Raw genomic sequence first — 55,695 nt, forward strand, 5'->3', positions numbered from 1 at the left:
CGTGCCGGCGCCATTGTCGCGCTCGATCACCAGTGCGGTCTTGTCGTCGAGCATGTTGAAGTCGCCGATCGCCTCGCCGCCTTCGGCCAGCGGATAGAGCCAGCTGCGGCCGGTCCAGGCTTTGCTCGCAACATCGAGTTCGATGATGCGCAGCGCCGGGCGGCCATCGGCCTGCTCGACCGTTTCGCTGTCGGTCCAGAGCGGGCCTTCGAGCAGGCCGTAAAGCTTGCTGCCGTCCTTGGAAAGCGCCATGCCTTCATAGCCGCCGGAGCGCTTCAGGTTGAAGGCGGGCGTCTTCTTCGAGGGATCGCCCTGCAGCGTCAGCGTCGGATTGTCGGGCGAAAGCACCGGCTTGCCGTCGACCGTGGTCGCGATCACATCGGTCAGCTTGCCGTCGAGATCGAACTTGAGGATGTAGGGGCCGAACTCTTCACCGACCCAGAAGCCGTCCGCAACCGGCTGGATCGATTCGACGTCGAAGTCGGCGCCGGTGAGATAACGCTTGTCCGAGCCTTCCATGACGATCGGAAAGGGGGCCTTCTTGTCCGGGTCGGTCAGGAACAACGTCTTCAGTGCTTCGACCTTGCCGGCGTCCCAGTCCATCTTCACGTGGTGCAGCATCAGCATGGCGTCGCTGGAGTTCATCTTGCTGCCGAAACCGTTGTCGGAGAGGCTCCAGAAGGTGCCGTCTTCCATCGCCTTGATGCCGGAAAAGCCCTGCATCGGCTGGCCGTCGAAGGGCAGCGACAGGCCGGTCAGGCGAACGCCGTCCTTGCCCGGAACGGTGCCGAGCGCTTCGGCACGCTTGCGGTCCGCGGTGGTGAACTTGCCGGAGGTCTTGAGGTATTCCGGTGCGTCCGAGGGGGCGACGATGATCGTGTTGGCCGGCAGGATCGCGTGGCCCTTCAGCGTCGCGGTAAAGGACTTTTCCTCGGCCGAGGCGGCCATCGTCATCAAAAGAGAAAGAGCCGCGGTGGCGAGAAGCGTTTTCGTCATGAGGTTCACCTTGGGTTGGAGCCTTCTGCATGTCTCCTTGGGTCGCCCTAGATCCAAGGAGGCAGACGTGCAGCAAATTCGATGTGCTGCAGCGACCCTTGCGCGTCCCAGGACGCGCGGCGCTGCAGTCCGCAACCCGATAGGCGGCTATGATGACGGTTGGGTGATGCTTGCTTTACAACCCGATGAAGCTTTGGTGACAGGATTAGCCGGCGACGGCGAGGCTTGCCCAGCGGCCGGGCGTCAGGCCGTAGGCGCGCTTGAAATGACGGGTGAAATGCGCCTGGTCGGCAAAGCCGGTTTCGAGCGCAGCACCGGCAAGGCTTTCGCCCCGGGCGATCATCTGCCGTGCCCGCTCCAGCCGGCGCATCAGCAGGTAGCGATGGGGGCTGGTGCCGAGAACCCGGCGGAATTGCCGGGCGAGCGTGAAGCGATCGAGCCCGCTCACCGCCTCAAGTTCCTGCGAGCCGACGGGCCGTTCGAGATTGGCGCGAAGGAATTCGCTCGCCTGTAGAACGGCACGCTTGTCGGCCTTTGCGGGCTTGGCGTCCTTGGTGCCGGCGTGACGGTAGAGCCCCTCGGCGATCCGCACGAGAATGTCGTCGAGCGCCAGTTCGTCGATGCCATTGTCGAGATCCATCACGGCTTCGCCGACCGCCTGCCGCAGCGCCTCGTCGCCCACGACAGGGGCTGAGACGAAGGGCAGGGAGCGGTCGGTTTCATCAAGGGCTGCGAGTAGCCGTTCCGGCTGCAGATACATCATCCGGTAGCGCAGCCCGATCTCCGTTCCCGCGCCGCCATCATGGATCTCGTCCGGGTGGAGGATGATGATGCTTCCAGGATTGCTGAAGCGGCTTTCGCCGCGATACTGAAACGTCTGGACGCCGCCGAGCGTTACGCCGATGGCATAGGTGTCGTGGCGGTGCGGCTCGAAAAATTTTCCATGCAGGCGCGCCTCGATGCGCTCGATGCCATCGACCGCAGGCGCAACCCGAATGCCGTCGCCGGGCGCGCCGCACAATCGTTCAAGATCGATCGCAGCGCCGTCCGATAATGCGTCTTCCGGCACGCCCTGTCGGGCTGAAATGGAGATGGCCGTCATGTTCGATACCAAATTTGCAATCGTCTTGCGCGAGGACCTGGCAACCTGGCAGAAGCTCAACGTCACCGCCTTCCTCGCCACCGGGATCGCCGGACAGAAGCCCGGGATCATCGGCGAAGATTATCGCGATGGCGCCGGCAACGTCTACAACGCCTTGAGCATCCAGCCGATCATCGTCCTTGCCGCAGATGGGAAGACGCTCGGCAACATTCAACGGCGCGCGATCGAAAGAGAGGTCAAAGCTTCGATCTATGTCGACGGCATGTTTGCCACCGGTCACGACCACGCCAACCGTGCGGTTTTCGCCGAGACCAGGCCGGACGACGCGGCAGTCGCCGGCATTGCCATTCATGCGGACAAGAAGCTGGTCGACAAGATCACCAAGGGTGCCAAGCTGCACGGCTGACGGCGATCGCGATCCGGCCGATCGATGCCCTGCGCGCCGGCCGGGATCACTCGGCCGCGGTCGATACCAGCTGAGGAGCCGCGCTGCCTGCGCGCAACGACAGAACGCCAAGCTTCTGCCCGCGTCCTCTGACGGCGTGCTCGCCGAGATCCTCGACCCGCACATAATGCGGCAGACGCATCTTGCGGGCGAGATCGGTGGAGATCAGTACCTGGTGGCCGAGCGTCTTGCAGAAACCTTCGAGCCGGGCGGTGGTGTTCACCGTATCGCCGAAATAGGTGATCTTGTGCCGGTCGAGCCCGATTTCCGCCGCAACGATGGTGCCGCCATGAAGCGCCGCGCGCAGCCGCGGAACCTCGCCGAACTCCTTTTGCCAACGGCGCGCATCCGCATCGATCATTTCCAGAATGTCGAAGACGCAATGAATGCAGGCCGCATTGTTGGTGGCGCGATCGAAAGGCCAGGTAATGACGGCGGCGTCACCGATATAGTCGTCGATCGAGCCGCGGTAGCGCATGACCGGGTCGGCGATCGTCGCAAACAGCCTGCCGAGATACTCCTGCATCCGCAGGTCGCCGTGTTTCTCGGCATAGGCGGTCGAGCCGGCCAGGTCGATGAAGAGGAAGACGCGTTCTTCCTCGACCGGTCTGCGATAGCGGCCGGTGAGCAGGCTCAAAAAGACGTCGCGCCCGAGGAGTTCGCGAACCCTGAGGATGAAGACGAGCGAACCTGATACGCCGAGCGCGAAGATTAGGACCGTCTTGGACGGCATCATCGCGTCCATCCAATGGTCCTCCATGACGCCGCCCGACTGCATGAGCAGGCCAGCGGCGGCATATCCGATGTCGAGAAGCACGAAGTAGATCACCAGCGACGCGACGAAAAAGACCGGCGTGGAAAAGGCGTGGATCCGTCGATGCAGGCGCCGGAAAATGATGCGTCGCTCGAAGGCGATGATCGGCAGGCACATGAAGAGCGCATAGGTCGCGCCGATCAGGGCGCCCTTGCCGTAGAAAACCCATGCGTAGACCGCGCCGGCGCCTGCGACGACCAGCAGCAAGAGAAGTCCTTCGAAAGTCGAAAAGCGCCAACGCATGCAGAAAGCTCCGGTACCGGAAAGGCGGCATCCGTGTCGGTCGGCGTTGCCCAAGGCGCCGGCTCACGTCACATCGTTTGATACGATGGTGATTCTGTTCCGCCCGGCCCTTCGCTAGAGCTGGATTCAGGCGGAAACTTGTCTCCGCCCAATCCCTTTTTCAAGCTGACGCGGACGTGATCTCGGCGCTGATTTCCACTGCTTCGATCTTCTTGTCGACGAAGCGCAGGGCAACGTCGCCGTTGATCAGCTTCAGTGCCGTTTCGCCGAAGAGTTCGCGCCGCCAGCCCTTGAGCGCGGCGACATCCGCCTTCTCGCCCTCGGCAGCTATTTTGTCGAGATCTTCGCTGTTGGCGATGATCTTCGCGGCGACACCCTGCTTCTCGGCGATCAGCTTCAAAAGCACCTTCAGCATCTCGCCAGCGGCCGCAGCACCTTCCGGCGCATGGCTTTGGCGCGGAAGCTTCGGCAGATCGGTCTTCGGGATCGCCAGCGCCTCGTTGACGGCCTCGACGACCGCCGTTCCAGCGGTGGAGCGTTCCCAGCCCTTGGGGATGGTCCGGAGCCGTGCCAGTGCTTCCGCATCCTTCGGCTGCTGCTGGGCGATCTCGTAAATGGCGTCATCCTTGAGGATGCGGCCGCGCGGCACGTTGCGGGCGCGTGCCTCGCGCTCGCGCCAGGCGGCGACCGTCTTCAGCACGGCGAGCTCGATCGGCTTCTTTACCCGCATCTTCAGCCGCTGCCAGGCGTCGTCAGGGTGCAGGTCGTAGGTGTCGCGGGCTTCGAGAATGGCCATCTCTTCGGTCAGCCAGAGCGAACGGCCTTCGCGTTCGAGTTCTGCCGCCAGGTATTTGTAGATGTCGCGCAGATGCGTGACGTCGGCCAGCGCATAGTCGAGCTGCTTTTCGGTCAGCGGACGGCGGCTCCAGTCGGTAAAGCGCGAGGACTTGTCGATCTGCGTGCCGGTGACGCGGTTGACCAGCTGGTCATAGGAGACGCTGTCGCCAAAGCCACAAACCATCGCTGCGACCTGCGTATCGAAGATCGGATGCGGAATAAGGTTTCCGAGATGGAAGATGATCTCGATGTCCTGACGCGCGGCATGGAACACCTTGATGACCTCAGGGTTTGCCATCAACGCGAAGAAGGGCGCAAGATCGATGCCCTTCGCCATCGGGTCGACGATGACGGCAAGGTCCGGGCTCGCCATCTGGATCAGGCAAAGCTCCGGCCAGAAAGTCGTCTCGCGAAGAAATTCGGTATCGATCGTAATATAATTTGATAGGGCCAGCTGCTGGCAGGCGGCCTCAAGGTCTGCTGTTGTTTCAATCATCAGATTTAAATCACTGTGGCGAAAATGCGGCTTGGAATTTCGTGTAACTCTTCGCGGCATCTGTCACAATCGAAATCTCAGACGACTTTGAAATAACCCGTCATGCCGGTCTTCTGGTGCTCGATGATATGGCAATGCACGACCCAATCGCCCGGATTGTCCGCCACAAGCGCCACTTCCGCCTGTTCATCGGGCAAAAGCAGGATCGTATCGGTCGGCGGCGGCAGGAAAGTCCGCTTGTTGGAATTGAGAATGCGGAAGCTCAGGCCGTGCAGATGGATCGGGTGCGCATGCGGCGTCCGGTTGGCGACCTCCAGCACATAGCTCTTGCCGAGCTTCATCTCCTCGATCGGCGCGATCGGATCGGGCGTGTCGCCCGGCCACGGAACCTTGTTGATCGCCCAGAAGGTGTAGCCAAGCGAACCGCAGATCGAAGGCGTCGCCTTGTGCTCCGCCGTCGCCGTCAGTTCGAGCGGCACGCGGGTGGCGGTGGAGAGGTCGGCTTCCGCGATCGGGTTGGCGGGCAGGGGGCTGACATCCCGAAGATCGCGCTCGAGCGACGCTCCGGCTGACCGGAAGCGCGCGATCGTCCAGGGATGCGATCCACGCAGGTTGCCGAGCGCAACCGTCTGACCCTCGCTGTCGGGCATGCGCACGACAAGATCGACGCGCTGGCCGGGCCCAAAATCGTAGCGATCAAGTGCAAAGGGCTTGTCGACCGGATTGCCGTCGAGCGCGATGACCATCGCCTCAGCGCCCTCAAGGCCGATCGTATAGATGCGGGTGACGTCGGTTGCGGCGATGCGCACGCGCACCAGGCCGCCGGCCGGTGCGTCGTAAGTTGGCTCCTGCTGCCAGTTGGCGGTGCGCACCGTGCCGTAAGTGCCGCCGCGGGCCGCATCCCGCGGCTTGAATGCGTCGATGAACGCGCCGCCGGTGCCGAGCCGCCAATCGCGCAGGTTGAGCACGATCTCGGCATCGAACGTCGGATCGTCCGGGTTCTCGACGACGATCATGCCGGTCAGGCCGGCGCCCATCTGGGTCAGCGTGTTGCAATGTGGATGATACCAGAAGGTGCCGGCATCCGGCGGGGTGAACACATAGTCGAAACGGTCGCCCGGATAGACATAGGGCTGCGTCAGTTCCGGCACGCCATCCATGGCGTTGGCAATGCGCAGTCCGTGCCAATGTACCGTCGTCGGCTCGTCCAGCCGGTTGAAGAGGCGGGCCGCATAGGGCTCGCCCTTGCGCATGCGCAGGACGGGCGGCATGCCGGTACTTGGAGCCTCACCCAAGCCGTAGGTCATGACCTTGGGCGTAAGCCCATCCTTGGCGATCTGGGCTTCGGCAAGCTGTGCCATCAGGATCTGCGGATCGGGTGCGGTGCCGGCGCGCGCCGCCATGCCGGCGCCGAGCGCGAAGGCGCCTCCGAGAGCAGCGGAGCCTTGGAGGAAGGTGCGACGGCTGATGACGGGCATTTCGGCAATCTCGGCTGCTGTTTGAGGTGCCCCGGTTCTAAACCTGATTATTGCGTTCAGCAATTATCCGGATCGCGCGCATCTTGCCGCAGGTCAGCGATCCTTGCGCTTGTGGTTGTTGCCGGCGGCGAGCTTGTTGAAAAAGGACGAGGTGCGCAGGAGATTGCGGAACGGCAAGGCGCGCTCCCCGGCGGGCACCGGCCCGCGCGCCGTCATGCGCTGCAGGGTGTAGAGCATGAACAGGAAGAGGATCGCTGCCGTGTAGATGAACAGCGCCTGCGGCCCGAAGATCTCGAGCAGGAAGGAGGCAAACAGCGGCCCGATGATCGCGCCGAGCGACCAGAAGAACAGCATGCCGGCGGAGACGAGCGCATGCTGCCCCTCGGCCGCGTGGTCGTTCGCATGGGCCGAACAGAGCGAATAGAGCGGCATGGCAAAGGCGCCGAACAGGAAGATGCCGGCAAAGTTCAGCCATTCGTCGTTGCCGGCGCCGAAGGCGAGAAACAAGCCTGCGAGCAGCGACCCGAAGGTGGCGATCAGGATGATCAGGCGGCGGTCGAACCGATCGGAATAGTGGCCGAGCGGATACTGCAGCACGACGCCGCCGATGATGCCGGCGCTCATGAAGGTGGCGATTGCCGTCACCGACAGGCCGATGCCCTGCGCATAGATCGGCCCGAGCGAGCGGAAGGCGGCGTTGGTCAGACCGACGACGATGCAGCCGACGGTCGCAAGCGGCGAGATGTTCCAGAGCGCTTTGACGTCGAAGCGGATCGCCTCCGGGGCCACAGGGCTCGAGCGGTCGGCAAAGGAGATCGGCACCAGCGACAGCGTCAGCGCCATGGAGATGATGGCAAAAAGCTCGAAGCCGCCAAGCCCGATGCCAGGAATGACATATTGTGCGGCCGTGACCGAGCCGAGGTCGACGAGGCGATAGACCGAAAGCGTGCGGGCCCGGTTTTTATTGGTGACGCTGGCATTGAGCCAGCTCTCGACTGTCGCAAACAGGCAGGCGAAACAGATGCCGGCAAGAAGCCGCATCAGGAACCACATCAGCGGATTGATGACGAGCACCATCGAGATGGCTGCGGCCGAAGCGATCGCCGCCATCGCCGAGAAGGTGCGGATGTGACCTATCGAGCGCAGGATGCGGGTGACGTAGACGCAGCCAAGCGCGAAGCCGATATTGTAGCCGGCGCCGATAACGCCGATCAGCGATGTCGAGAAACCTTCTTCGAGTGCACGCAGCGAGATGAAAGTGCCCTGCAGGCCGTTGCCGCCGATGAGGATGCCTGCGGTGACGAGGAGGGGGATAAGCGGGCGAATCTGGGACATGGGGCAGGCGACATCCGGGCAGGCGGCCACGACTCGGGTGGGATCACTATCGGGCCTTGCTCATGTGTAGCCCCGCATTCTGCCGCCGGACAGTCCCGAATTGTGACGATTGCCGTTCTTTTCGCGGCATTTCGGCCGCCTTCTGTCACAAGCGGTCTTGGACTGGCTCTTGCCTTCGTTTACAACGCACCTCCATCGGGGGCGGCAGCGGGCGCTGCAGCTTGACAAAGGCTGCGCATCATGCGCTTTTCCGCCCGATTTTGACCATGTTGCCGCGCGCTGTGTCCCACGAGCTTGCGCGGCTCTTTGCAATTCCGGGATAAGACGATGCACCGTTACCGCAGCCACACCTGTGCCGCCCTCCGCAAGTCGGACGTCGGTTCCACCGTTCGCCTTTCGGGCTGGGTCCACCGCGTCCGCGACCATGGCGGCCTGCTCTTCATCGACCTGCGCGACCACTACGGCATCACCCAGGTCGTTGCCGATCCCGACAGCCCCGCCTTCAAGGCGGCCGAGACCGTTCGCGGCGAATGGGTCGTGCGCATTGACGGCCTCGTCAAGGCGCGCATGGATGACACCGTCAACAAGGGCATGCCAACCGGCGAAATCGAACTCTATGCGCAGGAGATCGAGGTTCTCTCGGCCGCCAAGGAACTGCCGTTGCCGGTCTTTGGCGAGCCGGACTATCCGGAAGACGTGCGCCTCAAGTACCGCTTCCTCGACCTGCGTCGCGACACGCTGCACAAGAACATCGTCAAGCGCACCCAGATCATCTCGTCGATGCGCCGCCACATGGGCGACGTCGGTTTCACCGAATACACGACCCCGATCCTGACGGCCTCGTCGCCGGAAGGCGCGCGCGACTTCCTCGTGCCTTCGCGCATTCATCCCGGCAGCTTCTATGCCCTGCCGCAGGCGCCGCAGCAGTACAAGCAGTTGCTGATGGTCGCCGGCTTCGACCGCTACTTCCAGATCGCCCCGTGCTTCCGCGACGAAGACCCGCGCGCCGACCGCCTGCCGGGCGAGTTCTACCAGCTCGACCTGGAAATGAGCTTCGTCGAGCAGGAAGACGTCTGGTCGACGATGGAACCGGTGATCCGCGACATCTTCGTGGAGTTTGCCGACGGCAAGCCGGTGACGGAAAAGTTCCCGCGCATTCCTTACGACACGGCGATCCGCAAATACGGCTCCGACAAGCCGGACCTGCGCAACCCGATCGAGATGCAGGCGGTTACCGAACACTTCGCCGGTTCCGGCTTCAAGGTCTTCGCGAACATGATCGCGTCTAACCCGAAGGTCGAAGTCTGGGCGATCCCGGCCAAGACCGGTGGCTCGCGCGCCTTCTGCGACCGCATGAACGCCTGGGCGCAGAGCCAGGGTCAGCCCGGCCTCGGCTACATCTTCTGGCGCAAGGAGGGCGAAAAGCTCGAAGGCGCCGGCCCGCTCGCCAAGAACATCGGCGAAGAGCGCACGGATGCGATCCGCACCCAGCTCGGCCTCGACGACGGCGACGCCTGCTTCTTCGTCGCCGGTGACCCCGCCAAGTTCTACAAGTTTGCTGGCGAAGCCCGCACCCGCGCCGGCGAGGAACTGAACCTCGTCGACCGCGACCGCTACGAATTCTGCTGGATCGTCGACTTCCCGTTCTACGAATGGCTGGAAGACGAAAAGAAGATCGACTTCGCCCACAACCCCTTCTCGATGCCGCAGGGTGGTCTGGAAGCGCTGAACGGCGAAGATCCGCTGTCGATCAAGGCCTACCAGTACGACATGGTCTGCAACGGCTTCGAAATCGCCTCCGGCTCGATCCGTAACCAGCTTCCGGAAGTCATGGTCAAGGCGTTCGAGCTGACCGGCAAGTCGCAGCAGGAGGTCGAAGATCAGTTCGGCGGCCTCTACCGCGCCTTCCAGTACGGTGCACCGCCGCATGGCGGCATGGCATTCGGCATCGACCGTATCGTCATGCTGCTCGTCGGCGCCAAGAACCTGCGCGAGATTTCGATCTTCCCGATGAACCAGCAGGCCGTCGACCTCCTGATGGGCGCACCGTCGGAAGCGACGCCGGCCCAGCTGCGCGAACTGGCGATCCGCCCGATTCCGCAGAAGAAGGACTGAGGTCGAACGGACCTGACCCCAAAAGGAAAGCCCGGCGATCGTCTCGCCGGGCTTTTTCTTTGTCTGCGCCAGATGTCTGTTCAGTGCCTGCCGTAGATGGCGTCGCGAACCTCGCGGGTGAACGGACCCCACATGCCCTCGAAGGTCGTGTTCGTCATGGCTACGACGGTGATCTTCTGCCCTGCGCAGTGAGACGCTGGCCTTGCTGGAGGCGCGCTTCCGGCAGGGCATAGCGGACGGAGAACTACGTGCGGATACCGATGCCGGCGGCCTCGCGCGCTTCGTCGGCGCCATTCTCCAGGGCATGACCGTGCAGACGCAGGACGGTGCCGGCGATGCGGACCTCCTGCCGATCGCTGAACTTGCGATCGCCGAGGTCGGGCGCACCGGCAGCCGTCCGGTTAGGCGACCGACCGCCTGGCGCGGGTCAGAAATCCATGCCGGGGCCGGGCGGTGGCGTGGGTGGGTTCTTCTTCGGTTTTTCGGCGACCATCGCTTCGGTGGTTACAAGCAGGCCGGCGACCGACGCCGCATCCTGCAGCGCCGCCCGCACGACTTTCGCCGGATCGATGACGCCCATGCGGTAGAGATCGCCATATTCACCGGTCTGCGCGTTCCAACCCTGGGCGAAGTCGCTCATCTCCCGAAGTTTGCCGACGATGACCGAGCCTTCGGCGCCGGCGTTTTCGGCGATCTGGCGCACCGGCGCCTCCAGCGCCCGCCGGACGATCTCGACGCCGACGCGTTGGTCGTCATTTTCGGGCTTGAGCCCATCGAGCGCGTGGACGACGCGGAGCAGCGCGACGCCGCCGCCAGGTAGAATGCCTTCCTCCACCGCGGCCCGCGTCGCATGCAGCGCATCGTCGACCCGGTCCTTCTTTTCCTTCACTTCCACTTCCGTCGAGCCGCCCACCCGGATCACCGCGACGCCGCCGGCAAGCTTGGCCAGCCGTTCCTGCAGCTTCTCGCGATCGTAGTCGGAGGTCGTTTCCTCGATCTGCGCCTTGATCTGGCCGACACGCCCGTCGATGTCCGCCTTGGTGCCGGCGCCATCGACGATGGTGGTGTCTTCCTTCTCGACCATCACCCGCTTGGCCCGCCCGAGATTGGCGAGCGTCACGGTTTCAAGCTTGATGCCGAGATCTTCGGAGATGACGGTCCCGCCCGTCAGGATGGCGATGTCCTCGAGCATCGCCTTGCGCCGGTCGCCGAAGCCCGGCGCCTTGACGGCGGCGATCTTCAGCCCGCCGCGCAGCTTGTTGACGACCAGCGTCGCCAGCGCTTCGCCTTCCACATCTTCGGCGATGATCAACAGCGGCCGGCTTGCCTGGATCACTGCTTCGAGAATCGGGATCATCGCCTGCAGGTTGGAAAGCTTCTTTTCGTGAATGAGAATGTAGGGGTCTTCGAATTCAACCCGCATCTTCTCCTGGTCGGTGACGAAATAGGGGGAGAGATAGCCGCGGTCGAATTGCATGCCTTCGACGATCTCCAGCTCTATTTCGGCCGTCTTCGCCTCCTCGACCGTAATCACGCCTTCGTTGCCGACACGCTCCATTGCCTTTGCCAGATAGCTTCCGATTTCGGCGTCGCCGTTGGCCGAGATCGTGCCGACCTGCGCGATCTCCTCATTGTTGGAAATCTTGCGCGCATGGGTCTTCAGTTTTGCGACGATCGCATCGACGGCGAGATCGATGCCGCGTTTCAGATCCATCGGGTTCATGCCGGACGCGATTGCCTTCACACCCTCCTTGACGATGGCCTGTGCGAGCACGGTGGCCGTCGTTGTGCCGTCGCCGGCCACGTCGCTGGTGCGCGACGCGACCTCCCGCAGCATCTGCGCGCCCATGTTCTCGAACTTGTCGTCGAGCTCGATTTCCTTGGCGACCGACACGCCGTCCTTGGTGATGCGCGGCGCGCCGAAGGCGCGTTCGATGACGACGTTGCGTCCCTTCGGGCCGAGCGTGACCTTGACCGCATCGGCGAGAATGTCGACGCCGCGCAACATCCGATCGCGGGCATCGCTACTGAACCTGACTTCCTTGGCAGCCATTGTGGACCTCCCTCAACACGAACATATGGCCTCACGCACCCAGCCGCCCGGAAGGCGGCTTGCAATCGGACGTACCCGGCAACCGGCTTTCGCGACTACAGTCCCAAATTCCGCTCTTCTTCGTTGTCCGGGGTCAAGATATCGATCAGCGCCGCAACGCGGCCGGCCGGCAGATGGCGGCCTTCCCCGATCAGCGCTTCATCGTTGTTGACCCAGGCGATCGCCTCCGCAAGCTCGCCGGCCGTCGCGCCGGTCGCAAGCAGTTCGGCCATCAGCGTCTCGTCAACCGGGCCAAGGATGGCTGTAATGTCCGCCTGCTTCAGTCCCATGGGTTTCTCCTTCCGTTTTATCGGTCAGGAACATGGATTTCGGTCCTTGGTGGAATAAATAGGCCAGACCCGGCCGGCATCAAGCGCCGATCGCAAAGCCGCGACGTGCAGGCGTTAAAAAGGCGTGAGTAAGCTCACTGCGGCCGTAGCGCGTTATCGAGGAAATACCATTGGTCGAGATGGGCGCGGACGACCGGCTCGATCGTGTCGTTCAGCAACTGCATGTCATCCAGCAGCCGGGCATTGGGGCGCTCCTCCGCCGGCAAACGTATCGGCGGCAAGGCCGTGCATTCGAAGCGGAAGTCGTCGGTGCGAAGGCCGTACCAGGGGCAGATCGTAGCGCCCGTCATGCGCGCCAGCCGTATGGCGATGGCGATGTTGCCTTCCTGATGCGGCCGGCGGCCGAAGAACGGCCCGCGGATCATGCCGCCGAACCCCTCGTCGCAGAAGATGCTGACAACGCCGCCGCCTTTCAGAACCTTCAGTGCCGGCCGGATCCCGTCCATTCCCGGAGGCAGAAACTGCAAGCCAGCCTTGCTGCGCACCCGATCGGCGATCCACGCCTTGGCCCGGCCCTTGGGCGGCACATAGAAGGCATGCGGCTGGAGGCCGAGCTTGCGGAATGCGATCGTGCCCACTTCCCAGTTGCCGAGATGCAGGCCGACGAGAATGACTGGGCCACGGTTTGCCGCCTCACGGATGGGTGCAAGGCCCTCGGTCTTCAGCCGCTCCGGCCGCTGCTGCAATCGGTTGACGACGGAGAACTCCGTCATCAACCGTCCCTGAGCGCGACAGTTTTCGAGAAACAGTGCCTCGCGTTGCGGGGCGTCAAGGTCCGGCCGCAACTGTTCGATGGTTTCACGGGCGCGGCGGGTTGCCACCTTGTGGAAGCGCGGAACCATGAAGAGACCGAGCGCCGCCCCAAGCCTGGAGCAGGCGTCCATCGGCAGCAGCTTCATGCCGAAATGGGCGGCGATGTTGGCGACGTTCCAGATGTTGTCGGTGATCCAATAGCGCCGGAAGGCCCGCGCCCTGTCGCCACCCGCCAGTGCATCGGCGAGCCGCGGGGCGCTTTCCTCGGCGAAGATCCAGGCCCTGCGCTTGCCGATCGGCTGCGCCGCGTGCGGATCATCCGGCGCCATGCGACGGGGCCTCTCGCTTGTGCAAGGTGACCGGCAGGCCATTCTTCGGCCTGAGGGTCAGGCGGCAGATCGGTTCGACCGCGTGGCGCTGGCTCACACGAACCCGGTAGCGCTGCGCGATGATCGCCAGGCACAGGATCGCTTCGGTCAGCCCGAAATGCAGGCCGGGGCAGACGCGCGGTCCGCTGGCAAAGGGGATGAAGCTGTAGGGCGTCGGGCGCCGGCCTTCGGTAAACCGTTCCGGATGGAAGTGGTGTGGATCCTGGAAGAGGCTTTCAGTCCGGTGAAGGAGCCACGGCACGATCAGCACGAGCGAGCCCGGCTCTGCGGCAACGTCGCCGATCATATCCGCCTCGCGGGTCTGCCGCGCCAGGATCGGAACCGGTGGATAGAGGCGAAGCGTCTCCTCGATAACTGCCCGGCACCATTCGAGCTGAGGCACGTCGTCGATCGTCGGTGTCCGGTCGCCGCAGACCCTGGCGATTTCGTCGTGAACGGCCTTCTCGACCCAGCCTGCCTTCGAAAGCAGATACCAGGTCCAGGTCAGCGTCGCCGCCGTCGTCTCGTGCCCGGCCATGAAGATGGTCGCGGCCTCGTTACGCAAGGCGACGAGGTCGAGTTTCAGTTCCGGGTTTCGTTGCTGGCGCCGGATCAGCAGCTCGACCATCGAATTGTGGTCGCCGCGTCCGGCAAGGTGATCCTCAACCACCTTGTCGATGGTTGCGTGGATGCGCTTGACCGAACGACGCAGGCTCGGCGTGCGCAGCACCGGCAGGCCGTCGTCAAAGCCGAGGAAGTAACCGATGTTGATGGAATCGACCAGCGACTGGTAGCTGGTGAAGCCCTCGGTCACCGCCGCCGCGCTACCGTCGCCGAGCTGGTTACCGAAGACGCTGCGCGCGATGATTTCGGCGGTCAGCCCCGCCATTTCGTGCAACGCGTTGACCTCGGCGCCATCGGGCATGCGGTTCCAGCGCTCGACCAGTTCGCTGGTCGTATTTTCCATGACGGGCCCGAAAGAGGGGACCCGCTTGGCGTGGACGATGTCCGCCACTAGCGGCCGGCGTTGCTTCCAGGTGTCCCCGTCCGAAATAAACAGCCCGTCGCCCAGCAGGAATTCGAGTGCCCGGCGCATCTGCGGGCTCTTGCGCTCGAAGTTTTCATGACGCTTGACGACGACCTGCCGGATCAGGTCGGGCGAGTTGACGACGATGATCTGCCGCCCAAGGATCCGGGTCTGCGAGATCGTTTCGGTATAGTCGCTCGCCCGCCAGATCGACAGGAAATCCGTTCGCGCCTGGAGCAGCAGCCGCAACGGCTTACCGGGCGGGCCCGTATAGTAGTCAGCTCGGACGGGGGCGAATTTCCCCTCCAACAATTCTTCAGTGAAATTTACAGACTGCTGGAGCCAGGCGAGCATTTACGTCCGATCTGCCGTAACGTGGAGACGATATTCGGGCATGTATTTGTATATTTGCACAAAGTCCGAGACGTCCCCTTCGAGGCCTAGATGCTCTCAAGTTCGTTGGAAGTCGGATTCTGAATTGCCTGAGGGTGGCATGCACGATTTCGATGAAAAACGCTATCGCCTTACGGTGAAAATTTCTTGGTGCAAGCAATAGCTCACCGGGAAGAAAAGAGCCCCGCAGCCGATGCGTGCTCCACAAGGGCGTGCAACGTGATCCGACTATGCGGTTCGCAAGTAAGGGCGATGCTTGTTCTTTCACGGGAGGGCGGCGGCGCAGCTTTCGGCCGGCGAGGTCCGCCGAGTGAATGCCGTGGGCCACATGGGAAGCCGGTGCGGCGCCATCAAGCCTTGCGTGCCTGTCTCGGCGCGCAAGGCTGTCGTCATGTCGGTTTCTCCCGGGCTCGGCTGAGGCCGGGAGAGACCTGAACGATTAGTCGTTCGCCGTTACCTTGACGCCGAGCACCGACGGGATGGTGTTCGGCGCGCCCATGGCGGCACCCATGATCATCGGGAACGGAACCGGCTTTTCCGGTGCCGCGCTGATCGTCAGGCTCTTCGGGCCATCGAGATAGGCATTGACGGCAGCCGACACCTGGTTCTGCAGTTCCGGCACGTTGAGCTGCGCCATCATGATCGGCACCAGGCCCTTCAGCGACTGTGCCATCTGCTCACCGGTCACGCCCTGCTGCGAGCCGGCATAGTCGAGCGCCTTCTTGGTGATCGAGGCGTCGTCGAAGCGGATTTCGGCGCTGTTGAAGGTCAGCTGTTGCATGAGGCCCATCATGGCGAGACCCATGGCCTGGTTGGCCTCTTCCTTGTTCGGATTGGCTTCGGCAGCCTTCATCGCTTCCTGCATCGATTTGACGAAGGCAAGCGTGTAGCCGGAGATGTCGAGAGCGAAGTTCAACCGGCCGACATTCTTGAAGTCGAGCGCATATTCTTCGAGCGCGACATTGCCGCTTTCGACTTCCCAGCTGCCCTTCATCGTCAGGGCGCCGTCGATAGTGGTGAGGCCGAGCTTTTCGATCGCCTCCTTGGTCTTGGCGTCCTCGACCGACGACAGGTCGGCCTTGATGCCGGAAGCGGTCGCGTCGAAGTCGAAGCCGGCGTCATTTTCCTGGCGCGCGAGGTTGGCTTCGGTGCTTTCGAGCGAGAAGACTTCCTTGCCCTTGGAGCTGACGGCGATCGGGCCGGTGCTGGCGCTTTCATAGAGAATGATGTCGTTGATCGTTCCGCCGGTCGCATTGGCCGGGATCGTCAGGCCGGAGAGCAGGATATCCTTGACGGAAATGGCGCCTTCGTCCTGGCTGACATTGACGTCGGGGAACGAAACGGTTTCGGCGTAATAGCCGCCGCCTTCGGTCTCCTCGACGCCCTCAAAGGTCAGGTCCCCGATATTCAGGTCCACAGCGTCGCCCGGCTGGCTCGCGACCTTCAGCTTCACGCCGGTCACCGTCACCTTGTCGCCGTCGACTTCGGCCTTGTCATAGGTGATCGAGGTGCCGTTCGCGTTCGTCGCTGCGTCGAGCTTCTTCATCAAATCGGCGCCATCGAGCGCGAAGGCCGGGCCGGTCAGCGTGAGAAGCGCGGCGCTCGCCATCATCAGGCGGATCTTGCGCGTGTGCATCATTTCGAGTTCCTTCGTGAAAATCTTTGATTGTGTAGCTGTTTAAGAAGATAAGGCGTCGCTGATCTGGTTCCCTTGGCGAGGGCGTCAACTGTAGGCACATGGCAGCATTCGTCTTTGTCGGCGGCGCGCGGCCGCCAGTTCCGTCTGCCAATGCGCGTCCTGCGATCCCCCTTGCAAATCGTCCAAATCAACTCCAGCCGAAGCTATTACGAAACAGGGCGAAATTATATTCGCTTGGGCGAACCGCACATGTTCCTGCTCGGGCATGCTTTCCGGGACGTTACCTGGCGGCAGCCTCCGACGCATAGCGGCGCGACCGTTGCACGAACATTGCGCCGGGGCAAGCGGATCGGTGCGAGAGCCGGTTATTTGGGGCGAGGGGGTTCTCCACAAGCGCAAGCCCTGAAAACCTTGCCGTTCCGGGTTTGTTGCGCTAGCAAGAACCTATGGGACAAAGCCTCAATCCCCCGTCAGGCGGGGACGATCACATTCAGCCGGTTGACCTCAAGGCGGCGCTGGAAGAGCGTTACCTCGCCTATGCCTTGTCGACCATCATGCACCGCGCGCTTCCGGACGTTCGCGACGGGTTGAAGCCCGTGCATCGTCGTATCGTGCATGCGATGAGCGAGATGGGGCTGAGGCCCAACTCTTCGTTCAAGAAATGCGCGCGTATCGTCGGCGACGTGATGGGTAAGTTCCATCCGCACGGCGACGCGTCGATCTATGACGCGCTGGTGCGCCTGTCGCAGGAATTCGCGATCCGCTATCCGCTGGTCGACGGCCAGGGCAACTTCGGCAACATCGACGGCGATAACGCCGCGGCGATGCGCTACACCGAAGCGAAGATGACGGACGTCTGCTCTCTGCTCCTGGAAGGCATCGACCAGGACGCGGTGGATTTCCGCCCGACCTACAACGAGGAAGACCAGGAGCCGACCGTGCTCCCCGGCGCTTTCCCGAACCTGCTCGCAAACGGCGCGACCGGCATCGCCGTCGGCATGGCCACCTCGATCCCGCCGCACAACGCGCATGAACTCTGCGACGCGGCGCTGCATCTCATCCGCCATCCCGACGCGACCGTCGAGGATCTGCTTTACGATCCCGCCAACCCGCAAAAGGGCGGCATCGAAGGGCCCGACTTCCCGACCGGCGGCGTGATCGTCGAGGGCCGGGAAAGCATGGCCGAATCCTACCGCACCGGCCGTGGCGGTTTCCGTGTTCGTGCCCGCTGGGCGCAGGAAGACCTTGGGCGCGGCGGCTACCAGATCGTCGTCACCGAAATCCCCTATCAGGTGCAGAAGTCCCGCCTGATCGAAAAGATTGCCGAGCTCCTGGTCGCCCGCAAACTGCCGCTGCTCGAAGACATCCGCGACGAATCGGCCGAAGACATCCGCATCGTCCTCGTGCCGAAGACCCGTTCGGTCGATGCCGGCATTCTGATGGAATCGCTGTTCAAGCTGACCGAGCTCGAAAGCCGCATCCCACTCAACATGAACGTGCTGTCGCTCGGACGCGTGCCGCGCGTCATGGCGCTGAACGAAGTGCTGTCGGAATGGCTGGCGCATCGCCGCGAAGTGCTGCAGCGCCGATCGCGCCACCGGCTGGCCGCGATCGACCGCCGGCTCGAAATCCTCGGCGGCTACCTCGTCGCCTATCTGAACATCGACGAAGTCATTCGCATCATCCGCGAAGAGGATGAGCCGAAGACGGTGATGATGGAGCGGTTCTCGCTCACCGATCTCCAGGCCGAGTCGATCCTCAACATGCGCCTGCGCTCCTTGCGCAAGCTCGAGGAATTCGAGATCCGCACCGAGTTCGATGCGCTCTCGAAGGAGAAGGCCGAGATCGAGGCGCTGCTCGCCTCCGACGAAAAGCAATGGCAGACCGTCGCCTGGGAAATCGGCGAAGTCAAAAAGAAGTTTGCCAAGGCGACCGAGATCGGCAAGCGCCGCAGCACCTTTGCCGATGCGCCGGAAGCCGACGTAGAGGCGATCCAGCAGGCGATGATCGAGAAGGAACCGATCACCGTCGTCATCTCTGAGAAGGGCTGGATCCGCGCGCTGAAGGGCCACATCTCCGACACGTCTTCGCTCCAGTTCAAGGAGGGTGACGCGCTGAAGGTGGCGTTCCCGGCGCAGACGACCGACAAGATCCTCGTCTTCACGACAGGCGGCAAGGTCTATACGCTCGGCGGCGACAAGCTGCCCGGCGGTCGCGGCCATGGCGAGCCGCTGCGCATCATCGTCGACATGGAGACCGACCAGGACGTCCTGACGGCCTTCGTTCACGACCCGGCGCGCAAGCTCATCGTCGCCTCGGTTGCCGGCAACGGCTTCGTCGTCACCGAAAGCGATATCGTCGCCAATACCCGCAAGGGCAAGCAGGTGATGAACGTCTCGGCCAGCGACGAAGCGAAGCTGGTCGTTCCGGTCAAGGGCGATCACGTGGCCGTCGTCGGCGAAAACCGCAAGCTGGTCGTCTTCCCGCTCGTCCAGATCCCCGAGATGGCACGCGGCAAGGGCGTGCGGCTGCAGCGTTACAAGGATGGCGGCATCTCCGACATTCGCTGCTTCACGATCGCTGACGGTCTCGTCTGGGAAGACAGCGCCGGCCGGGTCTTTACCAAGACCAAGGACGAACTGATCGAATGGCAGGGCGACCGCGCTTCTGCCGGCCGCGTCGTTCCGAAGGGCTTCCCGCGCAGCGGCAAGTTCAGCGGCTGACCGGGATAAGGAGAGCCATGCGGTCGAGAGGCCGCGTGGCTCCTGTTTCGTTTTGGCGCAGTTTGGCGCAATCTCTTAAATCATTGGAAATCCAAATGAAACGCAGGCGCAACTGGCGCTTGTAAGCCGGAAGGCTATAATGGATCACTGCGCGTCCAACAGGGATGACAGCGATGCCGAATGCCACAGCCCTTGATGACGTCCTGCTGGCCCTTGCCCACCCGGTCCGCCGCCGGATGTTCGAGATCCTTTTTGCCGGCGAGGCGCGCGTCGCCGATATTGCCGTAGCCGTCGCGGTAGCCCGCGAAGAGCTGGAGACGCACATCGCGCTCCTGGAGGCTGCAGGCCTCGTCACCCGCCTCAAACGGCGCGACGGCGACGCCTTGATCGGCAATCCGGCGCCGTTGAGCGTCGCGGCCACCTGGATCAACACCAACCGCGAACTGTGGGTCATGCGCGTAGAGATGCCCGGCGTCCGCCCGGCTTCGCTGGGACAGCCGCAGGAGCCGCTGCCGGTGCGCGATCGGGGCGTCGACCACAAGCAGCGTCGTCCGCGGCCCAGCGGTCAGCGCGACGACAAGTCTTGAACACCGTTACTCGGCGCAGGCAACGGCCGCTCTCAGCGACCGGCTGCGCAACTGCCAAAGCGAATGGCCGATCAGCGCGAAGACGAGAATCGAGCCACCGATCAGCGTCTGCGTTGTCGGCGTTTCAGCGAAGACCATCCAGACCCAGATCGGCGCGAGAATAGTCTCTAGCAGATAGAACATGCCCACTTCCGGGGCTGAGAGATAACGCGGCCCGGTCGCAAGGCAGAAGAAGGCGAGCGGGATCATCACCAGGCCGTTGAAGAGGATGTAGCCGGGGGCGGCGATCGTGAAGCCGCCGGCCGGCAGCATCAGGAGAGCGACGGCCGCCGGGAAGATCGCCGTCACCAGCGGCACCAGCGCCATGTCGCGCTTGCTCGCACGGCTGATCGTAATCGCGCTTGCCAGCAGAAAGGCGGAGGATGCCGCCATGGCGTCGCCGAAGAGGTGACCGCTTTCCAGTCCGTCCTGGACGATCAGCCCGACGCCGAGCACCATGACCAGCATGGTCACGAGCGTCGCGTTCGATGGTCTCTCCTTCAGAAAGATCCAGGAGAGGATGGCGGCAAACATCGAGGTGAAGGCGAGGATGAAGACCACATTCGCCGTCGAGGTGTTGAAGACGGCGAGCAGGAACGTGCAGGAATTGATTCCGTAGAAGACGCCGACCAAAAGGCCGGTCTTGCCCGGCAGCAGCGAAATCTTCCGGCCGAGCACCCGGTTGAGCACGAACCAGGCGCCGAGCGCGATCACGAAAGTCGACAGGCTGCGCACGGCGAGCAGCGACCAGACGTCGCCGCCGGCGGATCGGATGAGCGGAATGTCGAAGGAGAGGGCAAGGCCGCCGAGGCCGGTGATGGCAAGGCCGCGCCGGTGCATCGCGGCATCGGAAGATGAACTCAATTTCTAACCCGTTTTCGTAGGAGCGGCTTCCAGGGTGGTGTCTCCGCCTTCATAGCGCTCCCAGCCACGGGCCATGAGGTGCTCTTGCGGCAAAAACTTTGTTTTATACCCCATCTTGCGCGAGCCTTTCACCCAGTAGCCGAGATAGACGTGGGGAAGGCCGCGCTCCCGGGCGCGGCGAATGTGATCGAGAATCATGAAGGTGCCGAGCGACCGCTCTTCCTGCGTCGGGTCGAAGAAGGAGTAGACCATCGACAGTCCGTCGCCCATGCGGTCGGTGAGCGCCGCAGCGATCAGCGGCCCGCGTGCCTTCTCGCTGACGCCGTCGCCTTCGACCCTCAGGCGATACTCGATAATCTTGGTGTGCACATGGGTGTCCTCGACCATCATCGCATAGTCGAGCACCGACATGTCCGACATGCCGCCCTTCTGGTGACGTCGGTCGAGGTATCGACGGAAGAGGTTGTACTGCTCGCTCGACGGCTCGGCCGGATATTCCGCCGAGATCACGTCGTGATTGGCGGCAAGCACCCGGCGCATGGAACGGGTGGGCTTGAACTCGTTGGCGAGGATGCGCACCGAAATACAGGCGCGGCAGGTCTCGCAAGCCGGGCGATAGGCGATGTTCTGCGAGCGTCGGAAGCCGCCTTGCGTCAGGAGATCATTGAGCTCGGGCGCGCGCTCGCCCACCATGTGGGTGAAAACCTTCCGCTCCATCTCGTTCGGCAGATAAGGGCAGGCTGACGGCGCAGTCAGATAAAATTGCGGAGACGGTGCGGTCTGTGTGTTCATCGAGTGCGGAGGTCACTCTTCGCGCTGTGGTTCATGACAGTAGCATGGCGCAAGAATGGAAAACGTCAACTCACTCGTTTGCCGCTTCCGCCTGCGCCGGCCGATATTTTAGTGGTGACCACAATAGGTGGCGGCGGTGAGGCGGAAAACACCGCCTTACGCTTTCAGCTCTATGCCTGCGCCGGTTTCAATACATGTCGCGGCGCACCGTGACGGTACCGATCAGCAGGTCGTGCAGCAGGCGGCTGCGGTCGGTGAAAAGGCCGATCAGCAGGATCAGCGGCGTCAGCAGCGCGTTGGCGATCCAGAAGATGACGAGGTGGACGATCGCCGTCAGGAAGTCCATCGGGCGTCCATCAGTTCGAGCGATCGCCAGGCCCATCAAGCGCATACCGGGAGAGGCCTGTTCGCGGCCACCGACCGTCAGTCCGAAATAGAGCATGGCGACGATCGCAAAGAGCGCCGGATAAAGCATGAAGCCGAGGCCGAGCGTCAGGATGCCGAGGAAGAAGACGACGACCGCCGCGGGGATCCAGAGGAGCGCGATGATCGCGTAATCGAGCAGAAAGGCAAAGACGCGTCGCGACAGCACGCCCTGATAGGCGCGCCAGTCATTGCTCGGCAGCCTCAGTTCTTCGTTGTGCATGGTCATCGGTCAAAAGCCTCGTTTGGTTGCAGCAAGGATATGGGATGGCATTCCCTGCAAAACAAGGATCGGAGCCGGGATCAAGCGGTACGTTTCAGCGGCCTTTGGCGAGAATGCGGGCCACTTCGACCGCGAAGTAGCTGAGGATGCCGTCGCAGCCGGCGCGCTTGAAGGCGAGCAGCGTTTCGAGCATCACCTTCTCGCCATCGATCCAGCCGTTGGCAGCCGCCGCCTTCACCTGCGAATACTCGCCGGACACCTGATAGGCAAAGACCGGCAGGCCAAAGGCTTCCTTCATCCGCCAGCAGATGTCGAGATAGGGAAGGCCTGGCTTCACCATCAGCATGTCGGCGCCTTCCTCGACGTCGAGGGCTGCGTCGCGGATCGCTTCGGTGCCGTTGGCCGGGTCGATGTAATAGGTCTTCTTGTCGCCTTTCAGAAGGCCGCCGGTGCCGATCGCCTCGCGATAGGGACCGTAGAAGCCGGAGGCGAACTTCGTCGCATAGGACATGATGCCGACATTCTGGTGGCCGTGAGCGTCGAGCGCCTGGCGGATGGCGCCGATGCGTCCGTCCATCATGTCGGAGGGGGCGATGATATCGGAGCCGGCGTCCGCCTGGGCGACGGCCGCCCTTGCGATCGTCTCGACCGTCTCGTCGTTGACGATCTCGCCATTGCGCAGGATGCCGTCATGGCCGTGGCTCGTGAAGGGGTCGAGCGCGACGTCGGTGATGATGCCGATCTCAGGCACGGCTTTCTTGAAGGCGCGCGTCGCCTGGTTGATCAGGTTGTCGGCGGCAAGACTGTTGGAGCCGGTATCGTCGCGCAGCGACAGGTCGATGTTGGGGAAGGTGGCGATCGCCGGGATGCCGAGATCGGCCGCTTCCTTCACCGCTTCGACCGCCTTGTCGATGCTCATGCGGTTGACGCCCGGCATCGCGTCGATCGGCTGGATGATGTTCTCGCCCGGCACGATGAAGATCGGCCAGATCAGGTCGTCGACGGTCAGGCGGTTTTCCTGCACCAGCCGGCGCGTCCAGTCGGCCTTGCGGTTGCGGCGCATGCGGCGGTGGCCGGTGACCCTGTCCACAAGATTTGTACTGTCGTTCATCGCGCCGCGCCTTTCCCGTGAAAATCGTCGATAGCCAAGCGCTTTATCATGGGCTGGCCGCCATTGGGAACCGCGCGGCCGGCGAACGGGCTGCGGCATTTCTTCTCTTTAAGAGGAGCCATGGGGGAGGGGACGGCGCGATGCCGCTGGCGGATGGCAAAGACCCGCCCTATCTTGCCGGCCATGCTTCATGATTCTGCCCATGTGCCGAAACCGTCGCTGACCGAGATCCTCTTCGGTCTCTTTCTGCGTCTGGTCTCCGCCTCATGCATCTGGTTCGCGCTGAACTACTGGGCCATGCTGATCGGCTTTTCCCATGGCGGCGCCGGACGCTTCGATCTCCTGACGCCGGAGTGGCGGGCGGCCGCAACCGCACTTGCCGTCATCTATCCGGTCGCCGCCCTCGGCCTGTGGCTGCTGGTCTCCTGGGGGCCGGTCGTCTGGGTGGTTGCGGCAGCCATCGAGATCGTGATGTGCGAGTTCTATCCGGCCAGTTTCGGCGGCCGTCCGCTGCTGGTCGTGCTGCATGCGGCGGTTGCCGTTACCTTCGTTCTTTTCCGCGCGGCGATCTTCTACCAGCGCTGGCGGCTCGCCAGGCAGGTAAGGGTTGATTCACCCTGAGACAGGGTCGCCAAATGGCAAGCTCTTGTTAAGGCTGCGGTTTAAGTAGAATTTTAGACGTATTCGATAGGGTCTCACTCAAGGCGGGAAGACAAACAGACACCGCCAAACAAAACAGTGAGGCAGTCAAATGAACACCAAGATGAAGCCGCAGGCAGTTCAGCCCCGAGACCCCCAGGAAGAAACCATCCGCGGTCTCTATATGGAATCCCTTCACCTCGTCGAGCGTCTGCACCGCCGCCTGCTCGACGTCATCAAGGACGAGTTCGACCGCGAAGGTCGCAGCGACGTCAACGCCGTTCAGGCCCTGTTGCTCTTCAACATCGGCAACTCGGAACTGACCGCCGGCGAACTTCGCTCCCGCGGCTACTACCTCGGCTCGAACGTCTCCTACAACGTCAAGAAGCTCGTCGATCTCGGCCTGATCAACCACCAGCGCTCCCGCGTCGACCGCCGCTCGGTCCGCATCAGCCTGACGGAAGACGGCCAGGAAATCGCCGAAACCGTTGCCAAACTCTACGAGCGCCACGTCGGCTCGATCCAGAAGGTCGGCGGCATCGGCTCGGACGAGTTCACCCAGATGAACAAGCTCTTGCAGCGCCTCGATCGCTTCTGGAACGACTCGATCATGTATCGCCTGTAATCAGGCCAAAACCTCCAGTTCAAGGGTCGGGCGCAATCCCTGCGTGTCCGACCTTTGCCATTTGCGGCACCCCGTTCTGTTGCCGAAAAGCTGCACCGCTGCGGCACGCTTTCCTCGCGTTCGCGTGATTTTTCAAACCAAAAACATTAGTAAATCAGAATGTTGCCGTTTCCGGTTCGGCCGCAACCCAGTCGCGTCCAGCGAAAAGCAAAAGGCATGCCATGTCGCCGTTCGCTCGCGCCGAGACACGAATTGGCCATATTGCTATGACAGCGACGACGGCATGCGGTAGGTGCGCCCACGTGTTTTCTTGCATGTGGATTCGTTTCGCGTTTCGCCTGCCGGATGAGGGTCCTCACTCGCGGCATCGTGAAGACATGTGAGGGCAGGGTGGCTCGTTGGTTGACCTTTGTTAACCACGATCGTGTTAGGGCTCCGGCAACGTGCGTGTCAGCGCATAGGGCGCGTGCCGACGCATTGGGATGGTAGGATTATGTCGAAAAAGAATGGAATTGATGCATTCTCGCGCCGCGCCTTCTTGCGCTCGGCAGCGACCTTCGGCGCCGTGGCAGTCGCCGGCGCGGCAAGCGCACAGGACGCCCTGAACGAGATCATCAATTCGCCTCGCCGTGGCTCCTGGGACGACCAGTTTGACGCGAAAGGGGCATCGCGCACCGCGACGACGGTCGTTTCGAACACGCCGGTTTTCGGCCCGGAAACGATCGCCCATGTGCAGCAGGCGATCTTCGACTATCAGAACATCGTGTCCCAGGGCGGCTGGCCGTCGGTCCAGACCAGCGTCAAGCTTGAACTCGGCGTCACCGATCCGTCCGTGCAGCAGCTCCGCCAGCGCCTGATGGTTTCCGGCGACCTGCCGCGTTCGGCCGGCATCTCCTCGTCCTTCGACAGCTACGTCGAAGGCGCGGTCAAGCGCTTCCAGGCCCGCCACGGCCTGCCGGCGGACGGCGTCATCGGCGAATACACGCTGAAGGCGATCAACGTCGACGCCAACACCCGCCTCGGCCAGCTCCAGACCAACCTCGTGCGCCTGCAGTCGATGTCCGGCGACCTCGGCCGCCGCTACGTGATGGTCAACATCCCTGCGGCCTACATCGAAGCGGTCGAGAACGGCCGCGTGGCGCTGCGCCACACGGCGATCGTCGGCAAGATCGACCGCCAGTCGCCGATCCTGAACTCGAAGATTTACGAGGTCATCCTCAACCCCTACTGGACCGCGCCGCGCTCGATCATCCAGAAGGATATCATGCCGCTGATGCGTAAGGATCCGACCTATCTGGCGCGCAACTCGATCCGCCTGTTTGATGGCAGCGGCGGCGAAGTGTCGCCGGAGACGGTCGACTGGAACGCCGAAAAAGCGCCGAACCTGATGTTCCGCCAAGACCCGGGCAAGATCAACGCGATGTCGTCGACGAAGATCAACTTCCACAACGAGCATCAGGTCTACATGCACGACACGCCGCAGCAGGGCCTGTTCAACAAGCTGATGCGCTTCGAATCGTCGGGCTGCGTGCGCGTACAGAACGTGCGCGACCTTTCGACCTGGCTTCTGAAGGAAACGCCCGGCTGGTCGCGCCAGCAGATCGAGGCGACCATCAAGACCGGCGTCAACACGCCGATCACGCTCGCCGAGGAAGTCCCTGTTTTCTTCACCTACATCACCGCCTGGTCTGCCAAGGACGGCGTCGTGCAGTTCCGCGACGATATCTATCAGCGCGACGGTGCCACCGAACTGGCGCTGCAGACCCCCTATGGCGTCGAGCAGTCGCCCGGCTCGGTCGACCAGGACGCCTTGCCGCAATAAGCGAATTTGCGACACGGAATTCTTCGAGCCGCGCTTCCCTTGGGAGCGCGGCTTTTTCATGGGTTGAGCGCCGCGATATTTCGGCGCGGCAGATGGGGGAAATGACGCAAACCGCACAGCGGATATTGCTCTCGCCGTGCGAGGAAGCTAAAGAACTGCCACCCTTGAGAGGAGCCTCGCGCCGATGACTGCACAGACGAATGACGCCTTCTTCACCCGCTCTCTGGCCGACAGCGATCCGGACATCTTCGGTGCGATCGAAAAGGAGCTGGGTCGCCAGCGCCACGAGATCGAGCTGATCGCCTCCGAGAACATCGTTTCCCGCGCCGTGCTCGAAGCCCAGGGCTCGATCATGACCAACAAATATGCCGAGGGCTACCCGGGCAAGCGCTACTACGGCGGCTGCCAGTTCGTCGACATCGCCGAGGAGTTGGCGATCGAGCGCGCCAAGAAGCTCTTCGGCGTCAACTTCGCCAACGTTCAGCCGAACTCCGGTTCGCAGATGAACCAGGCCGTGTTCCTGGCGCTCCTGCAGCCGGGTGACACCTTCATGGGCCTCGACCTCAACTCGGGCGGTCACCTGACGCACGGTTCGCCGGTCAACATGTCCGGCAAGTGGTTCAACGTCGTCTCCTACGGCGTGCGTGAAGACGATCACCTGCTCGACATGGACAACGTCGCCGAGCAGGCGCGCAAGCACAAGCCGAAGCTGATCATCGCCGGCGGCACCGCTTACTCGCGCATCTGGGACTGGAAGCGCTTCCGCGAGATCGCAGACGAAGTCGGCGCCTGGCTGATGGTCGACATGGCGCACATCGCCGGTCTCGTTGCCGGTGGCCAGCATCCGTCGCCGTTCCCGCATTGCCACGTTGCAACGACGACGACGCACAAGTCGCTCCGCGGCCCGCGCGGCGGCATGATTCTGACCAACGACGAAGATATCGCCAAGAAGATCAACTCGGCCGTCTTCCCGGGTCTCCAGGGCGGTCCGCTGATGCACGTCATCGCCGCCAAGGCCGTGGCACTCGGCGAAGCGCTGCAGCCGTCGTTCAAGGACTATGCGGCTCAGGTCGTCAAGAACGCCCGCACGCTCGCCGAAACGCTGAAGGCCAACGGCCTCGACATCGTATCGGGCGGCACGGACAACCACCTGATGCTCGTCGACCTGCGCAAGAAGAACGCAACCGGCAAGCGCGCGGAAGCCGCCCTTGGCCGTGCCTTCATCACCTGCAACAAGAACGGCATTCCGTTCGATCCTGAAAAGCCCTTCGTCACCTCGGGTGTCCGTCTCGGCACGCCCGCCGGCACGACCCGTGGCTTCAAGGAAGCCGAGTTCAAGGAAATCGGCGAGCGGATCGTCGAGGTTCTTGACGGCCTGAAGGTCGCCAACTCCGACGAGGGCAATGCCGCCGTCGAAGCCGGTGTTCGCGACAAGGTCATCAAGCTGACCGACCGCTTCCCGATGTACGGCTACATGTGATCGGTCGCCCATGCGCTGCCCCTATTGCGGTTCTGAAGACAGTCAGGTGAAGGATTCCCGTCCGGCAGAGGACGGGAATGCCATTCGCCGCCGCCGGATTTGTCCGGATTGCGGAGGTCGTTTCACGACCTTCGAACGGGTGCAGTTGCGTGAACTGATGATCATCAAGAAAACCGGTCGGAAGGTTCCTTTCGACCGGGACAAGCTTCTCCGGTCCTTCGAGATTGCGCTGCGCAAGCGCCCGGTCGATCGCGACCGCATCGAGCGGGCTGTTTCCGGCATCGTCCGTCGCCTCGAAAGCTCCGGCGAGACCGAGATCCCTTCGGAAGAAATCGGCCTGCAGGTGCTCGAAGCGCTGAAGAGCCTCGATGACGTGGCCTTCGTGCGCTACGCTTCGGTCTATCGCGATTTCTCCCATGCGGAGGATTTTGAGAAGGTCATCACCGAGATCAGCGCCAAGATCGCGCGCGATCCCGGCGAGTAGATTACGCTGGATAGAGCCATGACAGCGCCCAACCGTGAAGACGAGAGGTTCATGGCCGCGGCGCTGAGGCTGGCTCGCCACCATCTCGGACAGACATCCACCAATCCCTCCGTCGCCTGCCTGATCGTCAAGGACGGCGTTATCGTCGGCCGGGCCGTAACCGCGCGGAGCGGCCGCCCGCATGCCGAAACCCAGGCACTGACGGAGGCCGGTGCGAAGGCGAGGGGTGCTACGGCCTATGTGACGCTGGAGCCTTGCTCCCATCACGGCAAGACGCCGCCTTGCGCCGATGCACTTGTCGCCTCCGGCATATCCCGCGTGGTGATTTCGATCCTCGATCCGGACGTGCGGGTTGCCGGGCGTGGCGTCGTGCGCCTGCGCGATGCTGGCATCACCGTCGATATCGGTGTGCTCCCCGAGGAAGGGCATCACGCGCTTGAAGCCTACCTCATGCGCCAGGTCAGCAAGAGACCTTATGTGACTCTCAAGCTTGCGGTTTCGGCCGATGGCATGATCGGCCGCAAGGGCGAGGGGCAAGTGCGCATCACCGGTCCGATTTCGCGCGGGCAGGTACAGATGCTGCGCGCGGAGACCGACGCGATCCTGGTCGGGATCGGCACGGCTGCGGCTGACGATCCGGAACTGACCGTACGCTTGCCGGGGCTCGAACATCGCTCGCCGTTGCGCATCGTTCTCGACCGCCGGCTCGACCTGCCGCTTTCCTCCAAACTGGTGTTAACGGCGCGGGAGGTCCCCGTCATCGTGGTCTCCAGCGACGGATCCGGCGATGCGGATGCGGACGTTGATGACGGCCGAGCAGCACGCAAGGCGGCCCTCGAGGCCGCCGGTGTCGAGGTGCTCGAAGCCGGCTCGATCGCCGACCTTCTTGCGGCACTCGCTTCCCGCGGTATCTCCTCGCTGATGGTCGAAGGCGGTGCTGTGGCTGCACGCGCCTTTCTCGATGCTGATCTGGTCGACCGTATCCAGCTCTACACCGGACCGGGGACCATTGGCGAAAACGGCATTGCATCCCCATTTGACCGTAAGTCCGTGCCGGCAGGCTTCCGGCGCGTCGCCCAGGCACGGTATGGCGGCGATCTGTTCGAGGAATACGAAAGAGAAAACTGATGTTCACAGGCATTGTTACCGATATCGGCACCGTCGACGCCGTCACCCCGCTGAAAGAAGGTATCAAGCTGCGTGTCGCCACGAGCTACGACCCGAAGACCATCGACATGGGTGCCTCGATCGCCCATTCCGGCGTCTGCCTGACGGTGACGGCTTTGCCTGAAGCCGGCAGCAACGAGCGCTGGTTCGAGGTCGAGGCCTGGGAAGAGGCGCTCCGCCTGACGACGATCGCCGGCTGGACCAAGGGAACGCGCATCAATCTCGAGCGCTCGCTGAAGATCGGCGACGAGCTCGGCGGCCACCTGGTTTCCGGCCATGTCGACGACAAGGCGGAAATTCTGTCGGTGGAAGCGGAAGGCGACGCTGTGCGCTTTCGTCTGCGGGCGCCTGAGCATCTGGCGAAATTCGTCGCGCCGAAGGGATCGGTCGCGCTCGACGGCACGTCGCTGACGGTCAACAAGGTCGCCGGCGCCGAGTTCGACGTGCTCCTGATCCGCCATTCGCTGGAGGTCACGACCTGGGGTGAGCGCAAGGCCGGCGATTTCGTGAACTTCGAGGTGGACACCATGGCGCGTTATGCGGCGCGCCTCGCCGAATTCCCGGCACCAAAGCCGGAGTAAGCCGACTTCCTCTTTTGCCGAATGCAAACCGCCCCCAATTGGGGGGCGGTTCTGGTTTCGGGAGGTGTTGACACTCAACGCACGTAGAGGGTCAGGCTGCCATCGGCTGCCTGTTCGGCGCCGGCAATGTTGTTCATCTCGACATTCTGCGCCTTGAGCTTGGCTGCAAGCGGCTTGTTGCCTTCGACGGCCGCGTGCAGGGACGAAATCTGTTGCGGCGTCGCTTCGTTGATCCACATGCGCGTCTGGCTCGATTCCTTCAGCGTATCCACGTCGACGACGTTGAAATGATCGCCCTTGAAATCGCGAACGGTGTGGTCGATTTCGGCCGGCCAGTTCATGGCTGCGCTCGCAGCATAGGAGACGCCGCCGAAGGAAAAGGCGGAGAGAGCAGCGATGACGGAAAGCTTGGCTATGCGGTTCATGGTCATGCTCCTTTGTTTGCCGGCAACAAGGCGCAAACCGACCCGTTACGGGAACGCGGAACCTTGCGGGTTTCCGGGCCGGTGAGGACCGCCCTTTGCGGCGGCCAGCAGGGTTCGTTTGCGGGCGTTGTCACCCGCAAGCAAAGGCGCTGGACTGTTTCGACTGATTGGTCGGCGTTTGCTCCCTTCTTGGGGAGGGCGCGTCGTGCCAACGACTAGGAAACTGGGCCGGAATGTGGCCCTTTCCATGGCGCTGGCATCAGGAAAACAATTAAAAATTGTTCATGTTTCGGCGTGCGCGCGAGCCCTTGGGTCGCCTGTCGCAGCTGCTGCCTTCTGCTGGCGCTCGAACATGATCACGTGGTTGCCGTGATAGGTCGTTCGCCAGAATTCCTTGAAGCCGTGCTTCTCCGCGACCCGGATCGAGGCGCGGTTTCCGACGTCGATGATGCAGGTCTTGCGTAGCTTCGGAAACTGGTGGTCGGCCCACTTGAGCGCCGCACTGACGGCTTCCGTCGCCAGCCCCTTGCCGTGCGCTTTCGGTGACAATGCCCATCCGGTTTCCATCGTCCCTTCGAGCGAAGGCGTGATGGCGCGGTGCACGTCGTGGAAGCCGGCCTCGCCGAGAAAACCCCCGGTCTCCCGGTCCTGGATGGCAAAGAAGCCAAAGCCGAAATAGTGCCACATGCCGACCTGGCGCAGGAATCGCGTCCAGGACTGTTCGCGCGTAAACGGCACCCCGCCGACATAGCGGATCACCTCGGCATCGCCGAACAGCGCGGAATAGGCGGGGAAATCGTCACGGCGGTAGGGGCGCAGGATGAGGCGGTCGGTCTCGATAATGGGAACGCTATGCATATTCGATCCTAAGCTGTGATGAAATCAGGCGCCGGGCTCGCCGTCCCAGTAGTCGACATCGCTTTCCGGACGGCCGGTGAAAAGGAAGCGTCTTTGGCCATCAGAACCACGCGTCCTGGCAAGGAATTTGCCGGAGTCCGGATACTCGCAGATTTCCGTGGCCGCCTTGGTCGAGATGGAAAGGTACTTGAGCGGCACCGAGCCGGTGTTGATCAGGTGGTGGGCCGTTTCCGGTCCACCCGCAGGGGCGCCCAGAATGTCGCCGGGGCCGACCGGATATCGCTCGCTGCCGAAGCGATACGTGCCTTCGCCTTCGATGATGATGAAAAGTTCTTCTTCGACGTGATGATTGTGGAACGGGCAGCCGGACTTGCCCGGCGGTACTTCACCGTAGCCGATGCCCAGATCCTTGAGGCCGAGTAGCGCGCCGAAGGCGGCGTCGCGGGATTCGAAAAAGGTGCCTTGCGTCCAGTAGTCGAGTTCTAGGTTTTTGGGATTAACGATCGGCTTTTTCGTATCGGTCACATGTTCCTCCCTTGCGTACCGTTGTCGCGGCAACGCTAATACGTTCTATCCGTGTCGCGCGTTCGTCCCGTCGTCAACCTGCGATCGCTAAAATTAGCGACGATGGTTACAGGAATACATCCTAGTGTTGCAATCCATTGGCGAAAGCATATGGGCGCTATCGCGCGTTGGTTTAACGCCGAGCTGCGCGGTCACGTTCGTCTGCCGATCAGCGCCGTGGCGACCTCGTGAAGACACCTGGCGATCCCAACGCAAAGGGTTTTCATTTCTTCGGTCGGTGGCAGGAGATCGGGCACCATGACCGTCATCATGCCGGCAGACGAAGCCGAACGCACGCCGTTGTGGCTGTCTTCGAGAGCGAGGCAATACTGCGGCGCGATACCGAGCCGACTTGCAGCCGTCAGGAAGGGGCCGGGTGCGGCTTGCCATGATCGTAGTCGCCAAAGGCAACGACCGTCGGGAAGCGGTCGCGCAATCCGTGCCGGTCGAGATTGCGCTGGACGTCGTGATGTTGTGACGAGGTGGCAATCGCAAACGGCAGGCCCATGCCGTCAAGCAGGTCGAGGAGATCGACGACGCCAGGCTTCAGCCGCAGCTCGGTCGTTGCCATTGTCGCAAATTGCGCCGAGGCACGCTCCCAGAACTGAGCGAGGTCGAAGGCATCGCCGAAACGACCGCGCAGCGACACGCGTGTCGCCTCGGCCGAAAGCCCGATCGTATCGAGATAAAGGGAGACAGGCATGTTGTGACCGAGCGCTGCCGCCGTCTGGATCATCGCGTCGCGGTAGAGCGCTTCGGTGTCGAAGAGCAATCCGTCCATGTCGAAGACGACGCCAAGAGGTTTCATGGGCAGGACGATGTTGGTCGAACCGATTTCGGGCATACGAAAAATCCAGCTTGATATCGACGGCTTCGAACTTGGAACCAGCAACGCGGCCGCGCAAGACCCACGGCACTGGCTTTTTGCAGCGGCAACGGCCGCATGTTGCGGCCCTGTAAACGCGGCAAAAGGCCGTCTGCGGCGGAATTTGCTTGCCATTCGGCGCCGGGCGTGGTTTTACCGCCGCCTCAGCCGGTCGCATCCGGCGCGGAACTCTCAAAGACAGGTGATCCATGGCAGAGACCACGGCAGCCCACATCCTGATTGTGGAAGCGCGTTTCTATGACGATATGGCCGATGCATTGCTCGACGGCGCCAAGCATGCGCTGGACGCAGCCGGGGCCACCTATGATATCGTGACGGTTCCGGGTGCGCTCGAAATCCCGCCGGCGATTGCCATGGCACTCGACGGCGCCGACGAGGGCGGCACCGAATATGATGGTTTCGTGGCCCTTGGCATGGTCATTCGCGGCGAAACCTACCATTTTGACATCGTCGCGAACGAGTCTTCGCGCGCGATCATGGACCTCGCCGTCAGCGAGAGCCTTGCGATCGGCAATGGTATCCTGACGGTGGAGAACGACGATCAGGCCTGGGCGCGCGCCCGCCGGTCGGAAGGCGACAAGGGTGGCTTTGCTGCGCGTGCGGCACTGACCATGATTGAACTTAAGAAGAAATTGGGCACGGAAAAGTGACGAAAACCCCCTCGGATCAACCGCTGAAGCAGGTCAACCAGCGCGGTGCAGCACGCCTCGCTGCGGTGCAGGCGCTCTATCAGATGGACATCGGCGGCACCGGTGTCCTCGAAGTGGTTGCTGAATACGAAGCGCATCGCCTCGGACAGGATGTCGACGGCGACACCTACCTGAAGGCTGACGCCTCCTGGTTCCGGTCGATTGTCGCCGGTGTCGTGCGCGACCAGCGCAAGCTTGATCCGCTGATCGGCTCGGCCCTCCAGGACGACTGGGCTCTGTCGCGCCTCGATTCCACCGTGCGTGCCATCTTGCGCGCGGGCACATTCGAGATGCTCGAGCGCAAGGACGTGCCGGTTCCGGTGATCGTCACGGAGTATGTCGAGATCGCCAAGGCTTTCTTCTCGGATGATGAGCCCAAGCTGGTCAATGCCGTTCTCGACCGCATTGCCAAGCAGGTCCGCGGCGAACCGAGGAAGTAAAGTCGATGGTTGCGGCTGCTGCTGAGGACATGGGGAACACCCTTCGCGAAACACGCCGCAACGTTTACCTCCTGACAGCCGCACAGGCCGTTCTTGGCGTCGTCGGCCCCATCTGCTTTTCGGTCGGCGGTGTCGCCGGCTACCAGATGCTGGCGGAGGACAAGTCGCTGGCCACCGCGCCGCTCACCGCCTTTAACGTCGGCATGGCGCTCGGCGTCGTGCTGGTTGCGGTGTTGTCGCGCCTGATCGGCCGCCGCTTCGCCTTCATGAGCGGGACCGCAATCGCGGCCGCCGGGGCAGCACTCGCCGCCGTCGCGCTCTTCCGCGAGAATTTCTGGCTTTTCGCCTTCGCCCTTGCGATGCTCGGCTCGTCGAACGGCTTTACGCAGAAGTTGCGGTTCGCCGCCGCCGACGCCTCGCCGTCGTTCTACAAGCCCAAGGCAATCTCGCTGATCCTTGGTGGCGGCATCGTTTCGGCCGTTCTCGGTCCGCAGATCGTCATTTTTGCTGGCGACCTGTTCGCGCCGGTTTCCTTTGCCGGGGCTTTCGTCGTCCTGATGCCGATTTGCCTGGTTGCAGCCCTGTTTTTCGCGCCGCTGCGGCTGCCCGAGCCGGGCGCAATGGTGAGTGCCCACCACGATCAGTCTGTCCGTCCCCTCGGCGAGATTGTCCGCAGCCAACGCTTCGCCACCGGCATGATCTGCGGCATTTCCAGCTACGCGCTGATGACCTTCATGATGACCGGGGCGCCGGTCGCCATGGTGATCGGCTGCGGCTTCTCGACCGAACTCGCCACGCTCGGCATCCAGTGGCACGTGCTGGCGATGTTCGCGCCAAGCTTCGTCACCGGCATGCTAATCAGCCGCTTTGGCGCCGAGCGCATTGTCGGCTGCGGCCTCCTTCTGCTGATGGCCTGCGCGGCGGTTGCGCATATGGGTATCGAGCTCTGGAACTTCTGGGGCGCGCTCGTATTGCTCGGCCTTGGCTGGAATTTCGGCTTCATCGGCTCGACGGCGATCGTTGCCAGCAGCTATCGCCCACAGGAGGCCGACAAGGTTCAGGCCTTCCACGACATCATCCTGTTCACCACGGTGGCACTGTCGTCGTTTGCCTCGGGCAAGGTGCTAACCGCCTATGGCTGGGACATGCTGAACGCGGTCGTGTGGCCGGTAACGATCGTCTGCCTTATCCTCCTGCTGCTTCTGAAGCGGGCGCCGCGCAAGGCCGCCGCCTAACGCTCCATTCCCCTGAAATCTAAAGCGAACGAGGCGCCGCCAGTGGCGTTTCTCGGGGCTTGACGATCTCCTGTTGCAACCGCACTCTGGCCGCGCCGTGAGGGGTGCTGCTTGAGGAGGTGGTGCGTGATTCGCGGTTTTGAGGGGCCTGCGGCCGGGAGTGAGTCCGCGGGTTGTAACGGAGGGTAATGCGAAATGACCATTTTATTGGGCGTTATCGCATGCGGGTTGCTCGCGGTGGCTTATGCCATCTGGGCAACACAGTCGGTGCTTGCCGCCGACCAGGGGAACGCCCGCATGCAAGAAATCGCAGGCTACATTCGTGAAGGGGCGCAGGCCTATCTCACGCGTCAATACAAGACCATTGCCATTGTCGGCGTCGTCGTATTCATCGCCGCTTGGGTTCTTCTTTCTCCCGCCGCCGCTTTCGGCTTTCTGATTGGTGCGATCCTTTCGGGTGCCGCGGGTTTCATCGGCATGCATGTTTCGGTCCGGGCAAACGTCCGCACTGCCCAGGCGGCGTCCGTGAGCCTCGCCTCCGGTCTCGATATCGCATTCAAATCCGGCGCGATCACCGGCCTTCTTGTGGCCGGCCTCGCACTCCTTGGCGTCTCGGTCTACTACGTCGTCCTCACGGCCGGCCTGGGTCATGAGCCCGCCTCGCGCGAAGTCATCGACGCACTGGTGTCGCTCGGCTTCGGCGCATCGCTGATTTCGATCTTCGCCCGTCTCGGCGGTGGCATCTTTACCAAGGGTGCCGACGTCGGCGGCGACCTCGTCGGCAAGGTCGAAGCCGGCATTCCCGAGGATGATCCGCGCAACCCGGCAACCATCGCCGACAACGTCGGCGACAATGTCGGCGACTGCGCCGGCATGGCAGCCGACCTGTTCGAGACCTATGCGGTCTCGGTCGTGGCGACCATGGTTCTGGCGGCGATCTTCTTTGCCGGCACGCCTGTGCTTGCGACCGTCATGGTCTATCCGCTCGCCATCTGCGCGGCTTGCATCATCACCTCGATCGTCGGCACCTTCTTCGTGAAGCTCGGGTCCAACAACTCGATCATGGGTGCGCTCTACAGGGGCTTGATCGTGACCGGTGTCCTGTCGATCCTCGGTCTCGGCGCCGCCACGTCCTTCACCATCGGCTGGGGCACGATCGGCACCGTCGCCGGCAAGGAGATCACCGGCTGGAATCTGTTCCTCTGCGGTATTCTCGGCCTGATCGTAACGGCCCTGATCGTGGTGATCACGGAATACTATACCGGCACCAACAAGCGGCCGGTCAACTCGATCGCCCAGGCGTCGGTGACCGGTCACGGCACCAACGTGATCCAGGGCCTGGCCGTCTCGCTGGAATCGACGGCTTTGCCGGCGATAGTCATCGTCGGCGGCATCATAGCGACCTACCAGCTTGCCGGCCTCTTCGGCACTGGCATCGCCGTCACCGCCATGCTTGGCCTTGCCGGCATGATCGTGGCGCTCGACGCCTTCGGTCCGGTCACCGACAATGCCGGCGGCATCGCGGAAATGTCGCATCTGCCGCCGGAAGTGCGTAAATCCACCGACGCGCTCGACGCCGTCGGCAACACCACCAAGGCCGTCACCAAGGGCTACGCGATCGGCTCGGCCGGTCTCGGTGCGCTGGTGCTCTTTGCCGCCTACTCGAACGACCTCAGCTACTTTGTCGCCAACGGCGACAAGTATCCGTACTTCGCCGATGTCGGGCAGATCTCCTTCGATCTCTCCAACCCTTACGTGGTCGCGGGGCTGATCTTCGGCGGTCTCATTCCCTACCTCTTCGGCGGTATCGCGATGACTGCGGTCGGCCGTGCGGCCGGGTCGATCGTCGAGGAGGTTCGCCGCCAGTTCCGCGAGAAGCCCGGCATCATGCAGGGGACCGAACGGCCGGACTATGGCCGCGCCGTCGACCTTCTGACAAAAGCGGCGATCCGCGAAATGGTCATTCCTTCGCTGCTCCCGGTGTTGGCGCCGATTGTCGTCTATTTCGGCGTGCTGCTGCTCTCGGGCTCGAAGGCTTCGGCTTTCGCGGCTCTCGGTGCCTCTCTGCTCGGTGTCATCGTCAACGGCCTCTTCGTGGCGATCTCGATGACCTCGGGCGGCGGTGCCTGGGACAACGCCAAGAAGAGCTTCGAGGACGGGTTTGTCGACAAGAATGGCGAACGCCATCTGAAGGGCTCCGAGGCCCACAAGGCGTCGGTAACCGGCGACACCGTCGGCGACCCCTATAAGGACACGGCCGGGCCGGCTGTGAACCCGGCGATCAAGATCACCAACATCGTGGCGCTCTTGCTTCTGGCCGTCCTCGCCTGATCGCATCGATGCGCAAACAAAAGGCCCGCGGAACATCGTTCCGCGGGCCTTTTGTTTGGAATGGGGAGGCTTAGTTGCCGAAGTCCTTGAACAGGCTGCGCGCCGCGGCCTGACCGGCGCCGGGGCCCGTCAGCAGCTGGCCGAGGAAGCTCGTTTCCTTGCCACCTGTCGGCGTCGTGCGTGTCAGCATGTCGAAGACCTTGCCGTCCTTCAGCGTATAGTGAGCCAGCTGGCTGACGGTGCCTTCCTTGTCGAAATAGACGGCCAGGATCGATTGGTCGATCAGCTTGGGCTTCATGAAGGCGACAGGGCGCTTGCGCGTCTGCGAGATGTAGTAGAACACTTCGTTGTCGAAGGTCGCGGTCGTCGACGGCGTGCCGAGCGAGAGCAGCACCTGCTCGCGGCTGGAACCGACCGGAACGAGGTTTAGCGTTTCCTGATCAACCACATAGCCCTGATGGAGAACTTCACCGACATTGGCGGACTGGCAGGCGGAAAGGGTAAAACCGGCGATGGTGGCTACGACCGCCACGCGGCCGAGGGTCTTAAAGTTTTTTCTCAAATACCGCTTCGTCAACGACAGCTCCCCTTGGAGAAACGATGGCAGATCCGCCATTGCAATTCGTGCCTGCTTCGGTAAACCAGCTTCGGCTGTCATGCAACAACGTCATGGGCGCTTGCGCGCATTTCGAGAAAGCCAAGCCCGAGCTTTGTGATGATTTTTGGACTGTTTAAAAGAAAAAGTGGCAACACCGCGATTGTCGAGCGGCAATATGCATTGCTGACGGCGGCGGCACGCCAGCCCTACCTTTACACCGACCTCGATGTTCCGGACACGGTCATGGGCCGGTTCGAGATGCTATCGGCGACGCTGATCCTCTATTTCCGCCGCACACGTGCTTCGGCAAGGCCTGGCCAGGAAATCGCCCAGGAGATCATCGATGCCTTCTTCGAGGATGTGGATCACTCGATCCGCGAGCTCGGTGTCGGCGATGCCGGCGTGCCGAAGAAGATGAAGAAGTTGGCCGGCATGTATTACGGTCGACTCGAATCCTATGCGGCGGCGCTGGAAGCAAGGGACGTCGAGGCCCTGGCGGCAGCGCTCAGGCGCAACTTCCACCCTGATGGCGGCGACGCGGCGCCTTCGATGGTTGCGCTCGCTGGCTATCTGCTGGCGGTTGAGGCCCAGCTCGTCGACGTCGCGGAAGACGCCGTCGAAATCGGCCAGTTGCACATTCCGCCGGCTGGGGCGTAATAGAAAACAAGAGCGTCGCCACCGGCAGCCGGTTGGCGGCTGCGTTCGCGATGGGTGCCAGGTAGCCCGCGCGAGGAAGGATCCAATCATGAAAGACGAAAGTCAGGCGGCCTTTTCTTATCCGGTGAAAGTAGGGCACATTTCGGCGAACGCGGTCAGCGTGCATCTCTCCGCCAACGAGCGCGAGCGCAAGGCGCTTGCCGCGCTTTGGAACATCAACGAGGTTCTGTCGCTCGAAGCCGACCTGCAGATCGCGCGCTGGAAGAAGGATGGCGTGAAGATCAAGGGCGACGTCAGGGCCCGCGTCGTGCAGAGCTGTGTTGTCACTCTTGAGCCGGTCGAAGCCGATATCGACGAACCGGTCGAAGCGATCTTCGTGCCCGAGGGCTCGCGGCTTGCCCGCCAGGCGAGCAATGACGGCGGCGAGATGATTCTCGACCCTGACGGCCCCGATATTCCCGATACCTTTATCGGCGACACCATCGACGCCGGCGTCGTCGTCAGCGAGCAGGTTGCACTCGCGATCGAGCCTTATCCCCGTAAGCCCGGCGTGACGTTCGGCGAGCGCATCGAGAGCACATCTGCCGATGACAAGAAGCCGAACCCCTTTGCGGTCCTGAAGGACTGGAAAAAGGACTGAGGTCGCGAAAGCGTCATCTACAATTCGGTTGTCACGCAAAGGAAAAGCAGTATTTTGGCCCCAAACCGGCCAGAAGAGCCGCTAAAGCGATCTGCCGCGTGCTTGGCTCAAGCGTCAGAAGCAATATGTTTCGTCAATGCGTTTCCGTTGAGTACGCCGCGGCGGCACGTGTTGTGTGGCAGAAATGAAGGATAAGACACGCGTGGTCAGAATTTCACTTGACGTGATGGGGGGCGACTATGGTCCTGAAGTCGTCATCCCCGGCGCCGCAAGGGCGCTTGAACGTCATCCGGACATCAAGTTCGTTTTGTTCGGCATCGAAGCGCAGTGCGCGGGCCTCCTTGAAAAACATCCGAAGCTGAAGGCCAACAGCACCTTTTACGACTGCGAGATTGCAGTCGCCATGGACGAGAAGCCGAGCCAGGCGCTTCGCCGCGGCCGCGGCAAGTCGAGCATGTGGAAAGCGATCGACGCGATCAATGCCGGCGAGGCAGATGTCGTCGTTTCCGCCGGCAATACCGGCGCGCTGATGGCCATGTCGGTCTTCTGTCTGCGCACCATGCAGGGAATTCAACGGCCGGCGATCGCCGCCATCTGGCCGACGCTGAAAGGCGAGAGCATCGTGCTTGATGTCGGCGCGACGATCGGCGCGGACGCGCAGCAATTGATGGATTTCGCGCTGATGGGCGGCGCCATGGCACGGGCGCTGTTCGAGATCGAGCGGCCGATGGTCGGGCTGCTGAATGTCGGCGTCGAGGAAATCAAGGGACAGGAAGAGGTCAAGGAAGCCGGCCGCCTGATCCGTGAGGCCAACATCGACGGCTTCGACTATTACGGCTTCGTCGAGGGCGACGACATCGGTCGCGGGACCGTCGACGTCGTCGTCACGGAAGGTTTTTCCGGCAACATCGCACTCAAGGCCGCCGAAGGCACCGCGCGCCAGATCGCCGAATATCTGCGCGCGGCGATGTCGCGCACGCTTCTTGCCAAGATCGGCTACATCCTGGCCAAGGGCGCATTCGACCGCCTGCGGGAGAAGATGGACCCGAGGAAGGTCAATGGCGGCGTGTTCCTCGGCCTCAATGGCGTCGTGATCAAGAGCCATGGTGGTGCAGATGCCGAGGGTTTTGCAGCCGCGATCGATGTCGGCTACGACATGGTGAAGAATGGCCTGAAGTCGAAGATCGAGCTCGATCTGGCGAAGTACCATGGCGGCGAACCGCCCAAGGCCCTTTCCGCCGGCATGAATGATGAGGTTTGAATAGATGATCCGTTCCGTCGTTCGCGGTTTCGGCGCAGCTTTGCCGAAGCGCGTGGTCACCAATCAGGAGCTGGAATCCAAGGTCGATACGTCCGATGAGTGGATCGTGCAGCGCACCGGCATCCGGCAGCGCTACATCGCCGGCGAGGGCGAAACCACAGCTTCGCTCGGCGAAGGTGCCGCGCGTGCTGCGCTCGCCAATGCTGGGCTTACCCCTGATGATATCGACCTGATCATCCTGGCGACCTCCACTCCCGACAACACGTTTCCGGCAACAGCTGTCAACATCCAGGACCGCCTCGGTATGCGCCATGGCGCGGCCTTCGACATGCAGGCGGTCTGCTCGGGCTTCGTCTACGCGGTTACCACGGCGGATGCCTATATCCGCGGTGGGCTTGCCAAGCGCGTGCTGGTGATCGGCGCGGAGACCTTCTCGCGTATCCTCGACTGGAACGACCGCACGACCTGCGTGCTCTTCGGTGACGGCGCCGGCGCCATCATCCTGGAAGCCCAGGAAGGCGAGGGCACCATTGCCGACCGGGGCGTGCTGACGGCGAAGCTTCGCTCCGACGGCGCACATCGCGACAAGCTCTATGTGGATGGCGGCCCTTCGACCACTGGGACGGTCGGCCATCTGAAGATGGAAGGCCGCGAAGTCTTCAAGCACGCGGTCGGCATGATCACCGATGTGATCGAGGCTGCCTTCGAGGCGACCGGGACGACGGCCGAAGATCTGGATTGGCTGGTGCCGCACCAGGCCAACCGGCGCATCATCGACGGCTCCGCCAAGAAGCTCGGCATCCCTCTCGATAAGGTTGTGGTCACGGTCGATCTCCATGGCAACACCTCCGCAGCCTCCATTCCGCTGGCGTTGAATGCGGCGGCGGGCGACGGCCGGATCAAGAAGGGCGACCTCGTCCTGCTCGAGGCCATGGGCGGCGGCTTCACCTGGGGCTCCGTGCTTCTCCGCTGGTAAAGAAATTGCTTAAGCAACAGACGCTTGACCGCAAAAGGCAAGGGCAATAGTCTTCGGACGCTGATCGGCGTACCAGACGTTGGTGGGGGAAGATGAGCGGAAAAACAGTAACACGGGCGGACTTGGCTGAGTCGGTTTTTCGCAAGGTGGGTCTGTCGAGGACAGAGTCTGCCGAATTGGTGGAAACCGTCATTGACGAAATATGCAACGCAATCGTGCGTGGCGAGAGTGTGAAGCTGTCCTCTTTCGCGACCTTCCAGGTCCGCGACAAGAACGAACGCATCGGGCGAAACCCGAAAACCGGCGAGGAAGTGCCGATTTCGCCCCGGCGCGTGATGACCTTCAAGGCGTCGAATGTCTTGAAGCAGCGCGTCCTGAAGGCGCATCTGGGCCGCAGGGCCAAGCAGAAACCGGTATCTCCCGTTTCGTGAACGCCTGACGACAGCCACAAATGTGGTTGAAAACCCATCCATAAGCCGTTGAAATGGAGCCGATTCGTGCCATCATTGGCGCGGTATCGGCTCACTACGGCTTTCGAGCCTGAGTCGCACGGCATGGATTGGGAACGATATGGAAAAGAGCCCGGACGCTTTTCGCACCATCAGCGAGGTCGCTGACGATCTCGATCTGCCGCAGCATGTCCTGCGTTTCTGGGAAACCCGCTTCCAGCAAATCAAGCCGATGAAGCGCGGCGGGGGCCGGCGGTACTACCGGCCGGAGGATGTCGACCTTCTGAAGGGTATCCGGCATCTGCTCTATGATCACGGCTATACGATCAAGGGCGTGCAGAAGCTCCTGAAGACCAACGGCAACAAGTTCGTCGCGGCGATTGCAAGCGGCGATCTCGCGACCGTCGAGGCGCTGGCAGCCTCCAGCAACGAGGAGCCGGCACCGCCGAAGGCTGGTCTTTCCGAGGAGGATCAGATCGTCGGCCGCGCCAAGGCGCCGGCGAGCCGCCGTTTCTTCTCCTTCGGCGGCAACAGCGACGACGTGCCGGAGATCTCGCTCGGAAAATCCTCGTCCGTTGGCAAGGAAGATCGCGCCCTGCTTCAGGAGGCGCTCTACGACCTCCTGGAATGCAAGCGGCTTCTCGACCAGGTGCGCTGAGAAAGCCATTTCAGGCGATTATCAAGACCGGTTCCGCACGGCCGAACGTCTGCCGAATGCGGTTGCCTCCACAGACACCTTTTACACGATTGCCAAGATGGTGCCGTCGGCGGGGTGCCCGCCGACGGGGGGCATATGCGCGTCCGTCCGCAGGGCGCCCGCGCGACTATTCCAGCAAGGATTGAAAGGCGTCAGTAGGAGATCCGGAAGCCGCCGGGGCTCGCCGCGGAGACGTCGGGCTCCGGGTAGGGGCCGGTCCACTGCGCATAGGTCGTGTTGGTCGAACCGGAGGTCGCACAGCCGGAGAGCGTGAGAAGCGCAAGCGCGGTGAGGGCCATAAGGGACTTAAGAGGCATGGTTTTCTCCTAGAAGGGGAGACGCTCCAGGCCTCAAGGGCCAGTATCAAACTGTCCCTCAAATCATCCATGATGGCAAGCTCACGTTGCGTTAGGCAGCAAGTTTCGAGCGACGGGATCTCGTTTTGGTGAAGGTTCGGTAGACGGACGAGCGGTCGGTGATTTCCTCGTCAAGCAGCATCGGAACTTGCAGACACCCAGTGGCGCTCCACGGTCGCATCACAGGCGCGACGCCATGCTGTGAGTTTCCGGAAAGTCCCGTTGGACTTTCGGTTCCCAAACATACTTTTCCACGCCGTTTGTTCCTTTTTCGATCCAGGCCGCATTTTCCCGCTTGCGCTCTAAGCGTTGGTTATATAGGGGTTTCCTCGGTTCGGAGCGTAGCGCAGCCCGGTAGCGCACTTGACTGGGGGTCAAGGGGTCGTGGGTTCGAATCCCGCCGCTCCGACCATTTTCCTCTTTGATTTCAGTCATACAGCAGCGCTACCGCAATTGGCGGCTGGCGGTAGCCAGCAGTTCCACGCGTAAAATCGCGCATTCGGGCACCCATTGCCCCGGCAAAAATCTCAAACGCCTGCTGATTGTTTCGCTTTGGCCCACCGTGTCTGCTCCGAGATCGGATGCGGTTTTGTCGCTTGCGCCTGACAAAATTTATCGCCCATCGGAAATCGCTAAAATGCCTCGTTCCGGTGCGATGGTCCACGCGGCTGGGGTCGATCGCCGTCCTCGCGAAAGTGATGGAATGGCCTCATGGCGGGCGTCTGTCTGCCAAAGGAGGAAATGTAATGAAGACGTTTTCGAAGATTTTTGCCGCGTCGTTGCTCGGGCTTTCGGCCCTGACGGCGATGCCGCTCATCTCGGCGTCCGGCACTGCCCGTGCAGACGACGCCGTCATCCTCGTTCCGGGCCAGCCCACCGGCTCGCCGGGCGATACGGGTACAGCGAGTTCCAACCCGGACACCGGTGCTCCGAGCTCCAACCCTGATACCGGCACCGCAAACGCCAACGGTGATACCGGGGCGCCGAGTTCAAATCCCGATACCGGTGGCGGTTCGGGCGCAGAAGGGTCGACGCCTTAAGCGATCCTGCAAACGCAGCAAAAGAGGTCCTTCAGCAGGGCCTCTTTTTTGTTTCCCGAGAATACAGCGCGGCAATCACGCCGTTCTTTCTGCGCTACCTGGTTGACTGGAGCAGGTCGACCGTCTGCCGCTTTGAGGCCGCCTTCTGGTAGAGGGCCTCTGTGCGATCGAGCATGACGGCGAGCGTAAAGCGGTCCTTCAGGTTTTCGGCGCTAGCCGACAGGGCCTTGAAGCGTTCGGGATCCGCCGCCTGGATCATGGTCTTGGCGAGCGCGGACGTGTCGTCGCTATTGGGCAGGATGTAACCGTTCCGCCCGTCCTCGATCACCGTGCGCGCGCCACCGATGTCGGTTGCGATGATCGCCTTGCCGGCGGCGGCCCCTTCGAGCATCACATAGGACATGGCCTCGTAGCGGCTTGGCATCACCAGGAGGTCGAAAGCGGGAACGGCTTGCGGGCCGGTAAAGGCAGAGGTGAGATGCATGCGGTTCTGCAGTCCGCTTTCGGCGATCGCCTTGCGAAGGTCACCTTCGAGCTCGCCGCTGCCGACCATGACCAGGTGGTTGTTTCTGACGGAAGCGGCGACACTCTTGAACGCTGCGATCAGCCGTTCCGGCGCCTTCTGTACGGAAAGTCGTCCAACGAAGCCGAAGACGAAAGCGTCCGGCGCGATCCCGAAGCTCGCGCGCAGCGTCTGCGCCATTTCGCATGAGGGCGGTGCCACGCCGTTGACGATCACCGACATGCGCTTCTCGGGCATATGCAGCGAGAGCGCATGGTGGAACTCGTCGTCGGAAACGCAGATCAGTTGATCGGTAAAGAAACGGGCCAGCGCCCATTCGATCGTGCCGTAGATCAACCGTCCACCACGGCCGAGCGTCGGGTCCAGTGTGCGAAAGGCGTGGGGCGTGTAGATCCGCGGAACATGAGAACCAGGCAGCCGCAGGCGTGTCAACGCACCGGCCTTGGAACTGTGGCCATGGATGATGTCGAAAACGTTGGCCCGCATGATGCGGCGGAGTTCGAGAAAGTAGCCGAAGTCAGACGGTCCGGGTGCGCGCTTCATGTTGACGGCGTGTACGGCCGGCAGGCCGATTGCCTTCAGTTCACGAACGAAACCTTCCTCGGCGCGCACTGGCGAATAGACGGCCTCGACGTGATGCCCGCGCTTGTGCATGCCGCGGCACAGATCGAGAAAGTGCCGGCCCGAGCCGCCGCCACTCGGCTCCAGCACCTGCAGGAGCTTGAGGGGAGGGGCCGGCGACCGGCGCGGAACCACATGTTCCATGGTCAGGAGCTCCGGCCGGCGCGCGCCTGCCGGCGATGGCGATATTCAAGGGCGGCGCATCCCCAGATGATTCCGATGAGCAGATAGAAGTGGCGCCAATGGTCCGTGTCGATGACATTGCCGACCCCGACATGGCCGAGAACGGCGACCCAGGCGATCATCAGATAGGTCTGCCAAGGGCGGTTGAGCAGCAGAAAGCGAAAGCCGAGCGAGAGCGTCCAGACGATCAGCGTCACGTAACTGACAAAGCCGAGCCAGCCGTAGGACGTCAGCGACTTCAGCCAGACGTTGTGCTCATCCTCCGGGAAGATCGTGCTGAAAACCATCGGGCCGATGCCGAGCGGCTTTTCCATCGACATCAGGAAGCCGAGGCGATGGCGATCGAAGCGGCCGAGGTGGCCGCCGTCATAATCCTGCACCAGCTGCGAGCGGCTGGAAAAGAGTGTCGCGACCTGCTCGGACTGCAGCGCGACGAGGAGGGCGCCGACGATCATGATCCCGCCGACGAGAGCCAACACCAGAATCCGCAGGCGGAAGAGGCCGTTTCGCTCCTTGAGCAGCATGACGAAGACGAAGGCGACGACACAGAAGAGGTTGAGGGCCCAGGCTGCGCGGGAGAACGAAAGAAAGACGCCGAGCGCCAGCACCATCAGCGCGGCGATCTTCGGGGGGGCTTTCTGGATGGGCTGCGTGAGGATGCAGTGGATGAGGTACATGGCCGGCACCGAGAGGAACGGGCCGAAGACGTTCGGATCCTGGAACGCGCCTTTGGCGCGGCCATAGAGCGTGAAGCTTTCCGCGCCCGGCACGGCGCCGAAATAGCCGAGGATGCCGAGCAGGGCGGTGATGATGGCCGCCGCCGTCCAGGCATTGAAGATCAGCCGCAGGCGTTCGTGGCGATCCTCGATGATGGCTGCGAAGAAGACCGAGGAGAGCGCGAGGAAGCCGGAGACCGCCATGTACATCGGCCCCTTCGTCAGGTCTGTCATGACCGTCAGGGACAGGATGCCGCCGACCATGAACAGGGTCAGAAGCGTCAGCAGCGGGGCGACGCTGCGCGAGATCTTGAGGCCCACGAGCGCCCAAAGGCCGATGAGCGCGACCAGGAACAGCTCATAGGGCGCCGGCTCGAAAATGACGAAACCGGAGAGAAACACGGCAAAGGCGACGAGCCCGGAGCCGAGCAGCGAGAGCGCCGCGAGCTGGGGGCGAGCGATCGGGAGCCGACCTGAATCGACGGTGCTCAATAGGCGTTCTCGGTATTGAGAAGCCGGAACGGCGTCAGGAACAGGATCTTGAGATCGAAGAGCAACGACCAGTTTTCGATGTAGTGCAGGTCGAAGGCGGTGCGCAGGCGGATCTTGTCGTCATTGTCGATCTCGCCGCGCCAGCCGTTGATCTGCGCCCAGCCGGTGACGCCGGGCTTGACGCGGTGGCGGGCGAAATAGCCTTCGACGACGTCGGAGTAGGTCCGGTTCTGGGTCTGGGCGAGCACGGCGTGCGGCCGCGGCCCAACGAGCGACAGCTCGCCCTTCAGCACGTTGAAGATCTGCGGCAGTTCGTCGATCGAGGACTTGCGGATGAAACGGCCGACGGGGGTAACGCGCGGGTCGCGCTTGGTCACGGCGTTGCGGGCCGTCGGGTCGCTCATATGCGTATACATCGAGCGGAACTTGTAGACCTCGATGGTCTCGTTGTTGAAGCCGTGCCGCTTCTGCTTGAAGATGATCGGGCCCGGGGACGTCGCTTTGACGGCGATCGCCGCGCCGAGCATGATCGGCCACAGAAGCACGAGGGCGACCAGGCTGAAGAAGATGTCGAAGCCGCGCTTGGCGACCGAGTCCCAATCGGCGATCGGCTTGTCGAAGATGTCGAGCATGGGGACATCGCCGACATGGGAGTAGCTGCGCGGGCGGAACCGCAGGTTGTTGGCGTGGGCGGCGAGCCGGATGTCGACCGGCAGGATCCAGAGCTTCTTCAGAAGCTGGAGAATGCGCTTCTCCGCCGTCAGCGGCAGCGAGATGATCAGCATGTCGATGCGCGCCAGGCGGGCGAATTCCACCAGTTCGTCGACCGTCCCGAGCTTCGGATAGCCAGCGATCACATTGGGCGAGCGGCGCTCGTCGCGGTCGTCGAAAATACCGCAGATGCGGATGTCGTTGTCGGGCTGGTCCTCGAGCGTGCGGATCAGGTCCTTGGCCGGCTGGCCGCCGCCGACGACGACCGCGCGGCGTTCCATCGTACCGTTCCGGGCCCAATGGCGGATGGAATAGGCGATGAAGGCGCGCTCGGCGATCAGAAAGATTGCGCCGCCGATGAACCAGCCGCCGAACCAGACGCGCGAATACTGGTGACCGGATTTCAGAAAGAACAGCGCGATGGCGATGCCGCCAAACGCGATGGCCCAGGAGGCGAGGATGCGCGGCATCACCCGCAGCCAGGCGCGCAGCGCCGGGATCTGATAGGTGTCGGCGATCTGCATAGCGGCGACCGCCAATGCGGAACCACCGACGAGAATTGCCAGGTACAGCGGCAGTTGTTCGAAGCCCGGCTGGACATAGAGCGCGTTGATGGCATAGCCGATCGTAAAGAGCGCGCTGAATTCGAACAGGCGCATCAGCCCCATGATCATCGCAGGCGAATAGGTATCGGCGCTGAACTGCTCGGCGATCTGCCGCGCCAGCGGATTGAGATCCGTGGTCGTTGTTTCGCCCGGCATTTCGCCGGGCGCGCGGGCGCGGATTTCCGAAATCTTCTTGCGAAGCGCTTCGGGATCGAACGAACCCGGGCGGTCAAACTTGTTCATGGCTGTCTTCCGGCGCTGAAGTCCCTCAGCCGGGATAGCAGAAAGCCACTAAGAAACGCTTACGTTGTGGGCAACACGCTATCGGCGGGCGGCTGGTAACGGCACAATTCCCGATAGAGGCTTAGCATATCCGCCGACATTACCGAAGCTGCAAATTGCGACTTGAACGTGCTCGGATCGGGCATCACACGTGCCGCCCAGTCCTTCTCGGTGATTGCGCGGGCCATGATGTCGGCGAGCGACCGGGCATTGGCGGGTTCGGCAAGTGCGGTGCTGTCGCGTCCGAGAATTTCCGGGATGCCGCCGACACGGCTGGCGATGACCGGCTTCCGCGCGGCAAGCGCCTCGAGCACGATATAGGGCATGGACTCGGCGCGCGAGGGAACGACGATGTTGCGCGTCAGCGCGAAGGCCTCGCGCGTCTTCATCGCCGGCTGCATGCGGATGCGGCGGGCGAGGCCCTGCTGCAGCACCAGATCGCTGTATTCGTGCTGCTGCGGGCCGTCGCCGATCATCAGCGCCGACAGCGGCCTGCCGACAAGCCTTTCGGTCTGGGCGAAAGCTTCCACAAACAGATCGGGACCCTTCAGGTCCCGCATCATGCCGATATAGAGAAAGTCGACCGCATCCGGCCCAGGCGGGACGGTCTCGAACTCCCGGTCGTCGATGCCGTTGTAGATCAATTCGTTGCGCTCACGCGGCGCGCCGACCTTTGCGAAATAGGTCTGCCGCTCGAAATCGCAGACGAAGACGAGGGCGTCGGTAATCCGCTGCTGGATCCGCTCCGCCGGGAAGACCAGCCGGCCTGTCATAGAGCCTGGACGGTAGTGCAGGCTGCCGCCATGCGGCGAATAGAGGCGGGCTACGCGATACCTGTTGACCCGCAAGGCTGAACCGATGAGCCGGGCAATGACGCCGCCTTTGGCGCCGTGCCCATGCAACACATCCGGTCGCAAACTTCTGATTTCCTTATAGCCGCGCCACAACGCGGCAAAATCCGACGGCCCGACCGAGCGATGGATCGGCATCCGTATGAGGCCGAGCGCCAGATAGGGGCGGATTTCGTCGAACAACCGATCCTCGTGACTGCCACCCGTCGTGCTGTCGCAGAGGATCCCGACCTCGTGGCCGGCCTTGGCATGCGCCTCGGCCAGGTCGCGCACGTGGCGGAATATCCCGCCGACAGGCGACCTGAAGCAGTGGATGATGCGCAAAGGCCGCTCTTGTTGCATCGAGATCAGAACAGGCGTTCGCGAACATAGATCGTGTCGCCGGCAAGAACCGCGTCGGTGATCGGCACCCGGCCGGTGATGATGCGGCCATTGATCTTGCGCGTGATGTCGGCGTTGGACTGATTGGCGCGCGGAGAGAAGCCTCCGGCGACAGCGATCGCGTTCTGCACGGTCATGCCGGGCACATAGGCATATTGGCCAGCCTGGCCGACTTCGCCCATGATGAAGACGGAACGGTAGCGATCGACCTCGATCGTGACGTCTGGATCGCGCAGATAGCCCTGCTTCAGCTTGGCGGCGATCATGCCCTCGAGTTCAGGTAGGGTCCTGCCGCGCGAGGCGACGGTGCCGATCAGGGGGAAGGCGACGTAGCCGGCCTGATCGACCGTGTAAGTGCCGCTGAGACCGGCCTGTTCGAAGACGTTGATGCGCAGGCGGTCGCCGCTGTCGAGCCGATAGGGCTGGATCGTGGCTTCACTGAAGGCCTTGGGCGCGGGCTGGTAGCTCGTGCAGCCGCCGAGCAACATCGACAGCGCTGCCGCCGTGATCGCGAGACCCGTCTTGATAGCTGCGGTGGACATGCGGTTCATAGGCTCCGGAAACGACCAGCTTTTGTGACGTTATCGGTCCGTTAGGGTTAATAGCAGGTAAACTCGCGGTAGAATTTTCGCGGAGACCTGGCGATACCGCCCCGTCTTTATCATCCGCAGGTTGATCGCATTAACCCTTGCGTTACCATGTTCCTTTACGGTCCGGCGAGATTTGAAGGTTCGGAGCGACTAGCATGTCGGGAAGCGGCAGCGCACAACAGGATGTGGATATCGACCTCGGCGGCCTGTTTCGCGCCGTCTGGGATCGGCGCGTCAAGGTTTTGCTCGCCACCGTCGCTGTGGCGGCGCTTGCCTTCGGCGCAGCAAAGATGATCGCGCCGGATTACCAGAGCGAAACCCGTGTGCTCATCGAATCGCGCGAGCCGGAGTTCAGCGGCCCCAACCAGGCTTCCCAGGCGGGCGCCGACCGCGTCTTCGACGAATCCGGCATCCTCAGCCAGGTACAGGTGCTCAAGTCGGCCGACCTCATCAAGCAGGTCGCCCGCAACATGAAGCTCTATGAGCTCAAGGAATTCGACCCGTCGTCGGCGCCCTCGGCGCTTTCGGATCTTCTCGTCATGCTCGGGCTGAAGAAGAACCCGCTGGAGATGCCGCCCGAGGAGAGGGTGCTCAAGGAATTCTCCGACAAGCTCCAGGTCTACCAGGTGGAGAAGTCGCGGGTGATTGCGATTGGCTTCACCTCGAAGGACCGCCAGCTTGCGGCCGCCGTGCCCAATGAGATGGCGAAGGTCTTCCTGGCGCTCCAGAGCGGTGCGAAACTCGACACCAATTCCGAGGCGACACGCTGGCTCGAACCGGAGATCGCCAATCTGCGCGAGAAGGTGCGCGACGCCGAGGCGAAGGTGGCGGCCTATCGCGCCTCGTCGGACCTGCTACCAACCGGCGAAACCACCAACTTCGCGACGCGGCAGCTCACGGACATCTCGACGGAGCTGACCCGGGTGCGCGGCGAGCGTGCCAATGCGGAGGCGCGTGCCGCCGGCGTGCGTTCGGCGCTTGCGAGCGGCCGCGCGCCGGACACCATCGCCGACGTCGTCGGTTCACAGATGATCCAGCGGCTGAAGGAAACCGAGGCCAATCTCCAGGCGCAGGTCGCCGATCTTTCGACGACCCTGCTCGACGGTCATCCGCGCCTGAAGGCGCTGAAGTCGCAGCTCGAAGGCATCCGCGGCCAGATCAGCTCCGAGACCCGCAAGATCCTGACGAGCCTTGAAAACGAGGCGAAGGTCGGTGAACTGCGCGAACAGCAGTTGACCCAGCAGCTGAATGCGCTGAAGGCGCAGTCGGCTCGGGCGGGCGAAGAAGAGGTGGGGCTGCGCGCGCTCGAGCGCGAGGCAACGGCGCAGCGGCAATTGCTGGAGACCTATCTCGCGCGCTACCGCGAAGCGACATCGCGCACGGTGGAGAATGCGACGCCGGCCGATGCACGGGTCATTTCGAGTGCCGTGGTTCCGACCGGCGCGAGTTTCCCGAAAGTGCTGCCGATCACGATCGTCGCAGCGCTTGCCACGTTCCTCCTGACCTGCATTGGCATCATGCTCGGCGAGCTTTTCAGCGGACGAGCCTTGCGGCCGGTCGCAGCTACGGGCGAACGGGCACCGGTCCACCCGCGTCCGGCGCTGGCCGCAAGCGTCGCCGATTTGCCGCCGGGCGAGATGGCTCAGGCTTCGCCTGCAATTGCGCCCGCAGCAGATGACGCCGTCGACTTGCTGCCTGCTATGGACGTGTCGCTTGCACCGGACATGGAGGAAGAGGCAGCCGAGGCGGATTTCTCGATCGAGGCCGTCGCCGAGCATCTGCGCGCCACCAACGTGCGCGTTGCGATTTCGGTTTCGCCCGGCGGAGACGAGGGTTCTACCGCCACCGTGATGCTCGCCCGGTTGCTGGCCGAAGAGGAGCTGAAGGTCGTATTGATCGACCTGACGGGTTCTGCCTGCCCGACACGCCTGATGGCGCGCTCGCAGCAGCTTCCTGGTATCACCAACCTGCTGGCGGGGGAGGTGCCCTTCACGGACACGATCCACGCCGACCGTTTTTCCGACGCGCACATCATTCCTCAGGGCGATGCCGATCCGCGTCAGGCGATGCGCGGCATCGACCGGCTGAAGATGATCATCGACGCCTTGACCAACGCCTATGATCTCGTCCTGCTCGAATGCGGCCCTGCCGATGAAATGGCTGTTGAGAAGATCGCTGGCCGCGATGGCGCGGAAATCATCCTGTCGGCACCGTCGGTGAGCGATGAGCGGATCGTCGAGGTGCTGACCGGATTCGGCGCAGCGGGCTATCGCGACATCGTGCTGATGACCGGCCAGGTACAATCGGACCCCGAATACCCGGACCGCGACGCGGCATAATGGTCTCGCCGGCCACCGGCGACAACGCGCCTGGGCCCCGTCCTCTTATCTCGGTTATCAGTCGGCGCTGCTGTCGAAGGTCTTGTCTTGCCTGTGCCGTCGCGTGCGCTGGATGCGGGCATAAACGGCCCGGTTCGCCTTGATCGCCCTTTTTGCCCTCACGACGAGGTGATGCCGCAGGCCTGCGAGCCGGCCGGCGAACGTCACCGGCAACACGATGTCGCGCAGCGGTGTCTCGATCGTGCACCAGGAGCGTTTGTAGGGCTGGTCGCCGACGCCGAAATCGAACAGGCGCACGCCTTCCCCCGATAGGCGCTCGATCATGCGGTAAAACAGCAATTCACCCGGGCTGGCATCGCCGGCCAAACCTTCGTCGATCGACCCGAACTGGCAGATCACGTGATCTGCCTTGCGGGAAAGTCCGGCGACGGCGACGATGCGGCCGTCGTTTTCGCCCCGCAGGCGGATGGCATTGAGTTCCATGAGTTGAACGTCGTCGCCCATACGGGCGGCGAGCGCATGGAAAAACGCCTGCGTTTCCTTGTCCTGGAAGACATCGGGAAGGCCGAGCGCAGCAAAACGCGTCGCCTTCTGCCGAAAGAAGGTATCAAGCAGCGCGTGGGCCTCGTCACCCGTACGCGCGACCACATAGTCGTAGCCGCCCATTTCAGCCAGCCGTCGCTCGGAAATGCGCATCTTCTTGCGCCGCCGCTTGGCGTTGAGCTGGGCCAGTGTCGGTTGAATGCCACCGAGAAGGGGAAGCTGAAACGACGGGTTGGGATTGGCAACGCCCGAAAGCAGGGCGAAGGGGCTGGGGGCGCCGCGCCAGTCGCTCGGTAGACGATCGAGCATGACGATGTCGGCAAGGCCGCGCAGTGCGCCACAGATGGCGCGGGCAAGCGCGTCGGCAAGCGCGGGCGTGCTGATGATCGCCGCGGCGTTGGGGGCAAAGAGCCCGGTGTTGAGGTTGCTATGCTCGGTTCCGATCAGCTTTGCCGTTCGAAACAAGCGTCCGCGCGCCACTTCCAGCGGCAGGACGAGCAGGAGTTCGCCATCGAAGGTAACGCGCAGAAGGGCCAGGTCGCTGACATGGGTCGCAGCCCAGGCGCTGCACCATTGATAGGCATGATGCAGCGAGTTCTCAGGAAGACCGTCGAGCAGGCGCCACTCGGATTCGAGCGCCTCCATATTGCGGTGAAGCGAGATTTCGAAGCGGCCGGCGGCATCGGTCGGATCTGCACGCAAGGACGCGTGCGCGCGGCGGTCGCCGGAGCCGTCCATGGTGAGTTCCGAGTTCGTCATCGCAGGTGCCGTCCGGTCCTTGTTGCGGAGAGATTGAACCTCAAGCCCGCTACGATCGCTTTAATTCGGGAATACTTATGAAGCCGATTGGGAATAACCGGCGAACGCGGTTAGCAAAGCGTGAAGCGAGGAATGTGAAGCGCGCGCAAATTTCAATCGAGAAAGCCGGTGGCCAACGCCTTTGCCCATTCCATGCGGTTGCGGCTGGCCGCAAGCTGGGACATTGCCATCCAGTCATAGGGGACATTGCGGAAGGTGACGTGCCACCCCGAGGCCGATTTCTCGATGATCGCGTAGCGGGCGTCCGGGGAGCCCGCTTCGACCTTGTGCGGCACCGGTTGGTCGTCGTCATACCCGGGGCAGCCGACGCTGCCGGGATTGACGACGAGGCGGCCGTCGGAAAGCCGCACGGCGCGCTGGATATGGGTGTGGCCGCACAGGATAACCGGATAGTCGACGCCGGCTGCTTTCGCTTCGATGGCCGAATGCTGCGCCATGTGGACGGTGCCATCGGCCGTCAGGGCCTCCAGCCAGTAGGTCTCGTCATCGGTCGGCGTCGCATGGCACAGGAAGAACGCTTCCTCGTGGACGTGTGCGACGGGCAGGGTCGCCAGCCATTCGCGGTGCTGCGGCTGCGATTGATCATAGGCCGCGCGATCAGATTGCCCCATTTCATGCGGATCCATGGTCAAAAGATAGCGATCGTGATTGCCTCGGATCGAAAGGATCGCCCGTTTGATGAGGATGTCGGCCGTGCGTGCGGCATTGAGGGGGCCGCTCAGATGGTCGCCAAGATTGACGATATCGGTGATCCCTTGCGCATCGATGTCGGCGAGCACCGCTTCGAGCGCAAGATCGTTGCCGTGGATGTCAGCGATAACTGCAAGTCGCATGGGCGTCCCTCCGAATGGCTACCGGATTGAGGATCAACGATCCTTCGCGGGCTTTTCCATCCATTTGATGATCAGCATGGCCGGCAATATCCAGAGCAGGCCGGTGAAGAAGAAGTAGGCCAGATGCACGTACCAGGGGGCAGCGCCGAGCAGCAGCGAGGCGAAGGTGACGGCGGCCAGCGCATAGACGACGACGAGGATGATGATCAGGATCGTGCCGATCAGCTTTCTGAGGCGTACGGGCATTTCATATCTTTCACATGGGCAAATGCGCGCGGAGCGGCCGCGACCGCATGCCGCAAAGGTTTCGGCCTTGTTTTGCATGCCGCTCTGGTGCAAATCAACGGCTTTCCTGAAGGTGCGACCGTTGATCCGTCCGGTTGCACCGCCGACAACCCTGCGACACCAGAGGGAACATGATGGCCGGCGTCGAAATGGCGACTGAACAAATGCTTCGAAACGAGATCGGCAGGACCGACCGCAACCGCCGGCAGATCCGCGGCTGGCTGGCAGTCGTGCTGTTCACCCTCTTTGCCCTGGTGCTCGTCGGCGGCGCGACGCGGCTTACCGAATCGGGCCTCTCCATCACCGAGTGGAAGCCGATCCATGGCGTGATCCCGCCGCTGACGGTCGCCGAGTGGGAAGAGGAATTCCAGCTTTACCAGCGCATTCCGCAGTATCAGCAGATGAACAGCAGCATGACGGTCGACGAGTTCAAGACGATCTTCTGGTGGGAATGGGCGCACCGTCTGCTTGCCCGCACCATCGGCCTGATCTTCGCGTTGCCGCTTGCCTATTTCTGGTTCACCGGAAAGGTCGAGCGCAAGCTGCGCATGCCGCTGCTCGGTATCCTTGCGCTTGGCGGTTTCCAGGGGTTCATCGGGTGGTGGATGGTTTCATCGGGCCTCGTGGAGCGCACCGAGGTCAGCCAGTACCGGCTTGCGACGCATCTCGTCATCGCCTGTCTGATCTTTGCCGCCTGTATGTGGATCTTCCGCGGGCTGAGCGCGCATTCAAATGACACGGCGCCCACCGACCGTTCGCGCAAGATGGCGGCGATC

General features: G+C 62.7%; 54 protein-coding genes, 1 tRNA gene and 1 pseudogene (2 of these 56 cut by a window edge). 25 read left to right on the forward strand and 31 right to left on the reverse strand.

The window, feature by feature from the left end; translation table 11 throughout:
* Positions 1-996: the 5' portion of an esterase-like activity of phytase family protein gene (locus AC3WVQ_RS04560; RefSeq protein ID WP_090294574.1), read on the reverse strand. Its footprint begins 363 nt before the window's first position; 996 of the gene's 1,359 nt are visible here — the first part of the coding sequence; the start codon lies at positions 994-996; its stop codon lies beyond the left edge, outside the window.
* Between the two features lie 205 nt (positions 997-1,201).
* Positions 1,202-2,098 (reverse strand): AraC family transcriptional regulator, encoded by an 897-nt coding sequence (locus tag AC3WVQ_RS04565; RefSeq protein WP_090294572.1) that lies wholly within the window; start codon positions 2,096-2,098, stop codon positions 1,202-1,204.
* Between AC3WVQ_RS04565 and AC3WVQ_RS04570 the strand changes: the two genes are divergently transcribed.
* Positions 2,097-2,504: a DUF2000 family protein gene (locus AC3WVQ_RS04570; RefSeq protein WP_060522237.1), complete on the forward strand. Its 408-nt coding sequence runs from the start codon at positions 2,097-2,099 to the stop codon at positions 2,502-2,504. The two genes, AC3WVQ_RS04565 and AC3WVQ_RS04570, sit on opposite strands and share 2 nt — an antisense overlap.
* Positions 2,505-2,550: 46 nt before the next feature.
* Here AC3WVQ_RS04570 and AC3WVQ_RS04575 read toward each other — a convergent pair whose 3' ends face one another.
* The 4 genes from AC3WVQ_RS04575 to AC3WVQ_RS04590 form a co-directional block, all read right to left on the reverse strand.
* Positions 2,551-3,600 carry an adenylate/guanylate cyclase domain-containing protein gene (locus tag AC3WVQ_RS04575; RefSeq protein ID WP_112983835.1) on the reverse strand — a complete coding sequence of 350 codons (1,050 nt, stop codon included), beginning with the start codon at positions 3,598-3,600 and terminating at the stop codon, positions 2,551-2,553.
* Between the two features lie 160 nt (positions 3,601-3,760).
* Entirely contained in the window at positions 3,761-4,933 is a 1,173-nt protein-coding gene (gene rnd, locus AC3WVQ_RS04580) for a ribonuclease D (protein ID WP_060522151.1), read from the reverse strand.
* Positions 4,934-5,010: 77 nt separating this feature from the next.
* Positions 5,011-6,411 (reverse strand): multicopper oxidase family protein, encoded by a 1,401-nt coding sequence (locus tag AC3WVQ_RS04585; protein ID WP_090294571.1) that lies wholly within the window; start codon positions 6,409-6,411, stop codon positions 5,011-5,013.
* A 93-nt stretch (positions 6,412-6,504) separates the two neighbouring features.
* Positions 6,505-7,746 (reverse strand): MFS transporter, encoded by a 1,242-nt coding sequence (locus AC3WVQ_RS04590; RefSeq protein ID WP_089043952.1) that lies wholly within the window; start codon positions 7,744-7,746, stop codon positions 6,505-6,507.
* A gap of 327 nt (positions 7,747-8,073) precedes the next feature.
* Between AC3WVQ_RS04590 and aspS the strand changes: the two genes are divergently transcribed.
* A complete protein-coding gene (aspS, locus tag AC3WVQ_RS04595) occupies positions 8,074-9,861 on the forward strand; it encodes an aspartate--tRNA ligase (RefSeq protein WP_060580900.1) in 1,788 nt (595 codons plus the stop codon).
* A 427-nt stretch (positions 9,862-10,288) separates the two neighbouring features.
* Here the strand turns inward: aspS and groL are convergent, their stop codons facing one another.
* The 5 genes from groL to AC3WVQ_RS04620 all read right to left on the reverse strand — a co-directional run bounded on the left by groL (position 10,289) and on the right by AC3WVQ_RS04620 (position 16,483).
* Positions 10,289-11,914 (reverse strand): chaperonin GroEL, encoded by a 1,626-nt coding sequence (groL, locus tag AC3WVQ_RS04600; RefSeq protein ID WP_090294569.1) that lies wholly within the window; start codon positions 11,912-11,914, stop codon positions 10,289-10,291.
* Between the two features lie 95 nt (positions 11,915-12,009).
* On the reverse strand, positions 12,010-12,243 hold the full coding sequence (locus AC3WVQ_RS04605; protein WP_034803790.1) for a hypothetical protein: 234 nt from the start codon (positions 12,241-12,243) through the stop codon (positions 12,010-12,012).
* Positions 12,244-12,377: 134 nt separating this feature from the next.
* Positions 12,378-13,385: a lysophospholipid acyltransferase family protein gene (locus tag AC3WVQ_RS04610; protein ID WP_162731779.1), complete on the reverse strand. Its 1,008-nt coding sequence runs from the start codon at positions 13,383-13,385 to the stop codon at positions 12,378-12,380.
* Entirely contained in the window at positions 13,372-14,700 is a 1,329-nt protein-coding gene (locus AC3WVQ_RS04615; protein WP_226020675.1) for a cytochrome P450, read from the reverse strand. Before AC3WVQ_RS04615 ends, AC3WVQ_RS04610 begins: the two co-directional genes overlap by 14 nt.
* 583 nt (positions 14,701-15,283) lie before the next feature.
* Entirely contained in the window at positions 15,284-16,483 is a 1,200-nt protein-coding gene (locus tag AC3WVQ_RS04620) for an aq_1923 C-terminal domain (protein ID WP_034803785.1), read from the reverse strand.
* Positions 16,484-16,929: 446 nt separating this feature from the next.
* Between AC3WVQ_RS04620 and parC the strand changes: the two genes are divergently transcribed.
* A complete protein-coding gene (gene parC / locus AC3WVQ_RS04625; protein WP_034803783.1) occupies positions 16,930-19,206 on the forward strand; it encodes a DNA topoisomerase IV subunit A in 2,277 nt (758 codons plus the stop codon).
* A gap of 173 nt (positions 19,207-19,379) precedes the next feature.
* Positions 19,380-19,673: pseudogene (locus AC3WVQ_RS04630) on the forward strand (transcriptional regulator); the annotation flags it as partial.
* 126 nt (positions 19,674-19,799) lie between these two features.
* On the opposite strand, the gene AC3WVQ_RS04635 reads toward AC3WVQ_RS04630, so the two are convergent.
* From AC3WVQ_RS04635 to AC3WVQ_RS04655, 5 genes are all read right to left on the reverse strand, one after another.
* Positions 19,800-20,696, reverse strand: coding sequence for a DMT family transporter (locus AC3WVQ_RS04635; protein ID WP_060522160.1), 897 nt, complete (start codon positions 20,694-20,696; stop codon positions 19,800-19,802).
* A 3-nt stretch (positions 20,697-20,699) separates the two neighbouring features.
* Positions 20,700-21,488: an arginyltransferase gene (locus AC3WVQ_RS04640; protein WP_492382608.1), complete on the reverse strand. Its 789-nt coding sequence runs from the start codon at positions 21,486-21,488 to the stop codon at positions 20,700-20,702.
* Positions 21,489-21,675: 187 nt separating this feature from the next.
* Positions 21,676-22,140, reverse strand: coding sequence for an RDD family protein (locus tag AC3WVQ_RS04645; protein WP_034803777.1), 465 nt, complete (start codon positions 22,138-22,140; stop codon positions 21,676-21,678).
* Between the two features lie 88 nt (positions 22,141-22,228).
* Complete coding sequence (hemB, locus tag AC3WVQ_RS04650) at positions 22,229-23,245, reverse strand: porphobilinogen synthase (RefSeq protein ID WP_492382609.1); 1,017 nt, start codon at positions 23,243-23,245, stop codon at positions 22,229-22,231.
* A complete protein-coding gene (locus AC3WVQ_RS04655; RefSeq protein ID WP_060522162.1) occupies positions 23,242-23,430 on the reverse strand; it encodes a hypothetical protein in 189 nt (62 codons plus the stop codon). Before AC3WVQ_RS04655 ends, hemB begins: the two co-directional genes overlap by 4 nt.
* Here AC3WVQ_RS04655 and AC3WVQ_RS04660 point away from each other — a divergent pair.
* From AC3WVQ_RS04660 to AC3WVQ_RS04690, 7 genes are all read left to right on the forward strand, one after another.
* Positions 23,429-23,866, forward strand: a complete 438-nt coding sequence (locus AC3WVQ_RS04660; RefSeq protein WP_090294561.1) for a DUF6163 family protein — start codon at positions 23,429-23,431, stop codon at positions 23,864-23,866. The genes AC3WVQ_RS04655 and AC3WVQ_RS04660 overlap by 2 nt on opposite strands.
* A 130-nt stretch (positions 23,867-23,996) precedes the next feature.
* On the forward strand, positions 23,997-24,509 hold the full coding sequence (gene ldtR, locus AC3WVQ_RS04665; protein ID WP_034803764.1) for a transcriptional regulator LdtR: 513 nt from the start codon (positions 23,997-23,999) through the stop codon (positions 24,507-24,509).
* A 493-nt stretch (positions 24,510-25,002) separates the two neighbouring features.
* Positions 25,003-26,331 carry a L,D-transpeptidase family protein gene (locus AC3WVQ_RS04670; RefSeq protein WP_034803761.1) on the forward strand — a complete coding sequence of 443 codons (1,329 nt, stop codon included), beginning with the start codon at positions 25,003-25,005 and terminating at the stop codon, positions 26,329-26,331.
* Between the two features lie 184 nt (positions 26,332-26,515).
* Positions 26,516-27,811, forward strand: a complete 1,296-nt coding sequence (glyA, locus tag AC3WVQ_RS04675) for a serine hydroxymethyltransferase (RefSeq protein WP_034803759.1) — start codon at positions 26,516-26,518, stop codon at positions 27,809-27,811.
* 10 nt (positions 27,812-27,821) lie between these two features.
* The gene (gene nrdR / locus AC3WVQ_RS04680; protein WP_034803756.1) at positions 27,822-28,295 is read left to right on the forward strand and encodes a transcriptional regulator NrdR; all 474 of its coding nucleotides are present in this window, start codon (positions 27,822-27,824) and stop codon (positions 28,293-28,295) included.
* 18 nt (positions 28,296-28,313) lie between these two features.
* Positions 28,314-29,423: a bifunctional diaminohydroxyphosphoribosylaminopyrimidine deaminase/5-amino-6-(5-phosphoribosylamino)uracil reductase RibD gene (gene ribD / locus AC3WVQ_RS04685; protein WP_090294560.1), complete on the forward strand. Its 1,110-nt coding sequence runs from the start codon at positions 28,314-28,316 to the stop codon at positions 29,421-29,423.
* Complete coding sequence (locus AC3WVQ_RS04690) at positions 29,423-30,043, forward strand: riboflavin synthase (protein ID WP_060522164.1); 621 nt, start codon at positions 29,423-29,425, stop codon at positions 30,041-30,043. Before ribD ends, AC3WVQ_RS04690 begins: the two co-directional genes overlap by 1 nt.
* Before the next feature lie 74 nt (positions 30,044-30,117).
* On the opposite strand, the gene AC3WVQ_RS04695 is transcribed toward AC3WVQ_RS04690, so the two are convergent.
* The 5 genes from AC3WVQ_RS04695 to AC3WVQ_RS04715 form a co-directional block, all read right to left on the reverse strand.
* The gene (locus AC3WVQ_RS04695) at positions 30,118-30,468 is read right to left on the reverse strand and encodes a hypothetical protein (RefSeq protein WP_060522165.1); all 351 of its coding nucleotides are present in this window, start codon (positions 30,466-30,468) and stop codon (positions 30,118-30,120) included.
* Between the two features lie 282 nt (positions 30,469-30,750).
* Complete coding sequence (locus AC3WVQ_RS04700; RefSeq protein ID WP_089043957.1) at positions 30,751-31,326, reverse strand: GNAT family N-acetyltransferase; 576 nt, start codon at positions 31,324-31,326, stop codon at positions 30,751-30,753.
* A 24-nt stretch (positions 31,327-31,350) separates the two neighbouring features.
* Positions 31,351-31,851, reverse strand: a complete 501-nt coding sequence (locus AC3WVQ_RS04705; protein WP_090294558.1) for a cupin domain-containing protein — start codon at positions 31,849-31,851, stop codon at positions 31,351-31,353.
* A gap of 191 nt (positions 31,852-32,042) precedes the next feature.
* Complete coding sequence (locus AC3WVQ_RS04710; RefSeq protein WP_338082096.1) at positions 32,043-32,327, reverse strand: HAD-IA family hydrolase; 285 nt, start codon at positions 32,325-32,327, stop codon at positions 32,043-32,045.
* Complete coding sequence (locus AC3WVQ_RS04715; RefSeq protein WP_246807057.1) at positions 32,252-32,734, reverse strand: HAD family hydrolase; 483 nt, start codon at positions 32,732-32,734, stop codon at positions 32,252-32,254. The genes AC3WVQ_RS04710 and AC3WVQ_RS04715 overlap by 76 nt, the downstream gene beginning before the upstream one ends.
* Positions 32,735-32,964: 230 nt before the next feature.
* On the opposite strand from AC3WVQ_RS04715, the gene ribH reads away from it, so the two are divergent.
* The 4 genes from ribH to AC3WVQ_RS04735 all read left to right on the forward strand — a co-directional run bounded on the left by ribH (position 32,965) and on the right by AC3WVQ_RS04735 (position 37,471).
* On the forward strand, positions 32,965-33,426 hold the full coding sequence (ribH, locus tag AC3WVQ_RS04720) for a 6,7-dimethyl-8-ribityllumazine synthase (RefSeq protein ID WP_034803742.1): 462 nt from the start codon (positions 32,965-32,967) through the stop codon (positions 33,424-33,426).
* Positions 33,423-33,905, forward strand: a complete 483-nt coding sequence (gene nusB, locus AC3WVQ_RS04725) for a transcription antitermination factor NusB (protein WP_034803740.1) — start codon at positions 33,423-33,425, stop codon at positions 33,903-33,905. The genes ribH and nusB overlap by 4 nt, the downstream gene beginning before the upstream one ends.
* A 5-nt stretch (positions 33,906-33,910) precedes the next feature.
* On the forward strand, positions 33,911-35,140 hold the full coding sequence (locus AC3WVQ_RS04730) for an MFS transporter (protein ID WP_060529814.1): 1,230 nt from the start codon (positions 33,911-33,913) through the stop codon (positions 35,138-35,140).
* 195 nt (positions 35,141-35,335) lie between these two features.
* On the forward strand, positions 35,336-37,471 hold the full coding sequence (locus tag AC3WVQ_RS04735) for a sodium-translocating pyrophosphatase (protein ID WP_090294555.1): 2,136 nt from the start codon (positions 35,336-35,338) through the stop codon (positions 37,469-37,471).
* A 70-nt stretch (positions 37,472-37,541) separates the two neighbouring features.
* Here the strand turns inward: AC3WVQ_RS04735 and AC3WVQ_RS04740 are convergent, their stop codons facing one another.
* On the reverse strand, positions 37,542-38,048 hold the full coding sequence (locus AC3WVQ_RS04740; RefSeq protein WP_034804258.1) for an outer membrane protein assembly factor BamE: 507 nt from the start codon (positions 38,046-38,048) through the stop codon (positions 37,542-37,544).
* A gap of 138 nt (positions 38,049-38,186) precedes the next feature.
* Between AC3WVQ_RS04740 and AC3WVQ_RS04745 the strand changes: the two genes are divergently transcribed.
* The 6 genes from AC3WVQ_RS04745 (at position 38,187) to AC3WVQ_RS04770 (ending at position 42,710) form a co-directional block, all read left to right on the forward strand.
* Positions 38,187-38,726, forward strand: a complete 540-nt coding sequence (locus AC3WVQ_RS04745) for a ubiquinol-cytochrome C chaperone family protein (protein WP_034803730.1) — start codon at positions 38,187-38,189, stop codon at positions 38,724-38,726.
* Positions 38,727-38,814: 88 nt separating this feature from the next.
* The gene (locus AC3WVQ_RS04750; RefSeq protein WP_034803727.1) at positions 38,815-39,366 is read left to right on the forward strand and encodes a YceD family protein; all 552 of its coding nucleotides are present in this window, start codon (positions 38,815-38,817) and stop codon (positions 39,364-39,366) included.
* A 202-nt stretch (positions 39,367-39,568) separates the two neighbouring features.
* Entirely contained in the window at positions 39,569-40,627 is a 1,059-nt protein-coding gene (gene plsX, locus AC3WVQ_RS04755; RefSeq protein WP_034804255.1) for a phosphate acyltransferase PlsX, read from the forward strand.
* 4 nt (positions 40,628-40,631) lie between these two features.
* A complete protein-coding gene (locus AC3WVQ_RS04760; protein WP_090294554.1) occupies positions 40,632-41,603 on the forward strand; it encodes a beta-ketoacyl-ACP synthase III in 972 nt (323 codons plus the stop codon).
* Between the two features lie 92 nt (positions 41,604-41,695).
* A complete protein-coding gene (locus AC3WVQ_RS04765; protein WP_034803721.1) occupies positions 41,696-42,034 on the forward strand; it encodes an integration host factor subunit alpha in 339 nt (112 codons plus the stop codon).
* A 139-nt stretch (positions 42,035-42,173) separates the two neighbouring features.
* Positions 42,174-42,710, forward strand: coding sequence for a MerR family transcriptional regulator (locus AC3WVQ_RS04770; RefSeq protein WP_060580887.1), 537 nt, complete (start codon positions 42,174-42,176; stop codon positions 42,708-42,710).
* 191 nt (positions 42,711-42,901) lie between these two features.
* Here AC3WVQ_RS04770 and AC3WVQ_RS04775 read toward each other — a convergent pair whose 3' ends face one another.
* Positions 42,902-43,066: a hypothetical protein gene (locus AC3WVQ_RS04775; RefSeq protein WP_089043959.1), complete on the reverse strand. Its 165-nt coding sequence runs from the start codon at positions 43,064-43,066 to the stop codon at positions 42,902-42,904.
* Positions 43,067-43,440: 374 nt separating this feature from the next.
* Here AC3WVQ_RS04775 and AC3WVQ_RS04780 point away from each other — a divergent pair.
* Positions 43,441-43,517: transfer RNA gene (locus AC3WVQ_RS04780), tRNA-Pro, on the forward strand.
* A 334-nt stretch (positions 43,518-43,851) separates the two neighbouring features.
* Positions 43,852-44,145, forward strand: coding sequence for a hypothetical protein (locus tag AC3WVQ_RS04785; protein WP_034803714.1), 294 nt, complete (start codon positions 43,852-43,854; stop codon positions 44,143-44,145).
* Between the two features lie 94 nt (positions 44,146-44,239).
* Here the strand turns inward: AC3WVQ_RS04785 and AC3WVQ_RS04790 are convergent, their stop codons facing one another.
* Genes AC3WVQ_RS04790 through AC3WVQ_RS04810 form a run of 5 tightly spaced genes read right to left on the reverse strand, consistent with a single transcriptional unit; the run spans position 44,240 to position 50,052 of the window.
* Complete coding sequence (locus AC3WVQ_RS04790) at positions 44,240-45,433, reverse strand: glycosyltransferase (RefSeq protein WP_492382610.1); 1,194 nt, start codon at positions 45,431-45,433, stop codon at positions 44,240-44,242.
* Between the two features lie 2 nt (positions 45,434-45,435).
* The gene (locus tag AC3WVQ_RS04795; RefSeq protein ID WP_090294551.1) at positions 45,436-46,680 is read right to left on the reverse strand and encodes an O-antigen ligase family protein; all 1,245 of its coding nucleotides are present in this window, start codon (positions 46,678-46,680) and stop codon (positions 45,436-45,438) included.
* On the reverse strand, positions 46,677-48,239 hold the full coding sequence (locus AC3WVQ_RS04800; RefSeq protein ID WP_034803694.1) for an undecaprenyl-phosphate glucose phosphotransferase: 1,563 nt from the start codon (positions 48,237-48,239) through the stop codon (positions 46,677-46,679). Before AC3WVQ_RS04800 ends, AC3WVQ_RS04795 begins: the two co-directional genes overlap by 4 nt.
* Before the next feature lie 59 nt (positions 48,240-48,298).
* Positions 48,299-49,471 carry a glycosyltransferase family 4 protein gene (locus AC3WVQ_RS04805; protein ID WP_090294549.1) on the reverse strand — a complete coding sequence of 391 codons (1,173 nt, stop codon included), beginning with the start codon at positions 49,469-49,471 and terminating at the stop codon, positions 48,299-48,301.
* A gap of 5 nt (positions 49,472-49,476) precedes the next feature.
* A complete protein-coding gene (locus AC3WVQ_RS04810) occupies positions 49,477-50,052 on the reverse strand; it encodes a polysaccharide biosynthesis/export family protein (RefSeq protein WP_034804249.1) in 576 nt (191 codons plus the stop codon).
* 203 nt (positions 50,053-50,255) lie between these two features.
* On the opposite strand from AC3WVQ_RS04810, the gene AC3WVQ_RS04815 reads away from it, so the two are divergent.
* A complete protein-coding gene (locus tag AC3WVQ_RS04815) occupies positions 50,256-52,439 on the forward strand; it encodes a GumC family protein (RefSeq protein ID WP_090294548.1) in 2,184 nt (727 codons plus the stop codon).
* Positions 52,440-52,496: 57 nt separating this feature from the next.
* On the opposite strand, the gene AC3WVQ_RS04820 is transcribed toward AC3WVQ_RS04815, so the two are convergent.
* The 3 genes from AC3WVQ_RS04820 to AC3WVQ_RS04830 form a co-directional block, all read right to left on the reverse strand.
* Positions 52,497-53,741: a GNAT family N-acetyltransferase gene (locus AC3WVQ_RS04820; RefSeq protein WP_090294546.1), complete on the reverse strand. Its 1,245-nt coding sequence runs from the start codon at positions 53,739-53,741 to the stop codon at positions 52,497-52,499.
* A 152-nt stretch (positions 53,742-53,893) separates the two neighbouring features.
* Positions 53,894-54,634: a metallophosphoesterase family protein gene (locus tag AC3WVQ_RS04825; RefSeq protein ID WP_110818455.1), complete on the reverse strand. Its 741-nt coding sequence runs from the start codon at positions 54,632-54,634 to the stop codon at positions 53,894-53,896.
* A 33-nt stretch (positions 54,635-54,667) separates the two neighbouring features.
* Positions 54,668-54,880, reverse strand: a complete 213-nt coding sequence (locus AC3WVQ_RS04830; RefSeq protein WP_034804246.1) for a DUF2842 domain-containing protein — start codon at positions 54,878-54,880, stop codon at positions 54,668-54,670.
* A 173-nt stretch (positions 54,881-55,053) separates the two neighbouring features.
* On the opposite strand from AC3WVQ_RS04830, the gene AC3WVQ_RS04835 reads away from it, so the two are divergent.
* Positions 55,054-55,695: the 5' portion of a COX15/CtaA family protein gene (locus AC3WVQ_RS04835; RefSeq protein WP_110818454.1), read on the forward strand. 462 nt of this gene lie beyond the right edge of the window; 642 of the gene's 1,104 nt are visible here — the first part of the coding sequence; its start codon is at positions 55,054-55,056; its stop codon lies off the right edge, out of view.

The sequence above is a fragment of the Ensifer sp. EB106-05-01-XG146 genome (assembly GCF_058791875.1).

What these genes read in the sequence shown, in the direction of transcription:
- AC3WVQ_RS04585 (WP_090294571.1), bottom strand. Translation starts at nt 6,411, where the DNA reads ATGCCCGTCATCAGCCGTCGCACCTTCCTCCAAGGCTCCGCTGCTCTC.
- aspS (WP_060580900.1), top strand. Translation starts at nt 8,074, where the DNA reads ATGCACCGTTACCGCAGCCACACCTGTGCCGCCCTCCGCAAGTCGGAC.
- hemB (WP_492382609.1), bottom strand. Translation starts at nt 23,245, where the DNA reads ATGAACGACAGTACAAATCTTGTGGACAGGGTCACCGGCCACCGCCGC.
- groL (WP_090294569.1), bottom strand. Translation starts at nt 11,914, where the DNA reads ATGGCTGCCAAGGAAGTCAGGTTCAGTAGCGATGCCCGCGATCGGATG.
- AC3WVQ_RS04820 (WP_090294546.1), bottom strand. Translation starts at nt 53,741, where the DNA reads ATGACGAACTCGGAACTCACCATGGACGGCTCCGGCGACCGCCGCGCG.
- AC3WVQ_RS04805 (WP_090294549.1), bottom strand. Translation starts at nt 49,471, where the DNA reads ATGCAACAAGAGCGGCCTTTGCGCATCATCCACTGCTTCAGGTCGCCT.
- glyA (WP_034803759.1), top strand. Translation starts at nt 26,516, where the DNA reads ATGACTGCACAGACGAATGACGCCTTCTTCACCCGCTCTCTGGCCGAC.
- AC3WVQ_RS04700 (WP_089043957.1), bottom strand. Translation starts at nt 31,326, where the DNA reads ATGCATAGCGTTCCCATTATCGAGACCGACCGCCTCATCCTGCGCCCC.
- AC3WVQ_RS04655 (WP_060522162.1), bottom strand. Translation starts at nt 23,430, where the DNA reads ATGGCCGGCAAGATAGGGCGGGTCTTTGCCATCCGCCAGCGGCATCGC.
- AC3WVQ_RS04750 (WP_034803727.1), top strand. Translation starts at nt 38,815, where the DNA reads ATGAAAGACGAAAGTCAGGCGGCCTTTTCTTATCCGGTGAAAGTAGGG.
- AC3WVQ_RS04810 (WP_034804249.1), bottom strand. Translation starts at nt 50,052, where the DNA reads ATGTCCACCGCAGCTATCAAGACGGGTCTCGCGATCACGGCGGCAGCG.
- AC3WVQ_RS04825 (WP_110818455.1), bottom strand. Translation starts at nt 54,634, where the DNA reads ATGCGACTTGCAGTTATCGCTGACATCCACGGCAACGATCTTGCGCTC.
- AC3WVQ_RS04785 (WP_034803714.1), top strand. Translation starts at nt 43,852, where the DNA reads ATGAAGACGTTTTCGAAGATTTTTGCCGCGTCGTTGCTCGGGCTTTCG.
- AC3WVQ_RS04760 (WP_090294554.1), top strand. Translation starts at nt 40,632, where the DNA reads ATGATCCGTTCCGTCGTTCGCGGTTTCGGCGCAGCTTTGCCGAAGCGC.
- AC3WVQ_RS04570 (WP_060522237.1), top strand. Translation starts at nt 2,097, where the DNA reads ATGTTCGATACCAAATTTGCAATCGTCTTGCGCGAGGACCTGGCAACC.
- AC3WVQ_RS04715 (WP_246807057.1), bottom strand. Translation starts at nt 32,734, where the DNA reads ATGCCCGAAATCGGTTCGACCAACATCGTCCTGCCCATGAAACCTCTT.
- AC3WVQ_RS04800 (WP_034803694.1), bottom strand. Translation starts at nt 48,239, where the DNA reads ATGAACAAGTTTGACCGCCCGGGTTCGTTCGATCCCGAAGCGCTTCGC.
- AC3WVQ_RS04775 (WP_089043959.1), bottom strand. Translation starts at nt 43,066, where the DNA reads ATGCCTCTTAAGTCCCTTATGGCCCTCACCGCGCTTGCGCTTCTCACG.
- AC3WVQ_RS04640 (WP_492382608.1), bottom strand. Translation starts at nt 21,488, where the DNA reads ATGAACACACAGACCGCACCGTCTCCGCAATTTTATCTGACTGCGCCG.
- AC3WVQ_RS04645 (WP_034803777.1), bottom strand. Translation starts at nt 22,140, where the DNA reads ATGACCATGCACAACGAAGAACTGAGGCTGCCGAGCAATGACTGGCGC.
- nrdR (WP_034803756.1), top strand. Translation starts at nt 27,822, where the DNA reads ATGCGCTGCCCCTATTGCGGTTCTGAAGACAGTCAGGTGAAGGATTCC.
- AC3WVQ_RS04610 (WP_162731779.1), bottom strand. Translation starts at nt 13,385, where the DNA reads ATGGCGCCGGATGATCCGCACGCGGCGCAGCCGATCGGCAAGCGCAGG.
- AC3WVQ_RS04670 (WP_034803761.1), top strand. Translation starts at nt 25,003, where the DNA reads ATGTCGAAAAAGAATGGAATTGATGCATTCTCGCGCCGCGCCTTCTTG.
- ribH (WP_034803742.1), top strand. Translation starts at nt 32,965, where the DNA reads ATGGCAGAGACCACGGCAGCCCACATCCTGATTGTGGAAGCGCGTTTC.
- parC (WP_034803783.1), top strand. Translation starts at nt 16,930, where the DNA reads ATGGGACAAAGCCTCAATCCCCCGTCAGGCGGGGACGATCACATTCAG.
- AC3WVQ_RS04745 (WP_034803730.1), top strand. Translation starts at nt 38,187, where the DNA reads ATGATTTTTGGACTGTTTAAAAGAAAAAGTGGCAACACCGCGATTGTC.
- AC3WVQ_RS04565 (WP_090294572.1), bottom strand. Translation starts at nt 2,098, where the DNA reads ATGACGGCCATCTCCATTTCAGCCCGACAGGGCGTGCCGGAAGACGCA.
- AC3WVQ_RS04575 (WP_112983835.1), bottom strand. Translation starts at nt 3,600, where the DNA reads ATGCGTTGGCGCTTTTCGACTTTCGAAGGACTTCTCTTGCTGCTGGTC.
- AC3WVQ_RS04690 (WP_060522164.1), top strand. Translation starts at nt 29,423, where the DNA reads ATGTTCACAGGCATTGTTACCGATATCGGCACCGTCGACGCCGTCACC.
- AC3WVQ_RS04830 (WP_034804246.1), bottom strand. Translation starts at nt 54,880, where the DNA reads ATGCCCGTACGCCTCAGAAAGCTGATCGGCACGATCCTGATCATCATC.
- AC3WVQ_RS04790 (WP_492382610.1), bottom strand. Translation starts at nt 45,433, where the DNA reads ATGGAACATGTGGTTCCGCGCCGGTCGCCGGCCCCTCCCCTCAAGCTC.
- AC3WVQ_RS04815 (WP_090294548.1), top strand. Translation starts at nt 50,256, where the DNA reads ATGTCGGGAAGCGGCAGCGCACAACAGGATGTGGATATCGACCTCGGC.
- AC3WVQ_RS04620 (WP_034803785.1), bottom strand. Translation starts at nt 16,483, where the DNA reads ATGATGCACACGCGCAAGATCCGCCTGATGATGGCGAGCGCCGCGCTT.
- AC3WVQ_RS04660 (WP_090294561.1), top strand. Translation starts at nt 23,429, where the DNA reads ATGCTTCATGATTCTGCCCATGTGCCGAAACCGTCGCTGACCGAGATC.
- AC3WVQ_RS04590 (WP_089043952.1), bottom strand. Translation starts at nt 7,746, where the DNA reads ATGTCCCAGATTCGCCCGCTTATCCCCCTCCTCGTCACCGCAGGCATC.
- rnd (WP_060522151.1), bottom strand. Translation starts at nt 4,933, where the DNA reads ATGATTGAAACAACAGCAGACCTTGAGGCCGCCTGCCAGCAGCTGGCC.
- AC3WVQ_RS04730 (WP_060529814.1), top strand. Translation starts at nt 33,911, where the DNA reads ATGGTTGCGGCTGCTGCTGAGGACATGGGGAACACCCTTCGCGAAACA.
- AC3WVQ_RS04695 (WP_060522165.1), bottom strand. Translation starts at nt 30,468, where the DNA reads ATGAACCGCATAGCCAAGCTTTCCGTCATCGCTGCTCTCTCCGCCTTT.
- ribD (WP_090294560.1), top strand. Translation starts at nt 28,314, where the DNA reads ATGACAGCGCCCAACCGTGAAGACGAGAGGTTCATGGCCGCGGCGCTG.
- AC3WVQ_RS04770 (WP_060580887.1), top strand. Translation starts at nt 42,174, where the DNA reads ATGGAAAAGAGCCCGGACGCTTTTCGCACCATCAGCGAGGTCGCTGAC.
- AC3WVQ_RS04765 (WP_034803721.1), top strand. Translation starts at nt 41,696, where the DNA reads ATGAGCGGAAAAACAGTAACACGGGCGGACTTGGCTGAGTCGGTTTTT.
- ldtR (WP_034803764.1), top strand. Translation starts at nt 23,997, where the DNA reads ATGAACACCAAGATGAAGCCGCAGGCAGTTCAGCCCCGAGACCCCCAG.
- AC3WVQ_RS04735 (WP_090294555.1), top strand. Translation starts at nt 35,336, where the DNA reads ATGACCATTTTATTGGGCGTTATCGCATGCGGGTTGCTCGCGGTGGCT.
- AC3WVQ_RS04605 (WP_034803790.1), bottom strand. Translation starts at nt 12,243, where the DNA reads ATGGGACTGAAGCAGGCGGACATTACAGCCATCCTTGGCCCGGTTGAC.